The sequence below is a fragment of the Methylobacterium sp. NEAU K genome, from assembly GCF_030700285.1.
GTDB lineage: Bacteria > Pseudomonadota > Alphaproteobacteria > Rhizobiales > Beijerinckiaceae > Methylobacterium.
On the sequence record NZ_JAUYZJ010000035.1, the window covers coordinates 1 to 51,052 of the forward strand.

A 51,052-nucleotide genomic window follows, 5' to 3' on the forward strand; every position below is an offset into this window, starting at 1 on the left:
TCGAGCCGGTGTTGTTGTTGCTGCTGGCGTCGAACGCGTAGCCGGCGTTGATACCGAAATAGGCGCCGGTCCAGGTGAACACCGGGACGGGGGTGAACACCGGCGGCGGCGCGGCGCGGCGCGGCAGGTCGGCGGCCGAGGCGGCGCCGGTCAGGAGCGCCGTGGCGGCGGTGGCGAGCAGAAGCTTCTTGATCATAGGGTCCTCAGTCTCCCGTTGTGCGGGATGTGTGCCGGGGGACAGGACGTGAGGACGGACCGCCGCGATAGTGCATCGCTGCAACAGCAGCCCCCAACGCCCCGGCCCCCCCCGCCAGGAAGGTGCGTTGGAGCACATCGCGAGATCGCGCCAAATGGGCTTCACGAACTATTAAGACAAGACAGTCGCGCAATAAGAATTATGTCCCGGAATACGAGTTCTGGCTGAGCAATAACCTGTCCGCAGCATCATGGGGGGCGTCCCGAGCCGGTGCGGTTGCGCCGAGAGCCGGTGACCGGAGTGGGTCGGCCGCTGCTGTAGGGCGCCGAATCAGGGGTTGGCGCGAGCCGTCGACCCGATGGCGGTCGCCGGCCCCTTTGAGGAGGTCGTGTCCGTCCGTCGGGAGACGGTGCGGGAGATCGTGGGCTGTGACGGGATCGCCGGCCGTGGTCCTGCGGGAGGGCGATACCTGTCTCTATGCGGCGGAGAACGCGATCGAGCCGCTCAGGCGGGTCCGCCGGTTCCCGCTCTAGGCCTGCATCTCGGGTTGGACGATGTTCACCGACGAGACCGTCGCGGTGCCGGATATCGAATTCGATCCCCGGGTGCCGGTCGAGGCCTATCGCACCACGTCGATGCGCAGCCTCGTGATGGTTCCGATCGGGTCCCCGAACCGGTGGCTGCCCTCGGCGCATATTGGTGCGCCTCGGTCATCGCGGACGACGCGACCGTCGACCGGGTGGAGACGCTGGCCCAGCAGGCCGCGTCCGCTCTGGCGCGCGTCCACGCCCTGTCGGCTGCGCGTCCGGCTCCGGACATACATCAAGGTGCAGCCTCCCGGGGCGCCCCGGAAGCGCAGCCCCCGTACGCGGCGGGCTGACCGGGGCAGGCCCGGCAACCGTCCCGCGCACATCCGCATAAGCACGGTGGGCCGCTCCCGATCCCACGACCATCGGGAGCACCTCCCGCGGGACGAGGCGCCGTTCGATGCCGGCACATCGCCAGCGAAGCGTCGGCGCGCTTCTGGACTCGCGAGCGGCGCGGTCGGACCGTACGAGATCGATGAGGGCCGGCGCGTCCGGCCGGGTGCGGCCCCACGGAGCTTTTCCGTCTGTCCCGGATACCAAGAAGCCGGTGACCGGGCCGCCGAGGGGTCCGGCGATCTCGCTCAGGACATGGGCTCCGGGAGTCGTGCGGTCCGACCGCTCCGCGACGCAGAGACACACGGATTCGAGCCTGAAGTTTCTGACCGCCCGAAGGATGGAATGGTACACGTTTGTGCCAAATCATCCCGAAGTTACCGGGTAGGATAGGCATGATGGGACAGGGCTCGAAGACGCCGGTCGACGCGATCGACGGCTTTCGTGAACCGCTCAACCGACTCCGGGCCGCGCTTGAGGCATCATGCGTGGTCGGCACCTGGGATTGGGACATCGTCCGCGGCACCATGGTGTACGATGTCGGCGCGGCGCGGCTGCTGGCCGGCGACCCTGCGCTCGCCGAACGGGAGATCCGCGGCTTTGACATCATCGCCGCTGTGCATCCTGCCGACCATGCCTGGCTGACGGAACATGTCCACCGCGCCGTCAGGGCCGGCGGCCTGGTGCTCGCCGAGTATCGCGCCATCGCACAGGACGGCACGGTGCGCTGGCTACTCAGCCGCGGACGAACGTTTCAGGACACGGCCGGACATCCGGTCCGCTCGCGCGGCATCATCATCGACATCACCGAGACGCAACAGGGCGGCGAGCGCTATGTCGTCAGCGGCACGACGATGCCGGGGGCTCCCCTGGACCAGGCCGCCGACCTGGCCATCGCGCTGAAGCGGGTGCTCGGCGACGACACGCCGGCCGAGGTTCGCGCCGCGACAGACGTGCTGCTGATGAGTCTCGGGCGCGCGATCGCTCGATCGAGCGGCGATCGCTGAGCGGCGGCCACTTGCCCGAGGGTCGGCGACGGCGCACCGGACCCTCGGAAGCGGGGCTGTCGCTTTTTGCGTCGGCGCGCTCTTTTGTGCCGAACCGGCATCCACGTCGGCCAAGCGCGCTCCGGCAAACGGACCGCACCTGCACCCGGCGATTCCGGCCGGATCTTCGACCCCGCCCCTGGCGGCGGCATGCCCTGCGCCCGCATGCGGAGCGCCGCCGCTCCGCGACCGCCGCCCGGACAGCCCCGAGGGCGATCGCCGCGTGCCGTCCGTGGATCGCGCCCGTTGATCGAGGCACGTTCCAGGAAGAGGCCAATCATTCAATAAGTATTTTATGCAGCTATCGCGGAACCAAATGGCATCTGGGCTTTATTGATTTGCGGCTTGATTGCTGAAAAGCGCGATTAATGGAACGTATCACGCGCCGTCGGGATTGATGGGGTCTGGAATGATCGACGGAGCCCATCATGCGTACCCCCATTGCCGCCCTTCTCCTCGCGACGCTGCTCGGATCGAGCGCCGTGGCTCAGACCACCGTCACGGGTTCACCGGCCGCTCCTGACGCCAAGACGAGCCAGAAATCCGGTGGGCAGGAGAGCGTCACCCGGCCGAACACCGACAAGATGACGCCCAATGCCGGCGGCGCCCATGCCAACGTCCAGCTGGAGAAGGGCGCCAATAGCTTCACCGAGGGCGAGGCCCGCTCGCGGCTCGAAAAGGCCGGCTACACCGACGCGAAAAATCTCAAGAAGGACGGGGACGGCATCTGGCGCGGCACCGCCACGCATGGCGCCCAGCAGGTCAATGTCGGCCTCGACTTCAAGGGCAACGTGTCGGCGCAGTGATTTCCTGACCTTCACGAAGGAGAATTCTCATGGCTTATCAAACCATTACCGCCCTCTATGACCGCTACGAGGATGCCAGCGCCGCCGTCGGCAAGCTGGAGGCGGGTGGCATCCCGCACAGTGACATCAGCCTCGTCAGCAACAACGAAGGCGATCGCCACGCCGGCCGCATCGGGACCGATAGCGGTCACGTGAGCGCCGACACCAAGGAGAAGGCCAAGGATGGCACCGGCGCCGGCGCCACTCTCGGGACCGTGGTTGGGGGTGCTGCCGGCCTCCTGGCGGGGCTCGGCCTGCTCGCGATTCCGGGCGTCGGCCCGGTCGTGGCGGCGGGCTGGCTCGTCGCCACCCTGACGGGGGCCGGAATCGGCGCCGCCGCGGGTGGCTTGGCCGGAGCCCTGACCGGGGCGGGCGTCAGCGAGAAGGACGCGCATGCCTACGGCGAAGGGGTACGCCGTGGCGGAACGCTCGTCACGGTCCGCGTCGACGAGGCGCGGACCTCGATGGTGCCGATGGTGATGGACGTTCTCGAGCAGCACGGCTCGGTCGACCTCGACCAGAAAGCCAGCGCGTGGCGCGCGGAGGGCTGGAGCGGGCCGACCTCGGAGGTCGGGGGCGCCGGCACGATCGATGGCCGGAGCCGGGTCCGGACCTATCCTGCTTCGGACCTGTGATCGGCCACGGCGCGTGAACGAGCCGGCGCTTCGGCGCGCTGGACGGGAGCGTCGCTCGCCGAGGCGGTCGCCGGTTCGGTGAGAGAGACTGCGATGCGAGGCTCTGGCGGCCGGGACATGCGTCCCGGCCGTTTTGCGTCGGATGGCTCATGCCAACCCCGACGGCGCAAGCTGCTTCACCCGAAACAGGCCGGCGGACGTTCGCGGGCCCCGGGGGGCCGTCAGCGACCGTTCCTATGCCGCCTCACTTGAAGCCGTCTACAAGATGTCGGGAATGTCTTTGAGGACCGTGTTCTGCGGTTGAATTATCGATCTGACAGAAACAACAGAAAGGCGTTCCGCAATCAGAAAGACTCGCTATGAATAGGACATCCTCCAAGAAATTTTTCAACTTTACCGAAACTTCTGCCGAGATCATCGCCGCCTACGTCTCGAACAATCCGGTTCCGGCCTCCGAGCTGCCGGCCCTGATCGCGCGCGTGCACGGCGCGATCGCAGGCCTCGCCTCCGGCGCGCCCATTCTCGAGACCGGGGCGGCCCCGCGCGCCGCCGTCGAGAAGCCGGGCCCGGCCCAGATCCGCAAATCGGTCCAGCACGACGGCCTCGTCAGCTTCATCGACGGCAAGACCTACAAGACGCTGAAGCGGCACCTGACCAGCCACGGCCTCGATCCGCGCAGCTACCGCGAGCGCTACGGCCTGCCCGCCGACTACCCGATGGTCGCCCCGAGCTACGCCGAGCGGCGCTCCGCCCTCGCCAAGGCGATCGGCCTGGGCCAGCCCGGCGCCATGGCCGAGCGCGAGCGCAAGGGTCGCAAGGCTGCCTGAGTGGCGTCGCCCCGGTTCGGACCGCCGCAGAGCTGGAATCCAGTTCGGCGGCGGGAAGCAGCCCCGAGGTCGGCGCGCACGATGGAGCATCCGGCTCCCGGTCCGACGATCTTCCCCAAGCCGCGTCCTGTCTCGGCGCGCTCGTTTGCGCCGAACCGGTATTCCCTTCGGCCGAGATCGCTCGACCGGCCCAGCGCAGCGGACGATGCCGGCCTCGCCTCTGCGGAGGGCGACGCGCATGTCCGGGCTCGCCGACCTTCGAGAGACGACGCGCCACAGCCGGCTCGCGCGGATACGCGTGCATCGCCGTCCGGACCCGTATAGAACATAAAGCGAACAAAGCGCGCGGCCAGGGTGAGTGCGGCCGACCGGATGCCGCGGATCCGGATTGCGGTGCTGTCGCTCGATCGGGGAAGGCGAATGCCGACGAAGCTTTACCGCTTCCACTGCACGGACGGGCGCGAACTGGTGACCGACCTCAGGGGCAAGCGCCTGCCGACGGCGGCGCAGATGCGGGTCCATGCCGAGCGCGTCGCGCTCGGGCTGATGGAGCGGGTCGAGCGGTTCGACTGGTCCCGGTGGCACGTCGAGGTCTACGACGCCAAGGGGCGGCGAGTCTGGATCAGGGCGTTCACGGACGTGGACGTGGACGTGCAGGCCGCGTGAGACGCGCAGGTGCGGAGCGGGATGGTCCGCGGACCGGAGGGAGAGACACGATGGCGTTCAAGCCGAAATCCGCCGCGGAGACGAAGGCGAAGGATCTGGGTCTCGCACTCGCCCGGATCGCCGAGGGCGAAGGCATGCCGGCCCATATCGGCGTCGACCGGCTGCGACAGGCCAGCCCGCGCCTGACGCCGCTGGCGATCGGCCAGATGGTCCGCAAGGAGCGCACGACCGTCGAGGCGACCCTCGCAGAGCGCGGTCTGGCGCTCGTCGACTATGCCGATCAGGGTCCGGGCCGCGGGATGGAATTCGTCATCGACGCGGCGGGATGATCCGTCCCGCTGTCAGGCCGCCGCCGGCCGGCCCCGCAACAGACGACCGGCGAGGCGGAACGGAAGCAGCGGCAGCTTGAGGAGCGCCGTGACCATCAGGACTGCGATGACGGTGAGGATCGCCAGGATGGAGTTGATCAAGCGGTGCGCGCTCCCATGAGAGGGCTGCCCTCGCGGGCTGAAGACGCAGGAGGCGCCCGGAACGCGGCGAGACTATGGACGCGTCGTCCCGATTCGGAACATCCGCGCGTGTCGATCCGGGCCGGGTCCGGTGCGATCCCCGGATCGCGACATCGCGACCTCCGGGGGCCTGGACGGCGGCAGGCCGCACCCGGACCGCTGCGGCCCGCCTGGGCGCCGCAGGATATCGGCAGCCGGGCAGGGGATCAGGATGTCGGCACGGGATCGCGTCCCTGATCCAGGCATGCGATCCGCACAAGCGAGGGCTGCACAACGGCAAGAAACTCAATCGCGCACGATCCAGTTAGGCTGGCTGTTGATCCCGCCTGTCCGCGGCCGCAGGACCCGAAAGACGATCCCGACATGACGACCGTGACCAAGCCGAAGCTGGCCACCGAGGCCGATCGCGCGATCGGGAGCCGCATCGCGGCCCTTCGTACCGCGCAGGGCCTGAGCCAGACCGCCCTCGGTCACGCCATCGGAGTCAGTTTCCAGCAGGTGCAGAAATACGAGAAAGGCCGCAATCGCGTCGGCGCCAGCCGTCTGCAGCTGATCGCCGATCAGCTCAAGGTGCCGGTCGAGACGTTCTTCACCGAGAAGCGACCCGCGGATACGGGCTCGGAGACTGTCCAGGCCCTCTTCGACGATCCGGAGACCATGGAACTCGTGGCGGCGTTCCGGGCAATCCAGGACCGGACCATGCGCAGCGGCGTCCTGTCGATCGTGAAGGCCGCCGCCCTGATCCAGCGCGACCGCGCCGAAGCCTGACCGTCCTGCAGGGCGCCCCGATGCCGGGACCGGGCTAACGCGACGGTCAGTATTCGCGCGCTACGCTCCCAACCGGATAGGCGCCTTCAGAGGTGATCGTGGCGCGGTTGAGCATCGTGATCTGCACCTACGAGCGGCCTCTGCTGCTCGCTGCCGCGCTGCGCTCCATCCTGTCGCAGGATGGGCTCGACGCGGCCGGGCTCGAGATCGTCGTCGTGGACAACAGCGATTCCGGCTCGGCTCGCGCCGTTGTCGAGGGCTGGGCCGCCAACGCGTCGATTCCCATCGCCTACGTGCCGGCGCACCCGGCCAACATCTCGGTGGCGCGCAACGCCGGCTGCCGGGCGGCCCGGGGGGAGGCGGTGGCCTTCCTGGACGACGACCAGGAATTGGCGCCGGGCTGGCTCGCGGCGGTACGCGACGGCCTCGCGCGACTGCCCCACGACGTGTTCTTCGGGCCGATCGCGCCGCGCTACGAGGATCCGGGCGCGGTGACACCGCCCGCCCAGGCGCTCTTCACCCGCGCCGGGGACCTGCCCACCGGCCACGATCTCGTGGCGTTCGATCGTCCCTCCGGGCAACCCTTCGTCCTGTCGACGGCCAACAGCGTGTTTCGCCGCGCGACGGCGCTCCCCGGTGCCGATCCGTTCGATCCGCATTTCGGTCTCTGTGGCGGCGAGGACCTGCACCTGCTCTGCCGCCTGCAACGGGCGGGGCGGCGCTTCGGCTGGCTGCCCAAGGCCGGGGCGAGCGACTTCGTGCCCCGCCATCGCTGCGGCGCCCCCTACCTCGTGCGGCGGCATTTCGCGGGCGGGCAGGCCTACGCGGCGGCGCTGATCCGTACCAGCCCCAAGCCGGCCCGGGACGGCGCGGCGCTGACCCTCAAGGCGGCGCTGCAGGTGCTGCTGCTGCCGGTTCTGGCGCTCGGCTGCCTGCGCCGCCCGGCCCCGGGGCGCAGCCTCGCCATCCGGGCGGCCGGCATCGTCGGCAAGTTGTTCTGGCGCCGGTTGTATCCGCTCTACCGTGCGGAGGACCGCGCCCGCCAGGTCGCCAGGGCCGGCGCGCGGCCCTGAAGTCCAGAGGGCGTTGGGCGGCGCCTGAACCGGGCGAACCCGAGGGCGGCGTCCCAGCCCAGGCGCCCGGCGAGCCGGTACAAAGCCAGCGGCATCAGCACACCGGCGAGGCACCCCACCACGAGGTGTGGGCCGAGCCCGGTGATCCCGAGGCGCAGCGCCACCGTCCGGGCGCCGGCGAGGGCGATCACATGCGCGAGGTATATCGGCATGGAGCGGGCCCCGAGGGCGGCGAGGCCGCGGGCGAGGGCGGATTGCGCGAACCGGGCGTGCAGGGCCGCCAGCGCGACGGTGAACCCGATGACGGCGGCCGCGGCGGTCAGCAGCCCCGGTAGTCCTTCCGGGGCGAGTCTCAGCGCGAGAATCTCGGCGCCCGCGAACAACGCCACGCCCGCGGCACCGGCGCCGCGGCCGAACCGCCGGCAGGCGAGCGTCCGGGCGGCGTAGCCCAGCGCCAGGTAGGGCAGGTCATGGAGCGCCGTCCCGACCACCGGGATCGACAGGCCGGCCGCCACCACGGCAAGGCTCAGGACGAGCAGCCCGATCATCGCCGTGCGCCCGGCTGCCGGCGCTCGCAGCGCGGCGGCCAGCGCCACCTGGATGAGGAACAGCGCCCAGAGGAACCAATAGATGTCGTTCGCCACGAACGGGTAGAGCAGGATGTCCCGCAGCGGCAGGTCGCCCCGGTTCGCCGCGCCCCCCGCCAGCACCCGGAAAGCCGCGGAGATGTAGGACCAGACGAGGAGCGGGACGATCAGCTGCTCGGCCCGGTCGCGCGCGTAGCCCGTCAGGGTCCGCCCCCGCAGCGAGCGGTCCAGGACCAGCCCCGCCAGGAAGAAGAACAGCGGCATGTGGAACAGGTAGATGGCCCGATCGACCGCCGCGTAGACGGCCGGATCGATCGCCAGCCCGGCGTTGGCGCAGCCCCGCCAGACATGGCCGAAGACGACGAGCAGGATGCCCGCGCCCTTGGCGACGTCGATCCAGGCGATGCGGCCCGGCGGGTCCGGGGTTGCGCGCGCCGTCACGCCCGCCGCCGGCGCCGCACCGCCTCCAGGGACGCGAAGGCGAGGCGCGCCCGCATGGTCGGCGAGACCTGATAGCCGCCCGCGAACACCACCTGCTGCGGCCGCCAGCGCATCTTCGACACGTCGGTGCCGGTGGAGAGGTTGACCACCGTGAAGCCGTGCTCGATCGCCCAGCGGATCGACTCGGCCACCGCGGTGGTCATCACGCTGTAGCGGCTCCAGTCCGGGTCGTAGCCGGAATAGTACAGGTAGAGTTCCTGGCCGAGCACGATCCCGATGCGGGTCGCCACCACGGCGCCGCCGATCGTCAGCTGGAACACCCGCAGGTCGCCGGCCTGCGCCAGCGCCCGGCCGTAATCCAGCAGGAACCGGCGCGTCTCGGGCTTGGCGAAGACGTCGAGGTGGTCGACCGTGCCGGTGACCTGCGCCCGCCCGCGGTGCAGTTCCAGGAACCGGCGCAGGGCGGCCTCGACGTCCTCCGGCGCGGCGACGGCGCGGAATTCGAAGGCGTGCCCGTCGCGCGCCAGCGAATTGTAGCACTTGCGCAGGCTCTCCTTGATGTTGCGCGGCAGCGCGGCCCGGAAGGCGTCCCAGGTCGGCGGCAGCGGCAGGTAATGGTCGGTCAGCTCGGCGTAACGGTCGAGGGGCAGCGCCGCGTGCGCCCATTCCGCGGCGGGCTCGGCCTTGCGCAGGCCGCGCCACTGCACCCAATCCCACTCGGACGCGCAGGCCTTGAGATGCGCGTCGAGGGCCGCCACCACCGCCTCCGCATCCTCGGGGCGGCAGACCGGTCCGCGCAGCTCGGTCATGTAGGCGTCGGCGCCGAAGAACTGCAGCTCCCGCGCCCGGATCGGCCCGACCGAGGGGCGGCTCGTGAGCATCATCGGCGCGACCGCGACGAGGCGGTCGCCGTCGCGCACCGCCAGCACCCGCATCCGGTCCCGGGCGCCGAGCCCCGACCGGGCGAAGTGGCGCCACCACGTCGCGCACCACAGCGGCGACGAGAACGGCGTGCGCGGCGACAGGCCGGCATCGAGCGCGGCCCATTCGGGTGCGATCTGCGCGAGCCCCGCCGCGTCGGTGATGGTCTCGACGACGTACATGGGTCAGATCCTCGCGGTCCTGGCGAACAGCTTGAGCAGGGCGAATTCGATGAGGCCGTGCCGGGCGCGGTAGGCCCGGTGCATGGCGGCGTAGCTCTGGTCGATCACCGGCGCCCGCTCGGGCCGGTGCATCAGCGACGGGCCGATCCGGTAGTGCAGGGCGGGCCGGTCGATGAAGCGCACGCCGAAGCGGCGGATCGCCCGCGCGTAGAAGTCGACATCCTCCATCAGCGGCAACTGCGCGTCGAAGCCGCCGAGCGCCGGAAGGCAGGCGCGGCGCAGGACGGCCGCGCCGCAGACCAGAAGGGTCGGGCGGAACACCAGGGCCGCCGAGAAGCCCAGGCGGCCGAAGCGGCGGCAGCGCAGAGCCCGGCGGTGGGCAGCGGCGAAATAGGCCCGCTCGGCCGCCACCGCCGCCGCATCCCGCCCGAAGGGCTCGATGCGGCCGAAGACGACGCTGGTCTCGGGATGATCGGCAAACACCGCCTTGACCGCCCGGTAATGGTCCTCGGGGACGATGTCGTCGTCGTCGAGGAAGTGGATCAACGCACCCGTGGCGGAACGGAGGCCGAAGTTGCGGACGGCGGCCGGGCGCCCGCCGGAGGGCTGCGGGTTGACTCGGTAGCTGACCCGCGGGTCAGCTACGGCCTCAACCACCGCGCGGGCGCTGCCCGCTCCGTCATCGTCGACGACGATCACCTCGACCGTTACGCCCTCCTGGCGCAGGACGCTGGCCAAAGCCTCGGCCAGCTCGGCCGGGCGGCGGCAGGTGGGGATCACCACGGAGATATCCGGCATCAGGGCCTGCTCGATCGCGGCGCGGGCCTCGGCCGGCCCGCGGCAACGGGCCGTGCGATGTGGCGGCCCTTGCATGTCCGGCACCTAACGCGCGCCCACCTGTTGGCGAAACTGCCAATCGAGTTTTCGGCACATGAACTATTATTTGCAGTAAATCTTAAGCATGTCCGTGCGTTTCCGGTCGCGAGCACTGCCGGGTTCATCAGTCGTCAGTGCCGGACAGGCATCACTCAGGCTCGTTTCAGGACATTTCGCCGGCCCGTGCGGGGGCTGAACCCGCCGATCCGGTCGGATCGTCCCGCATCGGAGCAATCGGTGTTGGATCGGACCTTGCCTCGTTCGCCGCGCCGCGCGGATCCGGGTTCCGGTCCGGGACCGCTCCGGCGCGTGTCAATGATGGGGGCGGGCGGCTGATGCGCTTCACCGATCGCGACGGCTTGGCGGCCGGGCGGATGTCGGATCTGGATGAGTGGGACGCGTTCCGCCTCGAGGCGCGGGAGGCGCTCGCCTCGGTGCGGCGTCACGCGGTCGCGATCGGCTGGGCCGTGCTCGCCTGCCTCGCGCTCGCCGTCGCGGTCGTCGCCCTGCGCCCCGCCGCCTATCTCGGGACCGCCCAGGTCCTGCTCGACCCGCGCGGCCTGAACGTCCTGAACAACGAGATCGTGCCGAGCCCGCCCTCGGCCGACGTCAACGATGCGATCATCGAGACGCAGACCCGGTTCCTGACCTCGGACGCCGTGCTGCGCCAGGTCGTCGTCGACCTCGGCCTGCGCGACGACCCCGAATACGCCGCCCATCCCGGCCCGCTCACGCGGCTGCGCGCGCTCGTGGGGCTTCGGTCCGAGGCGGCCCCGCCGGCCGATCCCGTCGCCGTCGCGGCGACGATCCTCGGCCGGCAGACGACCTTCCAGCGGCAGGGCAAGAGCTTCGTTGTCGATCTCTCGGTCCGGGCCGGCGAGCCGGGCAAGGCGGCCCGGATCGCCACGGCCATCGGCCAGACCTTCGTGGCCGACCTGGAGCGGCGCCGACGGGAGATCGTCGCCCGGGCGCGCGAGGCCATGGCGGGAACCCTGAAGGACCAGGGCGCGCGCGTCGTCGCCGCGGAGGACGCGGTGGAGCGCTACAAGCGCTCGATCAGCGTGGTCGATTCCGACGGGCGCGCCCTCAACACCGCCCGACTGGCCGAGCTGAACTCGCAGCTGCTCGCCGCGCGCGCCGCGACCCGGACCCTCGCGGCGCGGGTCGCCCAGCTCGAGGCGCGCCGCGTCCCGGGCGCCGCACCCGGAACCGCTCCGGGGGCGGACGTCCTCGAATCGCCGGTGCTGAGCCAGCTCAAGATCAACTTCGCCGACATCACCCGCCAGCAGGAGAACCTGCGCGCCACCCTGGGTCCGCGCCACCCGGCTGTGGCCGAGGCGGAGGCGCAGGTGCGCAGCCTCAAGGCCGCCATCACCCGGGAGACCGCGCGCCTGGAGGCCACGGCGCGGAGCGACTATGCCGGCGCTCAGGCCCGGGAGCACGCCCTGGAGCGCCAGGTCGCCAAGACGGAGGCCGAGACCGCCCGCACCAACGGTGCCCTGGTGCCGCTGCGCCAGCTTGAGCGCGAGGCCGCGGCCCAGCGCACGGTCTACGAGAAGTCGCTGAGCCGCGAGCGCGAACTCCTGGAACAGGAGGGCGTCGGGACCACCAACGCCTCCGTGGTCAGCGCCGCGAAGCCGAACCTCGACGCCGTCGGGCTGAAGCCCGGCCTGCTCCTCGCCGCCGCCGGACTGCTCGGCCTCCTGGTCGGTGCGGCCGGTGCCGTGCTGTTCGACCGGCGCGGCGGACGTCTGCACTCGGCCGCACGGCTGACGGCCCGGACTGGCCTGCCGGTCATCGGCGTGCTGCCGCTGGACAAGCCGCGGCCCGGCGCGCGTCCCGCCATCGTCTCGCTGCTGGATGCGGGCGGGTCCGCGGCGTCGCGCGTGCTCCACCGCGTTGCCGACGCCCTCGACGAGGCCGCGGATGGCAGCGCGGCCCGCCTCCTGGTCCTCGCCACCTCGGACGGGGCCGCCTCGACCGTCGTCGCCGCGAACCTCGTCCTGGCGCAGGCGAGCCGGGGCCATCGGGCGCTCCTCGTCGACGGGGACGCGCCCTCCGGCCGGCTGAGCTGGCTGGTGCCGCGCGATCACCGCGCCCCCGTGGCCTCCCGCACGGTCGAGGGCTTCCCGGCCTTCGGCGTCGCCGCCGCCGGCGAGCGCATGAGCGCCGACCCGATCGGAGAGCAGGCACGGGGCTACGAGCGCGTCGTCATCGATGGCGGCGCCGGGCTCGACGAGGTCCGCCTGCGCCGGCTCGCCGGAGCGGCGACCGCGATCCTGCTCGTGGCCGAAAGCGGCGTCGCCACCGCCGAGCGGATCGCCGATCTGCGCGCGGCGCTGATGTCGAACGCCGACAAGCTGGCGGGCGCGCTCCTGGCCGTGCCCGGCACCGATGCCGCCAAGGCCCGCGCGGCCAAGGTGGACCTTTCCAAAGGCGCCCCGGCGCCGGCGCGGCCCCCGGCCCCCCGGTTCCACTTCGGCGTAGAACCGGGGCGCGTGGCATGAGCGCACCCGAAGGCAGCGGGACCAGCGATCAGGGCGGCACCCTCGTGTCCGTGCAGTACCTGCGCGGCGCGGCGGCGCTGATCGTGATGGTGTTCCACATCTTCAGCAACCGGATCGCTGCACCCTGGGGGGGCGCGCACGGCGTGGCGCTCGGGATGTGGGGCGTCGACATCTTCTTCGTGCTTTCGGGCTTCATCATGTGGCGCACGGCGCGCGGGAGCGCCTCCGCGTCGCGGTTCCTCCTGCGCCGGGCGGTGCGGATCTTTCCGCTCTACTGGATCGTGCTCACGCTCTGGATCGCCGCGCGTTTCATCGTGCCGGACGGCCTCGGCAATGCCGACGTGACCCCGCGCACGGTCGCGCTGTCCTTCCTGCTGGTCCCGCATGTCCACGCCGTCTACGGGGCGATCTGGCCGATCCTGACCGCCGGCTGGACGCTTCAGCTCGAACTGTTCTTCTACGCCGCCTTCGCGCTGGTCCTGTACGCCGCGCCGCCTCCCTGGCGGCTCCGGGTGCTCCTGGCAGTGCTCTGCGGGCTGGCGGCCTTGGGCCTCGCGACGACACCGGAGGCCGCGGCGGCGCGCACCTATACGAGCCCGCTGCTCCTCGAATTCGCGGCCGGGCTGCTGCTCGGCGCCGGGGTCGAGCGGCTCGCCGCCCTGCGGCCGGCTGTAGCGTTTGCGCTGGTCGCGGCCGGGATCGGCGCCGCGCTGCTGCTGTGCCGGCTCGGCACCATCGAGACCTTGCGCCCCCTCGTCCTCGGCGTTCCGGCGGTCGCCGTCGTCGCCGGCATGCTCGGGCGAGAGGCGCGGTTCCGCCTTGCGCCGAACCGGTTCTGGCTTGGGCTCGGCGACGCCTCCTACGCGCTCTACCTCACGCATCCCCTGTCGATCGCCGTGGCCGCTCTGCTGTGGCACCGGCTCGGCCTGCCGGAGACGGGCCCGGCTGCCCTGGTGTTCGTGCCGGCGGCCGCACTCCTCGCCATCGCGGGCGGGCTCTTCTGCCACCGCCTCGTCGAGGCGCCGCTCCTGCGCCTGATCCCGCGCCGTCGCCCCGCCGCGCGCGCCCGGCCGGTCCCGGCCGCCCGCCCGGCGGTCGTGCTATGAGCGCCGGCCTGCGCCTCGCCGACATCGCGGCAGGGCCCGCCCGCAGGAGCCTGCCCCGGCCGGTGCGCGGCCTGCCGGTCGCGCTCGCCATCGCGTTCCTGGCCTATGTCTTCATCGGCACCACGCCGATGGCGGATGCCAGCGCCGTCGTGTCCGGATCCGGCAGCGGGACGGAGCGTCTGGCGGTGTTCGCGCTCGCGGGCGTCGCCGGCCTGATCCTGGCCGCGCGCGCCCGCTCGGCGCTCCGCCTCGCCGTGGCCGCCTGGCCGGTCTGGCTCGTGCTCGGCTGGTTCTGTGCCAGCGTGGCCTGGGCCGGCTTCCCCGACGTCTCCCTGCGCCGGGTCGTGGTGATGGTGCTGGTGACGGTGATCGCGCTGGCCATCGCGGTCGGCATCGGGCCGCTGCGGCGCGCCCACACCGTTCTCGTGGGGATGCTGGCGGTCGTGATCGCGGCCGATCTCGCCGCGACCGTGCTGCGGCCGGATTTCGCGTTCACCGATATCGGCGTGCGCGGCTTCCACGCGCAGAAGAACGTCGCCGGGCTCGTCGGGATGGTCGCGGTGATCGCCGGGACCGGCTGGGCACTGGGTGACCCCCGGCCCCGGCGGCTGGCGGCGGGGTTCGCCTTCGTCGCCCTGGCGTCCGGCTTCCTGGTGATCACCCAGAGCAAGACCTCGCTGATGCTCGCGGTCCTGGGCGGCCTGATGCTGCCGGGGCTGCTCGTCCTGCGCCGCCTCGGGCCGGCGGCGGCCGCGGCCCTCGCCCTCCTGACCCTCGGTGGAGTGACCGTCGTGGCCCTCGGGGCGGAGGCCTTCGACACCAGTCTCGCGGCGCTCCTCACCCCCGGCAGCGACACGAGCTTCACCGGCCGGACCGAGATCTGGGATTTCGCCCGCGCCGAGATCGCCCGAAGGCCCTGGACCGGTTTCGGCTTCGGTTCGTTCTGGGACGTCGGCGACGCGAACGACCCGCTGCTGCGCGCGCCGCCGGGCACGTGGCTGGCCACACTGAAGCTCGGGTCCGGCGCCACCATGGTGATCAACGAGGCGCATAACGGCTACCTCGACCTGCAATTGCAGGGCGGGTTGCCGGCCCTCGGGCTCGTGCTGCTCGCCCAAGCGCTCACCGCCTGGGCGTTGACGCGCCAGCTGTTCGGGCGCGCCAGCGGCCCGCGCGACGTGGCGGCAGCGGCCACCTTCCTCACACTCGTGCTCGTCGTTCTGGTCCACAACATGACCGAATCGAGCCTGTGGATGCGGGGCCAGATCCTGGCGAACCTGACGATCCTGATCAGCTTCCTCGCCTTCCGGGCGCCGGAGCCCGCTGGAAACCGAATCGAGGGCAGGCCATGAGTTTGGGCCGGATCGGGGGTTGGGTCGGGGCCGGGCTCGCCGAGGCGGCGGGCCGGCTCGTCATCCTTTCGGGGACGACCGCGTATCTTGCGCATGCGCTGACCCCTGGGGATTTCGGCGCCTCTGCCCTGTGCCTCAGCGTGGTGACGATCTTCGCGATGTTCGTCGGCACGCCCTACGAGGAGGCGCTCACCCAGGCCCGCGTGGTGCGCCGCGCGGATCTGGCCGCCGTGCTGGCGCTCGCCCTGGTCGCCGCGCTTGCCCTCGCGCTGGCCTGCGTGCCGGTGGGCGCGCTGATGGACTGGTGGTACGGCCGCTTCGACCTCGTGCTGATGCTGCCCGCGACCGGGCTCCTGCTGTTCGCACAGGGCCCGCTCAGCGTCGCCACCGCGGTCGCCCGCCGCCGCAAGGCGTTCTACGCGATCAACGTCTCGAATCTCGTCGGCCACGGAGCCGGTGCGGCGGCCGCCATCGCGCTGGGCCATGCCGGCGGGGGCGTCTGGGCGCTCATCGCCCTGCGTGTGGTGCTGGTGCTGATGACCACCGTGAGTCTGTTCGTCCAGCTCCGGCTGGCCGTGGCGCCGCGCTGGTCCTGGAGGCGCCTTGCCGCCCTGAACCGCTTCGCCGGTGTCATCCTGGCGACGCGGCTCGTCGAGAACGCGACCTACCTGGTCTACAACCTCCTCGTCGGCGGCCTGTTCGGGCTCACGGTGCTCGGCTATCTCAACGTCGCGATGCGGCTCGTCGAGCCGGTGCGCGGGGCGATCGTAGCGATCACGCACAACATCTGCTTCCCCCATTTCCTCAAGGCCTCCGGTCTCCGGACCGACCTCGGCGGCACGGCCGCGCGGATCTCGGCCGAGACCACCGCGCTGATCGCTCCGACCTTCATGGGGCTGGCGGCGGTGGGCCCGATCCTCGTGCCCCTGATGGCGGGCACGGGCTGGGAGGACGCCGTGCCGATCGCCGCCGCGCTCGCGGCCGGCGGCATGCTGGCGCTACCCTCGCAGGTGGTTCAGACCGCGCTCTCGGCGGGTGGGCGACCGCAGCACGTGCTGCTCTCCAACGTGATCGGCCTTGCGGCGCTGATCCTCGTTCTGCTGGCGGCGGCCGGCACCGACCACGTCGCGGTCGGCCTCGCCCGGCTCGCCGGCGACGGCGCCCAGACCCTGGTGACCCTCGTGGTCGGCGGCCGGCTGATCGGGCTGCGGCCGGGCCCGCTCCTGCGCGGGCTCGTCCGGATCTGGCTCGCCGCAGGCGTGATGGCGGCCGCGGTGGTCGTCCTGGGCGCGCAGCTTTTGGCGGACCAGCCCCGCGCGCTCGCGCTGGTCACGGCGATCTCCGCCGGGATCGTCCTGTACGGGCCGCTCCTCTTCCTGTGCGCGCGCCCGAGCGCCTCGGCGCTGCTGCGCCTCGCAGGACCGCTGCTGGGTGCGCGGATCGGGGCACGCCTCGCGGCCGCGGGGGCGGTGCGGTGAGCGGGCCGGTCCTGGTCACGGGCGCGGGCGGCTTCATCGGCCGGGCCGTTGTCGCCCGCCTCACGCGCGCCGGGATCCCGGTCCGGGCGGGCCTGCGCCGCCCGGCGCCCCTGGCGATCGCCGGCGTGGCCTCCACGCGGTGCGATCTCTCCGCGCCGGCCGAGATCGAGGCCGCCTGCGCGGGCGCCGCTATGATCGTCCACGCCGCCGGTCGCGAGACCGCCACCATGGTGGCACAGCTGCGCGCCCTGCTCGACGCCGCCGGCCGCGCCGGCGTGGAGCGGTTCGTCCTGTTCAGCTCCATCGCCGTGTACGGCACCCGTACGGGCCATGTCCGGGAGGACGACCCGCCCGGCGATCTCGACACCTACGGCGCCGCCAAGCGCACCTGCGAGGCGCTGCTGCAGGCCTGGATCGCGGCGGGTGTCGGCCGCAGGGCGGTGATCCTGCGGCCCGGGATCGTCTACGGGCCCGGAAGCGATCTCTGGATCGCGCGCCCCGCTGCCGCCCTGCGGGCGGGCGTGCTGGGCGATCTGGGCCGCGGCGGCGAGGGGATCGCCGCCCTGATCCACCTGGATGACGTGGCCGAGGCGACCCGCGCGGCGGTCGTGGCCCTCCAGGGTCCCGGTCCCGCCGCGACCGCGCTCAACCTCGTCGGACCGGAGTCACCCACCTGGAACGCCTATTTCGCCGCCCTCTCCCTGAAGGTCGGCCTCGGGCTGCCACGGAGGATCGGGCGGATCCGGCTCGCGGTGCTGCGGGCCCTGGCCGTGCCGGCCAAGCTCCTCGGTCGCCTCGGGCTGCCGGCTCCCACTGCCCTGCGGCTGGTGCCTGCCGCCGGGGAGATCCGCCTGTTCGCCCGCGCAGCGCAGTACGATACCCGCCGGGCCGTCGCGGTGCTCGGCGTCCGCCCGGCGATCGGCCTCGACCGGGGCCTCGATGCGCTGGGCGAGGTTCGATAGGGCGGCCCGATGTTTCACGGGAAACATTCACCTGGCCCGGTCCGTGACCGCCCCTGGCCCGCCCCCTGCGATGGCGCGTCTGCGGCGGCTGCCTATGCCGCCGATCGTCCCAGACCGGCACGCAATCCCCGCCGCGTGTCACGCTCCGGCACAGAAGGGTTTCGAGCGATGTCGTTGACGGTGAACCCGGCCCCCTGGAACCTCGTGGCCGGAGAAGCGGCGGGGTGCGGCGCCACCGGACGGATCCCGTTCCTCGATCTGCACTTCGATCGCCTGACCCAGCCCGAGGCCGTCGCGGCTCTCCTGGCCGCGGGCGCGAGCGAGTCGTTCCGCTATCTGGTCACGCCCAACGTCGACCATATGCTGCGCGTCGCAGCCGATCCGGCGGTGGCGCAGATCTACCGGGAGGCCTGGCTCTGCCTGAACGACAGCCGGATCCTCAACCTGCTCGCAGCGACGATCGGCATCGATCTGCCGGCGACCCCGGGCTCGGATCTCGTCGCCGCGCTGCTGGCGCATCCGGATCTCGACCGGTCCGCGCCGATCCTGATCGTCGGCGGCGGCGCGGGATTGGCCGAGGCGGTGGCCGGGCGGTGCGGGCTGACCCGCGTCGCGCAGGTTCGCCCGCCCATGGGCCTGCGCCAGAACCCCGCGGCACTCGCCGAGACGGTGGCGGCCATCGAGGCCGCGGAAGCCCGCTTCGTGTTCCTCGCGGTGGGCTCGCCCCAGCAGGAGATGATCGCGGCCGCGCTCGCTCGTGGCGGCCGAGCCCGGGGCGCCGGCCTGTGCATCGGCGCCGGCCTGGAATTCTTGGTCGGTGCCCGCCGCCGTGCGCCCGCCCCCCTGCGCGCAGCCGGCCTCGAATGGCTGTTCCGCCTCGCCTGCGAGCCGGGCCGCCTCGGCCGCCGTTACCTGGTCGATGGTCCGCGCATCCTCCGGGTGTTTTGGGATTATGCGCGCGCATCGCGAGACGGCTGACGGGCCCGCTCAAATGTGCGACTTGACCGTGTCCGAAGGCTCCTCCTCCTCAGGCCGGTGCCGTCTCGAGCTCCGCCGCCCGGCCGATCGCCTCGGCGACGATCCTGCGGCGGTCTTCGGGCGAGAGCGCGATCGTCGACTGGATCCCGAGCCCGTAGCGGCCGGCGCGCAGGGGCGGCAGGGCGCCATCGGCGTCCTCCGACCAGACCGTCTCGCACAGGCTCTCGGCGGTGCCGAAATGGCCCGCCGCCCCGAGACCCAGCACCTGGTCGCAATAGACACCGTAGAGGATGTATTCCGAGAAATCGCGGGTGCCGGCCAGCGCCTCGGCCGGGTCGCGCCCGGTGACCGACGCGATCCGCTCCATCAGGCCGCGCACGGTGGCGCGCCGCCAAGTCACGAACTGATCGATGTAGTCGGCCGCATGGTACTCGGAATCGGGCAGCCCCAGCAGCGCCGACGCGGCCCGGTGCCAAGGGGCGTGCATGGCGTCGCGCGCCGCGCCGGGGAAGCGGGCGAGGCGCACGCGCCCATCCCGTGCCAGCGCCTCCACGGGCAGCGGCCGGATGAAGGCACAGTCGCTGTCGAGGTGGAGCACCGTGCCGGTCGTGACGCCGGCCGCCGCATTGAGCTTCATGATCTGCTGGGCGATCCAGCCGCGCACCGGCCGGCCGCGCAGCGACACGTAGACGTTCCGCCGCGGGAGCCGCAGGCGGCGGCGCCAGTCGGGTCCCGGCAGCGGCAGCTTGTGCAGCCACGCGGGCAGCAGTTCCTCCTGCGCGACGAGGCTGCGGCTCCGGGAGGCCAGCGGCCGGAACAGGGCCATGTCGGCGGCCGGCACCGCCAGCAGGTGCCCGGCCCCGTCGGGCGCGAAGCGGTCGGCCGTCTCGCACAGGAGCCGGCAGCATTCGAGATCGCCCGCATACGACAAGGTCAGCAGGGTCAGGCCCGGCGGGTTCTCGGCGGTCATCGGGGCGTCCTCTCGCATCACTCGGCCCAGTCCATGGCGCGCATCGGCACGACCCCCGAAGCGACCGCCGCAGGCCGCGGGAAGCGTTCGGGATGCTGAAGCATCTCGGTCACTTCCGTGACGTGCACCGCGAGGTCGGCGCCGAGGCGGCAGGGCCTATCCGCCGCGATGGCCTCGGCGAACTCGCGCACCCCGCGCAGGAAATCCATGGTCGGGCGGCCGCGCCCGCCCCGGAACGGGACCGGGCGGGCGCGTTTCACGATTCGCCCGCGCCGGCGCGGGAAGCGGCGCTCGATCAGCCGCTCGAGCCGGGTCGTGGCGGTGCGCTTCAGGCGTACCGGGGCGGCGAAGTCCCAGGGCTCCTCCACCTCCAGCACGCCTGCGTCGCCGATCACCCGCAGGCGATGGTCGTAGGGCCCGACGATCGAGTTCGTCAGCCGGGCCAGGATGCCGCCGTCGAATTCCAGGCAGCCGCACGAGAAGTCCGGGGCCGGGTGGATCGGGCGGTCGCAACCCTTCTCAGGCACCAGCAGGGCGGCATGCGCGCTCACCCGGCGCACCGGCCCGAACATCGCCACCAGCAGGGTGATCACGTAGCCCGCGTGCTCGAAGGTGCAGCCGGTCTCGAACTCGTTCTCGGCGGGCCAGCGCCGCCCGCTCCGGCTGATCCAGCGGCGGTAATCGGCGCGGTGGATCATGCCGTCGTCGAGTTCGGCGTAGACGAGGCGGACCCGGCCCACCGCCCCCGCCCGCACCGCCCGCCACAGGGTCTGGGCCTGCTCGCCGAGCAGGTTGCTGGGCGCCGCGGCGAGGCGCACCCCCCGGGCGGCGGCCGTATCGCAGAGGCGGACCGCCTCGGCCGCACTCATGCCGAGGGGCTTCTCCGAATAGACGTGCTTGCCGGCTGCGATCGCCGCGCCCGTCACCGCGGCATGACTCTCCGGATCGGTGAGATTCACCACGACGCCGACGCGCGGATCGGCCAGCAGTGCGTCCAGCGACGGGTAGGGGGAATCGCCCCAGCACCGCGCGAAAGCCGCGAGCCGCCCGGGATCCCGGTCGTAGACGCCGACCAGCGCCAGCGCTCCGGCATGGTGCCGGAGGCAGTACCGGTACATGTCGGCGACATAGCCGCAGCCGACGAAGGCGATCCCCAGGCCTGCCCCGTGCACCGCCCGGGGAGCCGAGTATTTACCAAGTCCCAAGAAAGTCGTGAACGACGATTCCAGGGATGAATAAGTGAGTGGCCCTGCCATAGACGGTGTACGAGATATCACTTCAGCCGAGAAACAGACTATCCCGGCGAAGTTAGCTCTTGATGAAAGCCGGCGCGCATCATGCCGCCTCGTCCGAGGAGTGAGGGATGCGCGTAAGCGTCGTCATACCGACCCTGAATCGCCCCGCTGCGCTGAGCCGCGCGCTCGCCAGCGTCCGAGGACAGCGGCTTCCCGCCGGCACGCGGGCCGAGATCCTGGTGGTCGACAATTCTCCCGACGGAAACGCCGAGGCGCTGGTGACGAGGTTCGGCGCGGAAGCCGGAGGGGCGTTGCCCGTGCGCTACCTCGCGGTACCGCAGCCCGGCGTGGCCAGCGCCCGCAACGCCGGCATCGCGGCGGCCACGGGTGACTGGATCGCCTTCATCGACGATGACGAGGAAGCCGCACACGGCTGGCTCGCCGCTCTGATCGCGGTCGCCCGACAGGGGGGAGCGGACGCGGTGTTCGGGCCGGTCCACGCGCAGGCCGAGGGCGGGGCCGAGATCGGTGCCTTCGCGGCCTACTTCTCGCGCCGCGTCTGCGCCGCCGACGGCGCGGACGTGACCGACCGGGCCGCCTATCTCGGGACCAACAACTCGATGTTCTCGGCCGCCGCCTGCGCGTCGGTGGCGGGGCCGTTCGAGGAGCGCCTGAACAGCATCGGCGGCGAGGACAGCCTGTTCCTGCGCCGCCTCGTGCTGAGCGGGCACCGCTTCGCCTGGGCCGCAGAGGCGCGGATCACCGAATGGGTCCCGCCGCGGCGCCTGACCTGGACCTACGTGCGCCGGCGCCGCTTCCTCAGCGGCCAGATCCGCACCTTCGTGCACGAGATGGCGGCCCCCCGCCGCCGCCTCGCCGTGGTCCGATGGATGGTGGTCGGCGCCGTGCAGGTGGTCTCGTCGGGTGCCCTGGCGCTGGCGCTCCGCCCGTTCCACGAAGCCGCCTCGCGCCGGCACCTCGTCACCGCCTGGGGCGGACTCGGCAAGGTGTTCTGGATGGCGCGCTTCCGCGGCTCGCTCTACGGGACCGGGCTCGTCTCATGACGGGAGCCGGACCCGATCGCCTCGCACGCGGACCCGGCACTTCCACACCGAGGCCGTACGCGCGCTTGCGCCGAATCGAGAGCTGCTTCGGCGGCGCGCGCTGCGGATGCTGAACCGCCGCACTGTGCTCGGCGCCGCCGGCGCGGCGCTATGGGCGCAGGCCCGGGCTGACGACGCGGCCGTGACCGTGCGGGTACGCAATGGCGCGGCCGGCGCACCCGTCAGCCCGCTGATCTACGGTTCGAACGAGATCGGCACCGCCGACGGCGGATCGCCCTCCGCCGCGCTCGACCGCGCGGCCGGCGTTACCGCACGCCGGTTCGGCGGCAACTTCGCCACGACCTACAATTGGACCACGAACGCTTGCAACGCCGGGAAGGATTACGCGCAGGCCAACGGCGACTTCCTCGCCGACCTGCTGGACCTGCCCGAGACTGAGCGGAGGGAGCCAGGGGCGGTGATCGCCCGGATGCACCAGAATTCCCTCGCCATGGGGGCTGTCAGCCTCGTCACCCTGCCGCTCGCGGGCTTCGTCGCGGGCGACCGCGCCGGGCCGGTCCGGCCCGACGAGCGGGCTCCCTCGCGGCGCTTCGTGCCGGTGCGCTGGGACGGCGCCGCGCAAGCCGGCGCTCCGGTCGATCCGCGGGTCGCCGACATCCCGCATCTCCTTGCCCGTCTCGTCGCGCGCTTCGGCCCGGCCTCGGGGGCGACCGGCATCCGCGGCTACATCCTCGACAACGAGCCGGACCTGTGGGCGGAACAGCACCCGCGCATCGTGCGCGCGCCGGTGCGGATCGCCGACCTGCTGGCGCGCGCGCTGGCGGCGGCGCGGGCGATCAAGCGGATCGACCCGGAGGCCTGGGTGATCGGCCCGGCGAGCTGGGGCGCGACCGGGATGGCAAGCCTGCAGAGCGCGCCCGACTGGCCGGCCTATGCCCGGCACGGCAGCTTCCTGGCCGCCTATCTCGACGCGTTCCGGCAGGCCTCCGAGCGCGACGGGCGACGGCTCCTCGATGGCCTCGACGTGCATTGGTACCCGTTCAGCGACCGGGGCGCCCTCTTCCGCACCGAGGATCCGGCCCTGTCCGGGCCGCTCCTCGACGCGCCGCGCTCCCTGAGCGAGCCTGGATTCCGGGAGGCGAGCTGGGTCTCCCGCGCGCTCCCGGTCTCCGACACGGCCGGGTTGGCGCTGCCGCTGTTGCCGAGCCTGGAGCGGCTCGTCCACGCGATCGCGCCCGGCACGCGCATCGCCGTGACGGAATACAATTACGGCGGCGCCGGCCAGCTCGCCTCGGGTCTCGCCCTCGCGGACGCGCTCTGCCGCTTCGCCCGCCCCGACATGCTGGCCGCCACGCACTGGGGCAGCCTGGATGGCTGGCTCGGCGAGGCCTTCCGCCTCCACCGCAACTTCGACGGTCACGGCGGCAGCCTGCCGGACACCGTGCTGCCGGCCGAAATCTCCCGCCCCGACCACGTCTCGGCCCGCGCCGCGGACGCACCGGGACGCCTGCACGTCGTGCTGATCAACCGCTCCGAGACGCTACAGCCGGTGGACCTCGTCCTCGAGCGCGCGGTCCCGGCCGGACGGATCGCGACTTACGGATTCGACGCCGCGCACCCGGTGGTCTGCGCCCTCGGGCCGGAGGAGCCGGCCGGCAGCGAATCGGTCCGGATCGTCCTCCCGCCGCGCTCGGCCCGGCACTGCGTGATGCGGGCTGCCTGAGAGGCCGGACGGCCCGGCCCGCGGCGGATCCGGCCTGTTTCCGAAGACGTCGTGCTCCGGTCCAGGCAGCCTGCAGCGGGCCGGTCCGCGGTTGCAATGCCGGAGGCGCAGGTTGCGCGATTCCGCCCGTGTCGGCCCGGGATCTTCGGAGGTGGGCGCCGAGAATCGTCGGGCGACCCGGGCGGAATGCTCGAGAGCAGATCACGATCGATCGAGGGAAAAAGGAACGCGGAGCGACCATGGCCGCCCAGAAGCCCCTCCACAGGGACCACGCGAAGCGGAACGCGTAGCCGACTAAGCCAAGGTCGTCTTCCGGTTGTGCTGGATCCGGCAGGATCGCCTGATGAGCCTGTCGGACCACGCGCGCCGACCGACCGCGACGGATGGGGGCATCGATGGCGCGGCGCTGGAACGGATCGTCCCATCGCTGACACGGAATAGGTGACCGGACGCAACGCCGTGGCTATGTTTCGGGCAGGCGTAGATTCGAGGCCTCGCAATATTTGCGATACACCGCGCTCGTCGTCGCGTCTGGAAGCAAAGCAAGGACTAGCTTAAGTCGATGTCTTCCAGTGAACGAGGGGCCGATGTCTCAGCGCTGGCCGCCGGGGGCGATGTCTCAGGAAACGGGATCGCCTGCCTTCGCTTCGAGCCGCCCGGCGATCCGGACGCGCTGGGCCCGGCCTGGCGGGATCACATCGCGCCCGTCTTCGCGGTCAGCTTCCGGCCCGAGACCGACCTCACCATCCCGATCGCGATGCGGAGCTACCACCTCGGCGAGTTGATCGTCGGCGACGTGATCGCGCCGGCACACATCCTGGAGCGGTCGGAGGCGATGATCCGCCAGCAGGGCCTCGACCACATCCTGCTCCAGTTCTATCGGCAGGGGCGGAGCGTCGTCGAGACGGACCACCTCACGGGTCTCGTCACCGAAGTCCAATGCATCGTATTCGACTTGGCGCAGCCCGTCCGCATCGTCGCCGACGCCGTCGACGCGACGAACGTGCTGATTCCCCGCATCCTGCTGGAGAAGCAGGGCTGCCGCCCGGATGCCCTGCACGGCCGCGCCTTGGACCACGACGGCGACCCGTTCGGACGCCTCGTGCACAACTTCGTCGCCAACGTCGTCGCGTGCGGAGACCTCCTGGACCAGCGTGAGGCCCTGTCGGCCGCGTCGGCGATCACGCAGCTCTGCGCGAGCTGGCTGCGCGGGCAGGCGGACGGACGCCCCTCCCAGCACCAGGATGTCCGGATCCGGATCCGCCGGTTCATCGAGGCGGAACTCGGCAACCCGAAGCTCACGCCCGCGCTGATCGCCGCGCGGCTCGGCCTGTCGCGCTCGACCCTCTACCGGGTGTTCGCCCCGAACGGCATCGGCGCCTATATCCGCGACCGCCGCCTGATGTCCGCGATGCGCATGCTCATCCGGGACGAGGTGCGGAGGGCGCGCGTCTCTCGGATCGCCTACGCGGTCGGCTTCTCGGACGAGCGGACCTTCCGGCGTGCCTTCAAGCGCCGGTTCGGCTTCATGCCCAGCGACGCCTCCGTTCATATCAGCTCGAACCGGGACCGCGAGTCCAGGTCGGTCCTGCAGAACTGGATCGAGAGCCTCTGACCCGCCGTCCGCGGCCGCCCCGGCCAAGCCGGGGGCCTTCCCCCCGCTCCGATCCTCCCGGCAGTCCCGCGTCGGAGCGCGCAGATCGTCATGCCGACTTACCGGGGGGCGGGGGCCTCAAGGCCCAGGGCAACGGTATCGGTCTCATCGCCACGGGGGCCGGACGGCACGCCTCCACCCGGGAACCGGCCGGGACTCCCGGGGCGGCGACCGCCTCCCGATCGGTTCCCCGGCCGAGGTCCCGGTCCGATCGGCAGCCTGTTTCGAGCATGCGCGAACCGGCTCCCCCCGCGAGACGCCGGCGCCCTTCCGACGCGGGCGAAAGCCTCGGCGGGGGGCCAGGCCTATCGCGTGGCGCACCTCATGACCGGGGGCGACGTCGCGCAGCTAAGATAACATTCCTGCTTCTCGAAGCAGAACCACGACAGGGACCCGCTCTTGAGACAGGCGCCCCCACAATGACGGAAAACCCCGTAGAGAGGACGCACGTAGACCGCGCCGGTCAGGGCCGGGCTCTGCGGCACGCCATGGGCGGCCTCGTAGGGTTGCGCGGCCGCAGCGAAGGCCCAAACGGTCAGGATCAGTGCAAGCGCCGGAGGTCTCATCGATCAAACGCCGCACAGAATAGCTCAGGGAACCACAAAGAGAGGCCCTGTCCGCGGTGTCGATTAAATTATGTTTCATGATGAAAGCATTGAGCATATCCCCGGCGTTTCGGTTGCCGGAGATTTAATTTTACATCGTCGATTCCATTTGCCGCAGACCGGACGGGAACGAAACTTTGGAACGCTTCGGCGGCGGCCGGTGTTTCCGCCCGCGCACGACGCCGGCCGCCCCAGGCTTCAAGCCGTGCGCTGTTCCTGGAAGGAGCCGTAAATGGACAAAACAGTCGCTGGCCTGATCGGGGCCGTCACCCTCCTGGCGGTCGCCGATCCGGCCCAGGCCGCCATGCCGGCGCCAGCCGGCCTGGACACCGTGATGCAGGTCGCGTCCTACGCGGATCTCCTCAAGCCGATCCCGAACGCAGCAGCGCTGCTCAAGACGTCGGAGGAAGCCGAGGCGCGGGCGGAACTGCTGCCGACGGCCGCCGAAGGCGATGCGACGGTTCAGCAGGCGCAGTACTACCATCACCACCACCACCATCACCACGGCTACTTCCGGCGGTTTCATCACCACCACCATCATCACGGCTACTTCCGGCGGTTCCACCATCACCACCACCACGGCTACTTCCGCCGCGACGGCTTCTGAAGGCTGCCGGAGCCCTGCGGACCGAGAGGAAGGTCGGATCGACCTTCCTCTCCCCCATCGGCCATGCCGCCGGCCGTTAGCCTGCGGTCTTGGCGGCTCCGAGGATGCGCCGGTAGGTGCCGTCGAAGACCGTGTTGGTGGCCGAGGTCCACTGTGAATCCGCCGAGAGCGTGGCCCGGCTCGCGAAGATGCGCCGGGCCTGCAACTCACGCTCGGCGGCCTCGTCGTCGGACATCGGCACGAGTTCGTACTGAGCTTCGTCCGGCACGAGGGTGATCTGCATGAACGGCTCGCCGGGCCGGAACACGTGGGTCCGCCCCTCTTCGGGCGCCTTGAAGACCATGAAGTACATCATCGGCCACCAGTGCCGCAGCAAGGCTGGCACCGCGACCGGTACGGTCCCGGTCCGGTCGGTGTAGAAGCGCGGATGCGTCTCGGTCTTGATCGCCCAGCCGGCCTCCACCTTCAGGTCGATCAGGATCTGATAGGTGTAGTAGGCATCCCCGAAGGTCCGGAACGGCGGCCATTGCAGACCGGGCTCCGGCGGCGCACCGAAATCGCCCTCGAAGACGAGCGCACCGTCGCGCGTGCTGACGTGCAACTCGTTCGCGTAGGGATAGAACAGCTCGATCCCCGCCTTGGCCGCCTCCGAGAAAGGGATGCAGTGCCAGGCGTATTCCTGCGAGCCGTCCGCCCGCGGCTCGGGCTGGCCCGCCCAGCCGGGGATCTCGAGGCGGGTGCGCCGCGGGCGCAGGCCCGGCTCGCTCAATCTGAACTTGACGTATTGCATGTGCGCCCCTCCGGGTCCTCGACCGCAGTAACTCGCTCGGCTCCGAGACCGTTCAGCGAATCGACCGCTCAAGAGCTGGGTCTGTCGCAGGTCCGATGCCCTGCGATAAACGGTTGATGGCGGAGCAGTCGACCGTGAGGGCGCGCTCCAGCGGCATCGTCTCGATGTCGCGATAGCGCAGGGCGTCCCGGAGGTGCCCGGACATGGCCTGGACGATGAGGCCGGCCTCGAGGTGCCGGTCTGAAGCCGCCCGGAGCCTGAGCGATTCAACGAAGGGCGGGGGCGCCGGGGATCATGGGCCGGCTCCGGAGCGGAGTGGCACGCGCGGCGGCTCTGGCGCTCGATCCGTGAGCGTCGGGCATTCGCGCCCGCGACCGGCCCTCGCTGAGCGCCACTCGCGGTCGCGGCTGTGATTGTGGCCCTCCACCGACGTGGACGATCTTTTCGAATGATCCCATGTCAAGGCATGGCGCAATGCAGCATTCGCATCTCGCACCGCCAACAAGGCGAGACGTGGCGTTTGCGCTCACCGGCGAAGTTTGGCAACTAAGATCAGTTCTGGGAAGGAATGCCCCGAATCCGAGCGCCACGTCCCATGACCGTCGTCCGACGGTCAAGCTCGACAATCACAAGCCCCCGCCAGGCACGATAAAAACAAGGACGGTAGAATGATCCCCTTGGTTCTGATCATCGCGGGCGGGCTCTGTGCCGTCGCCTACGGCATCGTCACGATCCTCGACGTGATGCGGCGCGACGCCGGCACCCAGCGCATGCAGGAGATCGCCGCCGCCATCGCCGAGGGTGCGCAGGCCTATCTCCGGCGCCAATACATGACCATCGGCTTCGTCGGCGTGGTCTTGTTCGTGCTGCTCGCCGTCTTCCTCGGGATCAAGGTCGCGGTCGGCTTCCTGATCGGCGCCGTGCTGTCGGGCGCGGCGGGCTTCATCGGCATGAACGTCTCGGTGCGCGCCAACGTGCGCACCGCCCAGGCCGCCTCCACCTCCCTGGGCGGCGGCCTCGACATGGCCTTCAAATCGGGCGCAGTGACCGGCATGCTGGTCGCCGGCCTGGCACTGCTGGGGGTGGCCTTCTACTACCTCTTTCTCACCCGCGGTGCCCATCTCGACCCGTCGAGCCGCGAGGTGATCGACGCATTGGTCGCCCTCGGCTTCGGCGCGTCGCTGATCTCCATCTTCGCCCGGCTCGGCGGCGGCATCTTCACCAAGGGCGCGGATGTCGGCGGCGACCTCGTCGGCAAGGTCGAGGCCGGCATCCCCGAGGACGACCCCCGCAACCCCGCCACCATCGCCGACAACGTGGGCGACAATGTCGGCGACTGCGCCGGCATGGCGGCCGATCTGTTCGAGACCTATGCGGTCACCATCGTCGCCACCATGGTGCTGGCCGCGATCTTCTTCTCCGGCCCCACCGGCAGCGGGCGCGCCGTGCTCGAGCCGATGATGCTGTATCCGCTGGCCATCGGGGCGGCCTGCATCGTCACGTCGATCGCCGGCACCTACGCGGTGCGGCTCGGGGCCAACCAGTCGATCATGGGCGCCCTGTACAAGGGGCTGATCACCGCGGGCGCGCTCTCGATCGGGGCGATCGCGCTCGTCAACCTGACCCTGCTCGGCGGCTTCTCCACGGCCTTCACGACGTCGACCGGCGTGACCTTCACATCGGGCGGCCTGTTCGGCTGCGCGGTCATCGGGCTCGCCATCACCGCGCTGATCGTGGTGATCACCGAGTACTACACCGGCACCAACTTCCGGCCGGTGAAGTCCATCGCCGACGCCTCGGTCACCGGGCACGGCACCAACGTGATCCAGGGGCTGGCGATCTCGCTCGAATCGACGGCGCTCCCCGCCATCGTCATCGTGGCCGGCATCATCAGCACCTACGCGCTGGCCGGCCTGTTCGGCATCGCCATCGCGGTCACCGCGATGCTCGCGCTCGCGGGCTTCATCGTCGCGCTCGACGCCTTCGGGCCGGTCACCGACAATGCTGGCGGCATCGCCGAGATGGCCGGCCTGCCCCCGGACGTGCGCAAGTCCACGGACGCCCTCGACGCGGTCGGCAACACCACCAAGGCCGTGACCAAAGGCTACGCCATCGGCTCGGCCGGGCTCGGTGCGCTGGTTCTGTTCGCCGCCTACACGTCGGATCTGAACTACTTCATCGCCAATGCCAGCCCGACGCAGTACCGCTTCTTCCAGGGGGTGAGCGTCGATTTCTCGCTCTCCAACCCCTACGTCGTCGTCGGGCTCCTGCTCGGCGGCCTGATCCCATTCCTGTTCGCCGGCATCGCCATGACGGCGGTGGGGCGCGCGGCGGGCGCGGTGGTCGAGGAGGTCCGGCGCCAGTTCCGGGAGAAGCCCGGCATCATGCAGGGTACCGATCGGCCGGATTACGGCCGGGCGGTCGACATGCTGACCCGGGCGGCGATCCGGGAGATGATCGTGCCGTCGCTGCTGCCGGTGCTCTCGCCGATCGTGCTGTTCTTCGTGATCCAGCTCATCGCCGGCAAGAGCCAAGCCTTCGCCACCGTGGGCGCCAGCCTGCTCGGGGTGATCATCACCGGCCTCTACGTGGCGATCTCGATGACTTCGGGCGGGGGCGCCTGGGACAACGCCAAGAAGTACATCGAGGACGGCCACCACGGCGGGAAGGGCTCGGAGGCCCACAAGGCGGCGGTGACCGGCGACACGGTCGGCGACCCCTATAAGGACACGGCCGGCCCGGCCGTGAACCCGGCGATCAAGATCACCAACATCATCGCCCTGCTGCTGCTCGCCGTGCTGGCGCATAGCTGAGCGTTCTCGAACGCTGATGTACCCCGAGGGCCGGGTTCCAGGCGGAACCCGGCCCTCTGCGGGCGCGGCATCGGCCGGTGCGCAGCATGTCCGCCTCCGCGCCGTGTGCGCCCGCGCACGGACCGGCCCCCATGGTTACGCTGCACCTTGGCATCACCGCGCCGCAGCGCCACCTCGGCGCCAGCGCAAACCGGACGCGGCCCCGCCGCGCCAGCACGAGGTATCCATGCCGTCCCTGCTCGACCCGATCCGCATCGGCGCCATCGAGGCGAAGAACCGGATCTTCATGGCCCCGCTCACCCGCGGCCGCGCCAGCCGCGAACACGTGCCGACCCCGATCATGGCGGAGTACTACGCGCAGCGCGCCGGCGCCGGTCTCATCCTCAGCGAGGCCACCGGCATCTCCCAGGAGGGGCTCGGCTGGCCCTACGCCCCGGGCATCTGGTCCGACAGCCAAGTCGACGCGTGGCGCCCGGTCGTGAAGGCCGTCCACGACAAGGGCGGCAAAATCGTCTGCCAGATCTGGCACATGGGCAGGCTGGTCCACCCCGACTTCCTGAGCGGTGAGCCGCCGGTCTCGGCCTCGGCCACCACGGCGCCCGATCAGGCGCACACCTATTCGGGCAAGCAGCCCTACGCGGAGGCGCGTCCGCTGGAGGTCGCGGAGATTCCGCGCCTGCTCGCTGATTACGAGCGCGCCACCGCCAACGCGCTGGCCGCCGGCTTCGACGGGGTGCAGATCCATGCGGCGAACGGATACCTGATCGACGAGTTCCTGCGCGACGGCACCAACCACCGCACCGACCCATATGGCGGCTCCATCGAGAACCGCGTGCGGCTGCTGCGCGAGGTGACCGACGCGGTGGCCGGCGTCGCCGGGCCCGAGCGCACCGGCGTGCGTCTCTCGCCGAACGGCGCGATCCAGGGCTGCAACGATTCGAACCCCGAGCCCTTGTTCGTCGCCGCCGCGCGGGCGCTCGCCGATTGCGGCATCGCCTTCCTGGAGATGCGCGAGCCGGGGCCGAACGGGACCTTCGGCAAGGCCGATCACCCGCCGATCGCCCCGGCGATGCGCCGCGTGTTCCGCAACCCGATGATCCTCAACGCGGATTATGACGGGATCAGCGGCCAGAAGGTCCTCGATGCCGGCGAGGCCGACGCGATCGCGTTCGGCCGGACCTTCATCGCGAATCCGGACCTGCCCGAACGGATCGCCAAGGGCGCGCCGCTCAACAAGGACGAGGCCGCGACCTGGTACAGCCAGGGCCCGGAAGGCTACATCGACTATCCGACCTTCGGCGAGGCCCGCGCCGCGTAGAGCAGGACGCGAACAAGGTGGGATCCGGTTTTTCGAAACCATCCCGCGATGACGAGGATCTCTAGCCTGCTGCCGGTTTCGTGAAAGGGCAGCAGGCTCAAGGAGCCGGAGGTCCGAAAGCACGATTGTGCGTGCCTTTGTGCGTGGCCGTGCCTATGCAGGCGGGGTTCCCGCGCCTATCTGAGCGCGAGACCATGGATGTGCCGGCATCAAACGCGCTCGCGGCTTCCGAATCGACCGAGGCGCGCTGGAGCACCGCGGATCGGATCGCGGAACTGCACGATCTCGCGATCCTCGATAGCGAGCCCGAGCCGCTCTACGACGACCTCGTACGGATCGCCGCCCATGTCTGCCGCGCGCCGGTCGCCCTCGTCAGCTTGGTTGATGCCGAGCGCCAGTGGTTCAAGTCGGAAGTCGGGCTCGGCAAACGCGAATTGCCGATCAACTGCTCGGTCTGCGCCCACACGATCGAGGCCGGCGACCTGCTCGTGATCCCCGACCTCGTGGATGATCCCCGGACCGTGGCGAATCCGCTGGTTTCTGGCCCGCCGGGTTTCCGCTTCTACGCCGGGGCGGTGATCCGGGGGGGCCAGGGCATCCCCCTCGGAGCCCTCTGCGTCCTCGACCGGACGCCGCGGCCGGCCGGTCTCGATGCGGACCAGACCGCCACGTTGACGGCCCTGGCGCGTCAGATCTCGACCCTGCTGGAGCACCGGCGGGCCCGCGTCCAAGTGGCGGCCCGCGAGGCGGAGCTCGCCGCGAGCGAGCGCCGCTTCCGGGTGATGACCGCGGCGATGCCCCAGATGGTCTGGACCACCCTGCCGGACGGGTTCCACGACTACTACAACGACCGCTGGTACGAGTTCACCGGCATGCCCTACGGCTCCACCGATGGCGAGGGCTGGAACGGGGTGTTTCATCCCGAGGACCAGGAGCGCGCCTGGGCCCGCTGGCGTCACTCGCTAGCCACCGGAGAGCCCTACGAGATCGAGTATCGCCTGCGCCATCACGACGGCGCCTACCGCTGGACGCTGGGCCGCGCCATGCCGATCCGCGATGCGGCGGGGCGGATCGAGCGCTGGTTCGGGACCTGCACCGATATCGACGATCTGAAGCGGGCCGAGGCCGAGGCCCGCAAGCTCGCCGCCATCGTCGAGACCTCCAAGGATTTCATCGGCCTCGCGACCCTGGACGGACAGATCACCCACCTCAACGAGGCGGCCCTGACGCTCGTCGGGCTGCCCGACCTCGCCGCCGCGCGTCGGCACCGGATGCCCGATTTCTTCACGGACGACAGCCGCCGGGTGCTGGCCAAGACCGTGATGCCGGCGGTGCGGCGGGATGGCTACTGGGAGGGGGAGCTGGCCTTCCGGCACTTCGGCACGGGCGAGCCGGTGGCGGTCCTGTACAACATCTTCCCGGTGCGCGACCCGCGTGGGGCCGAGATCGGCTACGCGACCGTCACCCGAGACCTGCGCGAGGCCAAGCGCGCCGAGGAGGCCCGCGACCTGCTGATCCGCGAGCTGTCCCACCGGATCAAGAACATCTTCGCCGTGGTGGGTGGCCTCGCCGCCCTGACGGCGCGGAGCGACCCGGCGGCCAAGCCGTTCGCCGCGGCCTTCCGGGATCGGCTCGGCGCCCTGGCCCGGGCCCACGAATACGTCCGTCCTCATTCCCCCGAGAGCGCGCCCGCGATGGCCGGCCAGACGGTCCTCGGGCTGATGCGCCTGATCATGGCGGCCTACGAAGTGGGCGGCCGGGCCCGCGTGGCGATCTCCGGGGACGATGCCGAGATCGGCGAGCGCACGGCGACCGCGCTCGCGCTGATCATGCACGAGCAGGCCACCAACGCGATGAAGTATGGCGGCCTCTCGACGAAGGAGGGCGGCGTGTCCCTGAGCGGTCTCCGCGAGGACGGGCGCTACACGCTCACCTGGGCGGAGGCCGGCGGTCCGCCGGTCACCGCGAAACCCTCCCGGAAGGGGTTCGGGACGGTGCTGGCCGAGCGCAGCGTCGCCGGTCAGCTCGACGGCGTGCTGGAGCACGATTGGGCTCCCGGCGGCCTCCTGATGCGGCTCAGCGTGCCCATCGAGAACCTGCGCCACTGAGATGGGCCGGCGACCGGATGATCTCGGGCCACGCCTCGTCGTGCTCGACTTCGACGGCACGCTGGCAGACAGCTTCGCTTGGTTCTGCTCGGTCCTGAATGGGGTCGCCGACCGCTATCGATTCCGCCGGGTCGAGGCGCACGAGGTCGATGCCCTGCGGTTGCAGGGGGCGCGCGCCATCGTGGCGCATCTGGGCATCCCGCGCTGGAAGCTGCCGTTCATCGCCCGCCACATGCACAGGCTTGCGGCCCGCGATGCGGCGCAGATCACGCTGTTTCCCGGCGTGCCGGCCATGCTGGCCGAGATCGCGGCCGCAGGCGTGCCGCTGGCGATCCTGTCGTCGAATCGCGCCGACACCGTCCGCCGCGTGCTCGGGCCGGAGAATGTCGGCCTCATCGCGGCCTATGCCTGCGGCGCTTCGATCTTCGGCAAGGCCCGGCGGCTGCGGAGGCTGCTGGCGCGCACGGGAATCCCCCCGGAACGGGCGCTGTGCATCGGGGACGAGGTCCGCGACCTGGAGGCCGCCCACGCGATAGGCTGTCCGTTCGGAGCCGTGGCCTGGGGCTACACCGACATACGCGCTCTGGCGGCGCTCGGTCCCGAGCACCTGTTCGTCGAGCCGGGGGAGATCGCCCGCCTGGCGGCGGGCGCCGCGGATTACATGCCGCGATTCGCGCCCGGGACGATGCTGGCGCCATTGCCGGAGCCGAACGGCTCGTAGCGGGTGAGGCCGCGGAACAGCTGGCTCAGGAAGGCCCGGTCCGCGCCGCTCGTCGGCGTGGTGCGCTCGATGAAGTCGAACACCCTCCCGTCCTGGAGGCCGTAGAGCGCCACCCGCTCGACCTTGAAGGCGCCCGAGAAGTAGACCGCCGTGACCTTCTGGTCGTCGACCTGCTCGCCCAGGAACATGACCGTCCGGCGGGTATTCTGGGAGATGTAATACCAGGACTTGTTGCCCACCGTGGAGACCGTCGACGGTGTGCCGAGGATTTGCAGCACCTGCTCGGGGCTCATGCCGGGCTTGATCGTGGCCAGAGCCGCCTGATCGACCTGATAGCCGTGTCGCAGCTCCTCGCCGATGCAGCCGGACAGGCCGGCTCCCGTCAGGCCCAGCAGGGCGGTACGCGCGAAGAACTGGACGAGACGGCGCCGCATCGGGCCCCCAGAGAGTGTGTTGACGGACGAGCGAGGCATGTCGCCGCCGGCAGGGATCTCCGACGGCGCTTGCGCCCTGGGCGTGGGTTGCCGTACCGCGGGGTTATGGCTTTGACAAGGCAAGCTTGGCCACACGCCCCGGCCTTCCGCCCCGGCCGCGTGATGGCTGCTCTCTCCGCCGCGGGGCACCCGTGATCGCCGGGCTGTTCCGGCGCGCCGGCGCCCGGCGGCGCGCGGTCGAGGGGCTGCACCTGGCCGTCACCACGGCCGCGCGCCGGCCCGGCCTGTACACGCGCCTCGCGGTGCCCGACACCGTGGAGGGCCGGTTTGAGGCCCTGTGCCTGCACGCCATCCTTGTGTTGCGCCGGCTGAACCGGCTGCCGGCCCCGGCTTCCGAGGTGGCGCAGGATCTGGTGAATGCGGTCTTCACCCAGCTCGACGCCTCGCTGCGGGAACTCGGCGTCGGCGACATGGGCGTCGCCAAGCGCATGAAGAAGCTCGGCGCCGCCTTCTACGGCCGGGCCGCGGGCTACGATGCCGCCCTCGACGCGGGCGATGCGGGCGCCCTGCGCGACGTCCTCGCCCGCAACGTGCTCGGCGGCGTCGGCGACGGAACCGCCCTCGCAACTTACGTGCAGGCCGCCGACCTGGCACTCGCACGGATCGACCTCGACGGGCTGCTCGGCGCCGGGCCGCCCTTTCCGGAGCCTGGCGCCTTCGCGCCGACACCGGAACGGACTGGAGACACGACAGGAGGAGCCGCATGAGCCAGGACAGCGGACCGCTCTCGCGCTGGGTCAATGTCGAGCGCCTGCCCCAGGGTCGGGGCACCGTCACCGTCGAGGCGAGCCCGGCCGAATGTGCGGCGCTCGCCGGCGATTTCGGCATTCCCGCCATCCGCGACCTCGTCGGGCGGTTCGAGATCGCGGGGGCCACGACCCGGCTGACGGTGACCGGCACGGTCGAGGCCGTGGTGACGCAGGTCTGCTCGGTCAGCCTGGAGCCGTTCGAGGGGCCGGTCCGGGAGCCGGTCGAGGTGGTGTACACCGATACCGACCGGCTCGCCGGCACCGAAGCCGAAGACGCCGAGGTGCCCGATCCGCTCGTCGGCGGACGGATCGATTTCGGCGCGCTCACCGCCGAGTTCCTTGCGCTGGGCCTCGACCCGTATCCGCGCAAGCCCGGCATCGCCTTCGAGCCCGTGGTGGTGGGCGACGATTCGGGGCCCTTCGACGCGTTGCGCCGGCTCCGCGACGAGCAGGCTTGACGCCCCGGCGCCCCTGGCCGGGCGTCCTGGACCCGGATCAGGAACTCCGGGCGGCCCGATTTCATTTGCCCGGCGAGCCGGTATCGCTATGGTCCGCCGCGCCCGGCGGCCCCGTCGGTCCCGCCGCAATCCCGCCCCGCCGAGACCGCGACCCGCAAAGACATGTCCCAACGCGTGTGCATCTCGCTCGACGCCATGGGTGGCGACCACGGGCCCTCCACCGTCGTGCCCGGCGCCGCGCTCGCCCGTGAGCGCCATCCCGGCACCACCTTCCTGATGTTCGGCGACGAGGCGCTGATCGCACCGCTCGTCGCCAAGGAGCCCCGGCTCAAGGACTGCGTCGAGATCCGCCATACCAGCATGGCGGTCGCCATGGACGACAAGCCGAGCCAGGCGGTGCGCCAGGGAAGGGGCAAGTCGTCCATGTGGCAGGCGATCCAGGCTGTGCGCGACGGCCAGGCCGATGCCTGCGTGTCGGCGGGCAACACCGGCGCCCTGATGGCGATGTCGAAGATCTGCCTGAAGACCATGTCGGGCATCGAACGCCCGGCCATCGCCTGCCTGTGGCCGACCGTCCGCGGCGAGAGCATCGTGCTCGATGTCGGCGCCACCATCGGGACCGACGCGGAGCACCTCGTCGAGATGGCCGTGATGGGCTCGGCCATGGCCCGCATCGTGTTCGACCTCGACCGGCCCACCGTCGGCCTGCTGAACGTCGGCACCGAGGAGATGAAGGGCAACGAGGCGGTCAAGGAGGCCGCCCGGATGCTGCGCGAGATGGACAATCCCGGGCTCGCCTATCACGGGTTCGTCGAGGGGACGGATCTCGGGCGCGGCACCGTCGACGTGGTGGTGACCGAAGGTTTCACGGGAAACATCGCCCTGAAGACCGCCGAGGGCACCGCCAAGCAGATCGCCACCTATCTCCGCGCCGCCATGACCCGGACGCTGGCGGCCAAGATCGGCGCGCTGTTCGCCCGGCAGGCCTTCAAGGCCTTGAAGGACAAGATGAACCCGAGCCGCGCCAACGGCGGCGTCTTCCTCGGACTGGAGGGCATCGTCATCAAGAGCCACGGCTCGGAGAACGCGCAGGGCTTCGCCGCGGCGGTCGACCTGGCGCATGATATGGCCCGCCACGACATGATCCGCACGATCCGCGAGATGCTCGACCAGACGGCCCTGGCGCCCGCCTGAGCATCCGCCGATGGACGGGACGGAAAACGGGCTTCCGAGGCGACACAGCCGAAACGCGTGACGTTTGGACCGCCCGGGAAGGAAAGCAATGTCAGCCCTCCGCACAGACCCAGCGCAGCCTCGGCGCGACCCGGCCCAGCGCGCGCAAGCCCTGCGCTCGGTGGTGGTCGGAACCGGCTCGAGCCTGCCCGAGCGGGTCGTGACCAACGCGGCCCTGGCCGAGCGGGTCGACACCTCGGACGAATGGATCGTCCAGCGCACGGGCATCCGCCAGCGCCACCTCGCGGCGGCGGACGAGACCACCTCGGTGCTGGGCACACGGGCCGCCCGGGCTGCCCTCGACGATGCCGGGTTGTCGGCCGCGGACATCGACCTCGTGATCTGCGCGACCTCGACGCCCGACCACACCTTCCCGGCGACCGCGACCCAGATCCAGGCGGCGCTGGGCATCCATCAGGGCGCGGCCTTCGACCTGCAGGCCGTCTGCGCCGGCTTCGTGTTCGCGGTCTCGACGGCGGACAAGTTCCTGACCACCGGGTCGGCGCGCCGGGCCCTGGTGATCGGCGCCGAGACGTTCTCGCGGATCGTCGACTGGGAGGACCGCACAACTTGCGTGCTGTTCGGCGACGGGGCGGGGGCGATCGTCCTGGAGGCGCGGGCGGACGCGGAAGGGCGCGGAATCCTCGGCGCGAGCCTGCGCTCCGACGGACGGCACCGCGAGAAGCTCTACGTCGATGGCGGCCCGGGCTCGACTGGCACAACCGGGCTGCTGCGCATGGAGGGCCGCGAGGTGTTCCGCTTCGCGGTCGGGCAGGTCACCGACGTGATCGCCGACACCTTCGCGCAGGCGGGCATCACGGCGGCCGACCTCGACTGGTTCGTGCCCCACCAAGCCAACCGCCGGATCATCGAGGCCTCAGCCGACAAGCTCGGGATCGCCCGGGAGAAGATCGTGCTGACGGTGGACCGCCACGGCAACACCTCGGCCGCCTCGATTCCCCTGGCGCTCGACGTGGCGCGGCGGGACGGCCGCATCCGCGCCGGCGACCTCGTGCTGATCGAGGCGATCGGCGGCGGCTTCAGCTGGGGGGCGGCGCTGATCCGCTGGTGACGCGACCGAGGCAATTCGGCCCCCGGCGCGGTTGACCGGGGGGCGAGCGCCGATTAGCGTGCGAGATCATAGGGATACGCCTTCAGCGTGCGGTGCGGTCGGGCTCATCGAGCCTGTGCGCTGTCGGGCGAGACGTGCGGGTGGGGGGACACGGCATGGCAGGCAAGACGGTGACGCGCGCCGACTTGAGCGAGGCCGTCTACCATCAGGTGGGTCTGTCGCGGACCGAGTCCGCCGCCCTGGTCGAGACCGTGCTGTCGGAGATCTGCACCTGTCTGGCGGGCGGCGAGACCGTCAAGCTGTCCTCGTTCGGGTCCTTCGTGGTGCGCAGCAAGGGCAAGCGGGTCGGCCGAAATCCCAAGACCGGCGTCGAGGTGGCGATCGAGCCACGTCAGGTGATGGTGTTCAAGCCGTCGAACGTGCTCAAGGCCAAGATCAACGGCCTCAACGGCGCGGGCCAGCACGACGACGACTGAGCCGTCCGCCGGGGGTGGTGCGGCGAAGTTTCGGGACCGGGCCCGGATGAGGCTTGAGCCCGGATCCGCGGGCCGGCAAGATCGGCCGGTCCCGACCGGATCCGCCAGACAGCCATGCCGCCAGCCCTCGCCGCCGAAGACACCGTCGAACCGGCCGCCGAGAGCGGCGAGAAGAGCGTCCACGCGTTCCGCACGATCAGCGAGGTCGCCGAGGAACTCGACGTGCCCCAGCACGTGCTGCGGTTCTGGGAGACCCGCTTCGGCCAGATCCGGCCCGTGAAGCGGGCGGGCGGTCGGCGCTACTACCGGCCGCAGGATGTCGAGCTCGTGGCCGGCATCAGGCAGCTCCTGCACGTGCGGCGCTATACCATCGCGGGGGCGCAGCGGGTCCTCAAGGAGAATGGTGTCCGCTTCGTCCAGGCCGTGGGCCGCGGCGAGGCCATGGCGGCCGAGCCCCTGGTTCAGGAAGCGGAGGACGGCCGGGAGCCCGGGGCCGAGCCGGTCGAGGGCGCGGACCGGGCGGCCCTGGCGGGCGTCCTGGACGAACTGCGCGCCTGCCGCGCCCTGCTCGACGCCCTGCGCCGGCCCTTCGACCCGGAGGCGTGACAGCGGCCCCACCGGGCTCCCAAGCCAGGGAGGGCGGAGGCGGCCGGAATGCGGCGTCGGGGCGGGCGAACTTTCCCGCGGGAGCCCGCGTTGATGCCCGTGCCCAAATCCAAGTTGTCGCCCAGTCAGGAGTTGATGGCCCGCATCATGCGGATCGTCCGCACCTGTCCGGAAGCGGCTTCGGAGGTTCTGGAGCTGATGTTCCTCGTCAGCCAGATCGAGGCCGCGACCAATGTCGACCGGGAGTACAGGGATGCCCGGCGGGTGATCAGCCGCCTGCGCAACCCGCTCTGGGACATGGGACCCTCCGACCGGGAGAAGCTGCTCTCGGCCGCAGAGGCGATCCGCCGGGTCTGTCGCCTCGCCGAGACGGAGATCCCGCCGGTGCCGATCGCAGATGCCGGGGAGCGCGCCCGGGTCGAGGCGCGGCTCGCCGCCGCCCTGGCCGGCGAGTTCGATGCCGCGCAGATCGCCCGCGTCACCGGGGTCGTGGCGGCGGTGCTGCAGGATTAGGGCGGCCCCCTGCCGGGGCGGCGATCCCGCGCGCGGGCCCCGGTCTGCCCCGCCGAGAGGCCCTCGACGGCCGTGCTCGGCGTCCCCACATGCTCTCGACCGTTGGAAGGGGCACTCGGGCGCGTTCCCGAAGGCAGCCCCCGGATCTGCACTGGAGAGACGCCGCCATGACCGCCCTTCGTCCGCTCGCCGCACTGCTTGCAGGGAGCCTGGTCCTGGCCGGGCCGGCTCTCGCCCAGACCACGGTGACACGATCCAAGACGGTCGCGCCCGGCAAGACCGTCCGGCTGGAGATCGCCCCGAACCTGAAGAAGGATTGCAGCCAAGGCCCCATGCCAGAGTTCAAAGTCTCCGGCGCACCGAAGAACGGATCCGTGATCACGAAGGTCGGCAAGCTGAAGACGCCCGCGAGCTACCGCTGCCCCAACAAGGAGGCCGCGGTTCAGGCGCTGTTCTACCAGCCCAACACCGGCTTTACCGGCTCCGACGAGGTGACCTTCGAGGTGAGGGGTTCGGACGGTCAAGTTCAGACCCAGAACATCAAAATCACCGTCGGAGCCTCCGGATCGAAGACGGGGGACGATGCCAAGAAAGACGGCACAGATCTCTGAGAAGAGGCAAAAAATATTATTTCTGCATGGTTTTTAGGCCTAAAATGGTCGTCGAAGGCGGCTTGAGCCGGCCCGAAATCTCTTGTGCGCCGTGTTTTGGCTGCGCGAGTGTTGCAAGCAATCGACATGGCTCGCGGCACGTTCGCCGCGCTGCGACAAAAGCGGGCCTGTCGGTTGCATCCGAGCCGAGACAGGATGAAGCTGTCACGGTCTGAGAGGGTTATCGAATGCCCATGCATGCGACGAACGACCTTTTCCAGAGCTTTGCCAGGGGGTACGAGGCCCGCCGCGATACGGAGATGACGCTCTCCGAGTATCTCGAGGCCTGCCGTGACGACCCGCTGATGTATGCCTCGGCCGCCGAGCGCATCCTTGCGGCCATCGGCGAGCCCGAGTTCGTGGACACCGCCAAGGATTCCCGGCTCGGCCGCATCTTCATGAACCGGACGATCCGGACCTACCCGGCCTTCCGCGAGTTCTACGGGATGGAGGAGACGATCGAGCGGATCGTCTCGTTCTTCCGCCACGCCGCCCAGGGCCTGGAAGAGCGCAAGCAGATCCTCTACCTGCTCGGACCGGTGGGCGGCGGCAAGTCGTCGCTGGCCGAGCGGCTGAAGGCACTGATGGAGGTTCACCCCATCTACGTCCTCAAGGCCGGGGACGAGGTCTCGCCGGTGTTCGAGAGCCCGCTCGGGCTGTTCGACCCCGAGACCATGGGCGAGGAGATCCAGAAGCGCTACGGCGTCCCGCGCCGGCGGCTGACCGGCCTGATGAGCCCCTGGGCGCTCAAGCGCCTCGACGAGTTCAACGGCGACATCTCGCGCTTCAAGGTGATCAAGGTCCGCCCCTCGCGCCTGCGCCAGATCGCCATCGCCAAGACCGAGCCGGGGGACGAGAACAACCAGGACATCTCCTCGCTGGTCGGCAAGGTCGATATCCGCCGGCTGGAGACCCTGTCCCAGGCGGATCCCGACGCCTATTCCTATTCGGGCGGCCTGAACCGGGCGAACCAGGGCATCCTCGAGTTCGTCGAGATGTTCAAGGCGCCGATCAAGATGCTGCACCCGCTGCTCACCGCGACGCAGGAGGGCAACTACGTCGGCACCGAGAATATCGGCGCGATCCCGTTCACGGGCGTGATCCTGGCGCACTCGAACGAATCCGAGTGGCAGACCTTCAAGACCAACAAGAACAATGAGGCCTTCATCGATCGCATCTACGTGATCAAGGTCCCGTACTGCCTCCGGGTCACGGAGGAACAGCACATCTACGAGAAGCTGATCTCCGGCTCGGAACTGTCGGATGCGGCCTGCGCGCCGGGCACGCTGGAGATGCTCGCACGGTTCTCGGTGCTGTCGCGCCTGCGCGAGCACGCCAATTCCAACGCCTTCTCGAAGATGCGGGTCTATGACGGCGAATCGCTGCGCGAGGTCGATCCTCGGGCGCGCTCGATGCAGGAGTACAAGGACGCCGCTGGCGTCGACGAGGGCATGGATGGGATCTCCACCCGCTTCGCCTTCAAGGTGCTCGCGGCGACCTTCAACCACGACACCACGGAGGTCTCCGCCGACCCGGTGCACCTGATGTACGTGCTGGAGCAGTCCCTGCGCCGCGAGCAGCTCCCGCCCGAGACCGAGAAGAAGTACCTGGAGTTTATCAAGACCGAGCTGGCGCCGCGCTACGCGGAGTTCATCGGCCACGAGATCCAGAAGGCCTATCTCGAATCCTACCACGATTACGGCCAGAACCTCTTCGACCGCTACATCGACTACGCCGATGCCTGGATCGAGGATCAGGATTTCAAGGATGCCGAGACCGGCCAGCTCCTCAACCGCGAGCTGCTCAACCAGGAGCTGACCAAGATCGAGAAGCCCGCCGGGATCGCCAACCCGAAGGATTTCCGCAACGAGGTGGTGAAGTTCGCCCTGCGCTCCCGGGCGCAGCACGGCGGCCGCAACCCGAGCTGGACGAGCTACGAGAAGCTGCGCGAGGTGATCGAGCGGCGCATGTTCAGCCAGGTCGAGGAGCTGCTGCCGGTAATCTCCTTCGGCTCGAAGAAGGACGGCGAGACGGAGAAGAAGCACGGTGAGTTTGTCGAGCGCATGGTCGCGCGCGGCTACACCGAGCGGCAGGTCCGCCGCCTGGTGGAGTGGTACATGCGGGTGAAGCAGGCCGGTTGAGGGACGGGAAGCCTGCTCGGACCAAAATCCGACGGGCCGAGGTTCGACCCTCCACCGCCATAGTTTCGGACGACCGGCCGGCGAGACTCTCAGGCATGATGCGGGAAAGCGAAGTCCGGTTTCTCGAAACCATCATGCGATAGCAAAGCGTTAGAGCATGCTACGGAAGAGTTAGGTGCCTCTTTCCGAACACAGCATGGTATAACGAGAGCCTAGCGCCGGCCGGAGCACGCGGACGAGGGTTTTCGCAGCGGATGCACATCGTCGACCGACGCCTGAATCCGGGAGGCAAGAGTCTCCCCAACCGGCAGCGCTTCCTGCGGCGCGTGAAGGACGTGGCCCAGCGCGCCGTGCGCGAATCCGCCCGCGAGAAGGACATCAAGGATCTCGGCAAGGACGGTCAGGTGACCGTACCGGCCGACGGTGTGCGCGAGCCCCGGTTCTCCCGCCAGCCCGGCACCGGCCTGCAGGACCACATCCTGCCGGGCAACAAATCCTACGTGGAGGGCGACACGATCGAGCGGCCGCCGAGCGGGGGCGGAGGGCGCGGCTCCGGCGAGGGCGGGGATGGCGGCGAGAACAGCGAGGACGCGTTCCGGTTCGTGCTCACCCGCGAGGAGTTTCTGGAGCTGTTCCTCGAAGACCTGGAACTCCCGGACCTCGCCAAGCGCCGCCTCGCTGTGGTCGAGACCGAGGGCCTGCGCCGGGCCGGCTACACGGTGACCGGCTCCCCGGCCAACCTCGCGCTCACCCGCACCTTGCGCAACTCGATGTCGCGCCGGATCGCCCTCAAGCGCCCCAAGCCCGACGAGGTCGCGGCCCTGGAGGCCGAACTCGCCGCGATGCGCGAAGCGGACCCGCGCCGGCCCGACCTGGAGCTGTCGCTCGAGAAGCTGCGCGAGCGGGCCAAGCGCATCCCCTACGTCGACCCGATCGACCTGCGCTTCCGCCGCTTCGAGCCCTATCCCCGGCCGATCGCGCAGGCCGTGATGTTCTGCCTGATGGACGTGTCCGGTTCGATGACCGAGCACATGAAGGACCTCGCCAAGCGGTTCTACATCCTGCTGCACATCTTCCTGACCCGGCGCTACCGCCACGTCGAGATCGTGTTCATCCGCCACACCGACCGGGCGACCGAGGTGGACGAGGAGACCTTCTTTGGGTCCCGGGAGACCGGCGGCACCCTGGTGTCCTCGGCGCTGGTGGAGATGAAGCGCATCATCGCCGAGCGCTACGACCCCAACGACTGGAACATCTACGCCGCCCAGGCGTCGGATGGCGACAACGTCTCCTCCGACGGGCCGACCTCGACCGAACTGCTGCGCGCCCACATCCTGCCGGCCTGCCAGCACTTCGCCTATCTCGAGGTCGGGGACGAGAACGGCCCCCGCGCCGGCTTCGTCGAGCACCGCACCACCCTGTGGCGGACCTACGAGGCCATCGCCAAGGCCGGCGGTCCGATCGCCATGCGCAAGGTCAACCACCGCCGGGAGATCTACCCGGTGTTCCGCGAGCTGTTCGGCCGCAAGGATGCGCGGGCCGAGGCAGAGGCGTGACAAGGAGCGGCGCGACGCCTCCCTTCCCCACAGAGGGGGGGAGGGAGCACCCGTCTCGCGCTTATACGGGACATGGTCCGAAGACACGGGAGGCCGCATGACACTCGTCAAGGCACGGACGCCCCAGAAAATCTCCGGCGGCCCGAAACCCCTGTTCACCGGCAATGACTGGGACTTCGACACCATCCGGCGCATCCACGACGCTTGCGAAGCCATCGCCGGGCCGGAACTCGGGCTGTCCTGGTACCCGAACCAGATCGAAATCATCACGGCCGAACAGATGCTCGACGCCTACGCGTCGATCGGCATGCCGCTGTTCTACAAGCACTGGTCCTTCGGCAAGCACTTCGCCCAGCACGAGGCCGGCTACCGGCGCGGCCTGATGGGGCTCGCCTACGAGATCGTCATCAACTCGGACCCGTGCATCTCCTACGTGATGGAGGAGAACACGGCGACGATGCAGACGCTCGTCATCGCGCACGCCGCCTTCGGTCATAACCACTTCTTCAAGAACAATTATCTGTTCCGGCAATGGACCGATGCCGAGGGCATCCTGGACTACCTGGATTTCGCGAAGGGCTTCATCGCCCGCTGCGAGGAGCGCTACGGGCACCAGGCGGTGGAGCAGGTGCTCGACGCCGCCCATGCCCTGATGAGCCAGGGCGTCCACCGCTATCCCCGCAAGAAGCGGCCGGACCTCGCCTCCGAGCAGCGGCGTGAGCGCGAGCGGATCGAGCACGGCGAACAGATCTACAACGACCTCTGGCGGACCCTGCCGCAGAAGGTCGGCGCGGCGCGCCCGGACGTGGCTGCCGAGCGGCGCAAGGCGCTGCTCGAATTGCCGCAGGAGAACATTCTCTATTTTCTGGAGAAGGTCGCGCCGCGGCTGCGGCCCTGGCAGCGCGAGATCCTGCGCATCGTCCGGTTGGTCGCACAGTATTTCTATCCGCAGCGCCAGACCAAGGTGATGAACGAGGGCTGCGCCACCTACTGCCACTACCGGATCATGAATGCCCTGTCCGAGAAGGGGCAGATCACCGAGGCTGCGTATCTCGAGTTCCTGCAGTCGCACACCAACGTCATCCGCCAGCCGACCTACGACGACCGGAGCTATGGCGGCCACAACCCGTACGCGATCGGCTTCGCGATGATGCAGGATATCGCCCGCATCGCGGAGCACCCGACCGCCGAGGACCGGGAATGGTTCCCGAAGATCGCCGGTACCGGCGACGCCATGGCTGTGCTGCGCGACTGCTGGGAGAATTACCGCGACGAAAGCTTCATCCAGCAGTTCCTGTCGCCGAAGCTGATGCGCGACCTGCGCCTGTTCCACGTGGTCGACGATCCCGAGGAGCCGGAACTGCGGGTCGAGGCGATCCACGACGAGCGCGGCTACCGGAAGCTGCGCCGCTCCTTCGCGCGCCAGTACGACGTCGCCTGGCTCGATCCGGATATCGAGGTGGTGGACGTGGATCTGGAAGGCGACCGTCGCCTGATCCTGCACCACAAGGCGCTCAACCGGATCACCCTGCAGAAGGACGACGCCAAGCGCGTGCTCCAGCACCTCGCCGACCTGTGGGGCTACGACGTGGTGCTCAAGGAGATCGAGCCCGCAACCGGCACGGTGCTGGGCGAAATCAGCGCCAGCGCGCGGTCGGTTTTCTTCTGAGGGGGGCGGCTGCCGCCGTACCGTCCTCGGGCGGGCACGGCGACGGCCCGTGGAATCGGCGTCCTCGACGGATTGCCCCGCCACCCCAACCCATGCTGCATGCAGGCATGAGCGCCACGATCCTGAACCTCCCGGAGACGCGGGACTTCCTCGACCGCGAGTTTCCGCAGATGCAGGCCGGCGGGCGCGCCTACCATCTCGAAGCGGTGGGTCCGCTCTCGGCCCGGATGCGGCTGGCGGCGCAGGAACGCTTCCTGCGGCCCGGGGGAACGGTGTCCGGCCCGGCCATGATGGCGCTGGCCGATTACGCCCTCTACGCGGCGATCCTGGCCAATATCGGCCCGGTCGCCCTGGCGGTGACCACGAGCCTGACCTTCAACTTCCTGCGCAAGCCGGCCCCGGGCGACCTCCTGGCGGCGTGCCGGCTGCTCAAGCTCGGCCGGCGCCTGGCTGTGGGCGAAGTGCTGATCACGCCGGCCGACGGCGAGGACCTCGTCTGCCACGCCACGGGTACCTACGCGATCCCCCCGCGCTGATCGGGGTCAGGACCCCGCCCGCGCCTCGGTGAGCCGGGCCGCGTAGCGGGCGATCAGGTCGACCTCCAGGTTCAGCCGGTCGCCCTCGCGCCGCTCGCCCCAGGTGGTGACCTGCAGGGTGTGGGGGATCAGGAGAACCGAGAAGACGTCGCCCTCAACGGCGTTCACCGTGAGCGAGGTGCCGTCGAGGCAGACCGAGCCCTTCTCGGCGATGAAGCGTGACAGGGCCGCGGGCGCGCGCAGGGAAAAGCGCTCGCTTGGCCCCCAAGCCCCCGCCGTGACGCGCTCGCGCTCCACGATCTCGGCGACCCCATCCACGTGGCCGGTGACGAGGTGGCCGCCGAGTTCGTCGCCGATCTTCAGGGACCGTTCCAGGTTGATCCGCGTGCCAGCCGCCCAGCGGCCGACGGTGGTCCGCGCCAGCGTCTCGGCAGCGGCATCGACCGCGAAGACGCAGCCCCCCTCGACCGGCTCCACCGCGACCGCCGTGAGGCATGGGCCCGAGCACGCGATCGAGGCGCCGAGCGCGATCGTGGCTGGATCGTAGGTGGCGCGGATCGCGATCCGGCGCAGATCGCCCGTGCCCGAGACCGAGACGACGGTGCCGACGTCGCTGACGAGACCCGTGAACATCAGATGGCCCTCTCGTAAGTCACAGCCTCGTCGGGGCCGAGGCGCAACCGCTCGGCCACCCGGAATTCTTCGCTCGCCAGCGCGCGGGTGAGTTCGCGGCCCAGCGCCGGGAGGCCGCCCGCCGCGCCGAGTTCCACCGGGGCGGTGACCAGGGTGCAGGCGTCGATCAGATCGGCCTGGGCCAGCGCCTCAGCAAGGCGGGGGCCGCCCTCGCTGCACAGCCGCGTCAGGCCGCGCGTCCCGAGATGGGCCAGCGCCGCCGGAAGATCGATCCGGCCGGCCGCGTCCGCCGGGACGGTGGCGATCTCGACGCCGAGGGCCTCCAGGGCGCGGCGGGCATGCGCGGGGGCGGAGCGGGTGGTGAGGACCAGCGTCCCGGTGTCGCGGGCGGTGCGGGCCAGGACGCTGGCCGGCGAGAGATGGAGGTGCGAATCGAGCACGATCCGCAGGGGCGAGCGCCCGGCGAGGCCCGGCAGCCGCACCGTCAGGGAAGGGTCGTCGGCCCGGGCGGTGCCGATGCCGATCAGGATCGCGTCGGCATGGGCACGCCAGAGATGGACCGCCCCGTCAGCTACCGGCCCGGTGATCCGCAGCCGCTCGGGGCCGGCGCCGGCGCAGAAGCCGTCGCGGGTGCGGGCGAGCTTGAGGTGCAGGGCCGGCCGGCCGCGCGTCACCCGGGTGATGTGGCCGGCATGGTCTCGCGCCGCCGCCTCCCGCATCAGGCCGGTCTCGACGCTCACGCCTCCCTGGCGCAGGAGCGCGTGGCCGCGTCCCGCCACCCGCGGGTCCGGATCCTCGAGGGCGCTCGCCACCCGGGCGATCCCCGCCGCCAGGATCGCGTCGGTGCAGGGCGGCGTGCGGCCGTGATGCGAGCACGGCTCCAGGGTGACGTAGAGGGCCGCACCGCGGGCATCCGCGCCGGCGTCCGCCAGCGCCAGGGTCTCGCCGTGCGGGCGCCCGCCCGGCGCCGTGGCTCCGGTCCCGAGAATCCGGCCCGTGCCCGGATCGACCACCACGGCGCCTACGGAGGGGTTCGGCCAAGTGGTCCCGAGCCCGCGCCGCCCCAGCGCCAGGGCGAGGCGCATGAAGCGCACATCGTCGCTCATGATCGCACCGCGCGGCGGCGGGACGACGCGTCGGGATCGGTCTCGGGCTCCGGCGCGGAGCCCGGCGCCAGAGGGCCGTCGCCGAGCGGGCCGTCGCCGAGGGCGCTCTCCCCTAGCGTGCCGAGCAGGTCCTCGAAATCCTTGGCTTCGCGAAAATTCTTGTAGACCGAGGCGAAGCGCACGTACGCGACGTCGTCGAGCCCCTTCAGCCCCGCCATGACCAGCTCGCCGATCGCCTCGGAGGTGACCTCGGGTTCGCCCGCGCTCTCCAGCTGACGGGTGATGCCGCTGACCAGCCGGTCGATCCGCTCCGGGTCGACGGCGCGCTTGCGCAGGGCCACGTCGATCGAGCGCTGGAGCTTGTCGCGGTCGAAGGGCACGCGCTTGCCCGAGCGCTTGAGCACCACGACCTCGCGCAGCTGCACCCGCTCGAAGGTGGTGAAGCGGCCGGCGCAATCCGGGCAGACACGCCGGCGCCGGATCGCGGCGCCGTCCTCGGACGGCCGCGAGTCTTTCACCTGGGTCTCGGAGCCGCCGCAATAGGGACACCGCATTGTCTGCACCCGGCGCAAGGAAACGGCCGCGGATCGGTCGGATCCGCGGCCGTTTCCTAATCCACGCTTCGGCGGGCCGGAAGGCCGCCCCGCCTTTAGATCCGTCAGCCGTAGATCGGGAAGCGACCAGTGAGGGCGTGCACGCGGCTCTTCACCGAGGCCTCGACCTCCGGATCGCCCGCCTCGCCCTTGGCCGCGAGCCCGTCCAGCACCTCGACGATGAAGCCGCCGATCTGCTTGAACTCGGCGACGCCGAAGCCCCGCGAGGTGCCGGCCGGAGTACCCAGCCGGATGCCCGACGTGATGGTCGGCTTCTGCGTGTCGAACGGCACGCCGTTCTTGTTGCAGGTGATGTCGGCCCGCGACAGCGCGGCCTCGGCGGCCTTGCCGGTCAGCCCCTTCCGCTGCAGGTCGACCAGCATGAGGTGGTTGTCGGTACCGCCCGAGGTGATGTCGTAGCCACCCGAGATCAGGGTGTCGGCGAGCGCCTTGGCGTTCTCGACCACCTGGCGGGCGTAGATCTTGAACTCGGGCTTGAGCGCCTCGCCGAAGGCCACGGCCTTGCCGGCGATGACATGCATCAGCGGACCGCCCTGGAGGCCGGGGAAGATCGCGGAGTTGAACTTCTTGGCGAGCGCCTCGTCGTTCGTCAGGATCATGCCGCCGCGCGGGCCGCGGAGCGTTTTGTGGGTCGTCGTGGTGGCGACATGGGCGTGCGGGAACGGCGACGGGTGGACGCCGGCCGCCACGAGGCCCGCGAAGTGGGCCATGTCGACCAGGAAGTAGGCGCCGACCGAATCGGCGATCTCGCGGAACTTGGCGAAGTCCCAGTGGCGCGGATAGCCCGAGCCGCCGGCGATGATCACCTTCGGCTTGTGCTCCTGCGCCAGGGCCGCGACCTGCTCCATGTCGATGCGCTGGTCCTCGCGGCGCACCGTGTAGGAGACCGGCTTGAACCACTTGCCCGACATGTTGGGCGGCGCGCCGTGGGTGAGATGGCCACCGGCCGCGAGATCGAGGCCGAGGAAGGTGTCGCCGGGCTGCATCAGGGCCAGGAACACGCCCTGGTTGGCCTGGGAGCCGGAATTCGGCTGCACGTTGGCGAAGCCGCAATCGAACAGGCGCTTGGCGCGCTCGATGGCGAGGTTCTCGGCGATGTCGACGAACTGGCAGCCGCCGTAGTAGCGCCGGCCCGGATAGCCCTCGGCGTACTTGTTGGTCAGCACCGAGCCCTGGGCTTCCAGCACCGCGCGGGAGACGATGTTCTCGGAGGCGATCAGCTCGATCTCGTGCTGCTGGCGGCCGAGTTCCTTCGACACCGCATCGGCGATCTCGGGATCGACCTCGCTCAGCGGAGCCGCGAAGAAGCTGTTCGAGAAGTGCTTGTCGGCAGCGGTACCGGCGCTCATGTTCGGCCTCTGTTCTGTTAGGGGCGGGGCCCGGCCTTTCGTCGGCGTTCACGGGCGGGCATTCGACCGGGATTCCTACACGGGCCGGGCCGGCAGGCCAAGCACAGGCATTTTGGGCGCGCGCAAAGAATAATTTGCCGCAGGCACCGCATCGAGTCCGTTTCCCGGCTTGCGGCGCGTTCTTGCGGCGCGTCTTCCTAGGGTCTGAACTCAATCAGCTTGGCCGTGATGATGTCCGAGAAGGGTGGCGAGCGGACGCTCAAATGCTACGGTTAGCCAGTGATCGTCCCGATTGGGTATCTGTCATGTTACTGTATCTAATTCCATATGTCGCGCTTTTGTTGCTAATATTTGGTTTCGCCGTTGGCTATCGTAAAGGTAAGCAGCGACCAAGATTAGGGTTAAAATCGCCGCTGAGTTTATTTTTAATCATATTAGCAGCAATAATATTTACTAAGGCTATAGACAAGAATGGATTTTCTGGCAATGCAGGGCATATCATATTCTTGATAAGCTCTTGCCTACTTTATGCTTCTCTTTGGATCGGAGCTTCAATCGGAGGCTGGGCAAGTAAATTTGGTCACCGAAAAGTTTCCTGAGTTGCAACGTCCATGACAAGGCCGCAATTCTGCTTCCACACTCAACCTGACCGTCCGCAATGGGTCGAAAGCGGGCGGCCCTCCCAGGGTCAAGCTGATTAGGTTTTGACCCTAG

46 protein-coding genes and 1 pseudogene are annotated in these 51,052 nt (G+C 70.4%); 34 read left to right on the top strand and 13 right to left on the bottom strand.

Annotated elements, in window-relative coordinates; all coding sequences use genetic code 11:
• A pseudogene (locus Q8W67_RS22015) lies at positions 1-196 on the bottom strand (porin family protein); the annotation flags it as partial.
• Positions 197-1,511: 1,315 nt separating this feature from the next.
• Here Q8W67_RS22015 and Q8W67_RS22020 point away from each other — a divergent pair.
• The 6 genes from Q8W67_RS22020 (at position 1,512) to Q8W67_RS22045 (ending at position 5,464) form a co-directional block, all read left to right on the top strand.
• Positions 1,512-2,123 (top strand): PAS domain-containing protein, encoded by a 612-nt coding sequence (locus Q8W67_RS22020; RefSeq protein ID WP_305549912.1) that lies wholly within the window; start codon positions 1,512-1,514, stop codon positions 2,121-2,123.
• Between the two features lie 467 nt (positions 2,124-2,590).
• A complete protein-coding gene (locus Q8W67_RS22025) occupies positions 2,591-2,968 on the top strand; it encodes a hypothetical protein (protein ID WP_305549913.1) in 378 nt (125 codons plus the stop codon).
• A 29-nt stretch (positions 2,969-2,997) separates the two neighbouring features.
• Positions 2,998-3,642 carry a hypothetical protein gene (locus tag Q8W67_RS22030; RefSeq protein ID WP_305549914.1) on the top strand — a complete coding sequence of 215 codons (645 nt, stop codon included), beginning with the start codon at positions 2,998-3,000 and terminating at the stop codon, positions 3,640-3,642.
• Between the two features lie 359 nt (positions 3,643-4,001).
• Positions 4,002-4,469 (top strand): MucR family transcriptional regulator, encoded by a 468-nt coding sequence (locus Q8W67_RS22035; protein WP_305549915.1) that lies wholly within the window; start codon positions 4,002-4,004, stop codon positions 4,467-4,469.
• Positions 4,470-4,889: 420 nt separating this feature from the next.
• Complete coding sequence (locus Q8W67_RS22040) at positions 4,890-5,135, top strand: hypothetical protein (protein WP_305549916.1); 246 nt, start codon at positions 4,890-4,892, stop codon at positions 5,133-5,135.
• 50 nt (positions 5,136-5,185) lie between these two features.
• Entirely contained in the window at positions 5,186-5,464 is a 279-nt protein-coding gene (locus tag Q8W67_RS22045; protein ID WP_305549917.1) for an adenylosuccinate synthase, read from the top strand.
• A 12-nt stretch (positions 5,465-5,476) separates the two neighbouring features.
• Here the strand turns inward: Q8W67_RS22045 and Q8W67_RS22050 are convergent, their stop codons facing one another.
• On the bottom strand, positions 5,477-5,605 hold the full coding sequence (locus Q8W67_RS22050) for a hypothetical protein (RefSeq protein ID WP_305549918.1): 129 nt from the start codon (positions 5,603-5,605) through the stop codon (positions 5,477-5,479).
• A gap of 402 nt (positions 5,606-6,007) precedes the next feature.
• On the opposite strand from Q8W67_RS22050, the gene Q8W67_RS22055 reads away from it, so the two are divergent.
• Both Q8W67_RS22055 and Q8W67_RS22060 read left to right on the top strand, forming a co-directional pair.
• Positions 6,008-6,412, top strand: a complete 405-nt coding sequence (locus Q8W67_RS22055) for a helix-turn-helix domain-containing protein (protein ID WP_305549919.1) — start codon at positions 6,008-6,010, stop codon at positions 6,410-6,412.
• 98 nt (positions 6,413-6,510) lie between these two features.
• Positions 6,511-7,485 (top strand): glycosyltransferase family 2 protein, encoded by a 975-nt coding sequence (locus Q8W67_RS22060; RefSeq protein WP_305549921.1) that lies wholly within the window; start codon positions 6,511-6,513, stop codon positions 7,483-7,485.
• On the opposite strand, the gene Q8W67_RS22065 is transcribed toward Q8W67_RS22060, so the two are convergent.
• The 3 genes from Q8W67_RS22065 to Q8W67_RS22075 are packed head-to-tail and all read right to left on the bottom strand — an operon-like array spanning position 7,431 to position 10,414.
• On the bottom strand, positions 7,431-8,513 hold the full coding sequence (locus Q8W67_RS22065) for an acyltransferase family protein (RefSeq protein ID WP_305549923.1): 1,083 nt from the start codon (positions 8,511-8,513) through the stop codon (positions 7,431-7,433). The genes Q8W67_RS22060 and Q8W67_RS22065 overlap by 55 nt on opposite strands.
• Positions 8,510-9,616 carry a GNAT family N-acetyltransferase gene (locus Q8W67_RS22070; protein WP_305549925.1) on the bottom strand — a complete coding sequence of 369 codons (1,107 nt, stop codon included), beginning with the start codon at positions 9,614-9,616 and terminating at the stop codon, positions 8,510-8,512. Before Q8W67_RS22070 ends, Q8W67_RS22065 begins: the two co-directional genes overlap by 4 nt.
• 3 nt (positions 9,617-9,619) lie before the next feature.
• Positions 9,620-10,414 carry a glycosyltransferase family 2 protein gene (locus Q8W67_RS22075; protein ID WP_305549926.1) on the bottom strand — a complete coding sequence of 265 codons (795 nt, stop codon included), beginning with the start codon at positions 10,412-10,414 and terminating at the stop codon, positions 9,620-9,622.
• A gap of 413 nt (positions 10,415-10,827) precedes the next feature.
• On the opposite strand from Q8W67_RS22075, the gene Q8W67_RS22080 reads away from it, so the two are divergent.
• The 6 genes from Q8W67_RS22080 (at position 10,828) to Q8W67_RS22105 (ending at position 18,875) form a co-directional block, all read left to right on the top strand.
• Complete coding sequence (locus Q8W67_RS22080) at positions 10,828-12,999, top strand: hypothetical protein (RefSeq protein ID WP_305549927.1); 2,172 nt, start codon at positions 10,828-10,830, stop codon at positions 12,997-12,999.
• The gene (locus Q8W67_RS22085) at positions 12,996-14,105 is read left to right on the top strand and encodes an acyltransferase (RefSeq protein WP_305549928.1); all 1,110 of its coding nucleotides are present in this window, start codon (positions 12,996-12,998) and stop codon (positions 14,103-14,105) included. The genes Q8W67_RS22080 and Q8W67_RS22085 overlap by 4 nt, the downstream gene beginning before the upstream one ends.
• On the top strand, positions 14,102-15,457 hold the full coding sequence (locus Q8W67_RS22090) for an O-antigen ligase (protein ID WP_305549929.1): 1,356 nt from the start codon (positions 14,102-14,104) through the stop codon (positions 15,455-15,457). The genes Q8W67_RS22085 and Q8W67_RS22090 overlap by 4 nt, the downstream gene beginning before the upstream one ends.
• Positions 15,454-16,935, top strand: a complete 1,482-nt coding sequence (locus Q8W67_RS22095) for an oligosaccharide flippase family protein (protein ID WP_305549930.1) — start codon at positions 15,454-15,456, stop codon at positions 16,933-16,935. Before Q8W67_RS22090 ends, Q8W67_RS22095 begins: the two co-directional genes overlap by 4 nt.
• Complete coding sequence (locus tag Q8W67_RS22100) at positions 16,932-17,897, top strand: NAD(P)-dependent oxidoreductase (protein WP_305549931.1); 966 nt, start codon at positions 16,932-16,934, stop codon at positions 17,895-17,897. Before Q8W67_RS22095 ends, Q8W67_RS22100 begins: the two co-directional genes overlap by 4 nt.
• Positions 17,898-18,065: 168 nt before the next feature.
• Complete coding sequence (locus tag Q8W67_RS22105) at positions 18,066-18,875, top strand: WecB/TagA/CpsF family glycosyltransferase (protein WP_305549932.1); 810 nt, start codon at positions 18,066-18,068, stop codon at positions 18,873-18,875.
• Positions 18,876-18,924: 49 nt separating this feature from the next.
• Here Q8W67_RS22105 and Q8W67_RS22110 read toward each other — a convergent pair whose 3' ends face one another.
• Both Q8W67_RS22110 and Q8W67_RS22115 read right to left on the bottom strand, forming a co-directional pair.
• Complete coding sequence (locus Q8W67_RS22110) at positions 18,925-19,845, bottom strand: DUF6492 family protein (protein WP_305549933.1); 921 nt, start codon at positions 19,843-19,845, stop codon at positions 18,925-18,927.
• A gap of 17 nt (positions 19,846-19,862) precedes the next feature.
• Positions 19,863-21,050: a Gfo/Idh/MocA family protein gene (locus Q8W67_RS22115; protein WP_305549934.1), complete on the bottom strand. Its 1,188-nt coding sequence runs from the start codon at positions 21,048-21,050 to the stop codon at positions 19,863-19,865.
• 158 nt (positions 21,051-21,208) lie between these two features.
• Here Q8W67_RS22115 and Q8W67_RS22120 point away from each other — a divergent pair, with 158 nt between their 5' ends.
• The 4 genes from Q8W67_RS22120 to Q8W67_RS22135 all read left to right on the top strand — a co-directional run bounded on the left by Q8W67_RS22120 (position 21,209) and on the right by Q8W67_RS22135 (position 26,733).
• Complete coding sequence (locus Q8W67_RS22120; RefSeq protein WP_305549935.1) at positions 21,209-22,144, top strand: glycosyltransferase; 936 nt, start codon at positions 21,209-21,211, stop codon at positions 22,142-22,144.
• A 106-nt stretch (positions 22,145-22,250) separates the two neighbouring features.
• Positions 22,251-23,867, top strand: coding sequence for a glycoside hydrolase family 44 protein (locus Q8W67_RS22125; RefSeq protein ID WP_305549936.1), 1,617 nt, complete (start codon positions 22,251-22,253; stop codon positions 23,865-23,867).
• Positions 23,868-24,429: 562 nt separating this feature from the next.
• Positions 24,430-25,482 carry a helix-turn-helix domain-containing protein gene (locus tag Q8W67_RS22130; protein WP_305549937.1) on the top strand — a complete coding sequence of 351 codons (1,053 nt, stop codon included), beginning with the start codon at positions 24,430-24,432 and terminating at the stop codon, positions 25,480-25,482.
• A gap of 876 nt (positions 25,483-26,358) precedes the next feature.
• Positions 26,359-26,733 carry a hypothetical protein gene (locus tag Q8W67_RS22135; RefSeq protein ID WP_305549938.1) on the top strand — a complete coding sequence of 125 codons (375 nt, stop codon included), beginning with the start codon at positions 26,359-26,361 and terminating at the stop codon, positions 26,731-26,733.
• Positions 26,734-26,809: 76 nt separating this feature from the next.
• Here Q8W67_RS22135 and Q8W67_RS22140 read toward each other — a convergent pair whose 3' ends face one another.
• Complete coding sequence (locus Q8W67_RS22140) at positions 26,810-27,523, bottom strand: DUF6065 family protein (protein WP_305549939.1); 714 nt, start codon at positions 27,521-27,523, stop codon at positions 26,810-26,812.
• Positions 27,524-28,191: 668 nt separating this feature from the next.
• Here Q8W67_RS22140 and Q8W67_RS22150 point away from each other — a divergent pair.
• From Q8W67_RS22150 to Q8W67_RS22165, 4 genes are all read left to right on the top strand, one after another.
• Positions 28,192-30,336 carry a sodium-translocating pyrophosphatase gene (locus tag Q8W67_RS22150; protein ID WP_305549940.1) on the top strand — a complete coding sequence of 715 codons (2,145 nt, stop codon included), beginning with the start codon at positions 28,192-28,194 and terminating at the stop codon, positions 30,334-30,336.
• A gap of 226 nt (positions 30,337-30,562) precedes the next feature.
• Positions 30,563-31,654 (top strand): alkene reductase, encoded by a 1,092-nt coding sequence (locus Q8W67_RS22155; protein WP_305549941.1) that lies wholly within the window; start codon positions 30,563-30,565, stop codon positions 31,652-31,654.
• Between the two features lie 194 nt (positions 31,655-31,848).
• Positions 31,849-33,762, top strand: a complete 1,914-nt coding sequence (locus tag Q8W67_RS22160; protein ID WP_305549942.1) for a PAS domain S-box protein — start codon at positions 31,849-31,851, stop codon at positions 33,760-33,762.
• Position 33,763: 1 nt separating this feature from the next.
• Complete coding sequence (locus Q8W67_RS22165) at positions 33,764-34,483, top strand: HAD hydrolase-like protein (protein ID WP_305549943.1); 720 nt, start codon at positions 33,764-33,766, stop codon at positions 34,481-34,483.
• On the opposite strand, the gene Q8W67_RS22170 is transcribed toward Q8W67_RS22165, so the two are convergent.
• Entirely contained in the window at positions 34,420-34,917 is a 498-nt protein-coding gene (locus Q8W67_RS22170; RefSeq protein ID WP_305549944.1) for an outer membrane protein assembly factor BamE, read from the bottom strand. The two genes, Q8W67_RS22165 and Q8W67_RS22170, sit on opposite strands and share 64 nt — an antisense overlap.
• 191 nt (positions 34,918-35,108) lie before the next feature.
• Between Q8W67_RS22170 and Q8W67_RS22175 the strand changes: the two genes are divergently transcribed.
• From Q8W67_RS22175 to Q8W67_RS22230, 12 genes are all read left to right on the top strand, one after another.
• Positions 35,109-35,684: a ubiquinol-cytochrome C chaperone family protein gene (locus Q8W67_RS22175; protein ID WP_305549945.1), complete on the top strand. Its 576-nt coding sequence runs from the start codon at positions 35,109-35,111 to the stop codon at positions 35,682-35,684.
• Positions 35,681-36,184: a DUF177 domain-containing protein gene (locus Q8W67_RS22180; protein ID WP_305549946.1), complete on the top strand. Its 504-nt coding sequence runs from the start codon at positions 35,681-35,683 to the stop codon at positions 36,182-36,184. The genes Q8W67_RS22175 and Q8W67_RS22180 overlap by 4 nt, the downstream gene beginning before the upstream one ends.
• Before the next feature lie 162 nt (positions 36,185-36,346).
• Positions 36,347-37,378, top strand: a complete 1,032-nt coding sequence (gene plsX / locus Q8W67_RS22185; protein WP_305549947.1) for a phosphate acyltransferase PlsX — start codon at positions 36,347-36,349, stop codon at positions 37,376-37,378.
• A gap of 88 nt (positions 37,379-37,466) precedes the next feature.
• Positions 37,467-38,489: a beta-ketoacyl-ACP synthase III gene (locus tag Q8W67_RS22190; RefSeq protein WP_305549948.1), complete on the top strand. Its 1,023-nt coding sequence runs from the start codon at positions 37,467-37,469 to the stop codon at positions 38,487-38,489.
• Positions 38,490-38,644: 155 nt separating this feature from the next.
• Positions 38,645-38,965 carry an integration host factor subunit alpha gene (locus Q8W67_RS22195; protein WP_305549949.1) on the top strand — a complete coding sequence of 107 codons (321 nt, stop codon included), beginning with the start codon at positions 38,645-38,647 and terminating at the stop codon, positions 38,963-38,965.
• Between the two features lie 114 nt (positions 38,966-39,079).
• Complete coding sequence (locus Q8W67_RS22200) at positions 39,080-39,571, top strand: MerR family transcriptional regulator (RefSeq protein ID WP_305549950.1); 492 nt, start codon at positions 39,080-39,082, stop codon at positions 39,569-39,571.
• A gap of 93 nt (positions 39,572-39,664) precedes the next feature.
• A complete protein-coding gene (locus Q8W67_RS22205) occupies positions 39,665-40,084 on the top strand; it encodes a hypothetical protein (RefSeq protein WP_305549951.1) in 420 nt (139 codons plus the stop codon).
• A 167-nt stretch (positions 40,085-40,251) separates the two neighbouring features.
• On the top strand, positions 40,252-40,695 hold the full coding sequence (locus Q8W67_RS22210) for a 4-aminobutyrate aminotransferase (protein ID WP_305549952.1): 444 nt from the start codon (positions 40,252-40,254) through the stop codon (positions 40,693-40,695).
• Between the two features lie 227 nt (positions 40,696-40,922).
• Positions 40,923-42,875: a PrkA family serine protein kinase gene (locus Q8W67_RS22215; RefSeq protein WP_305549954.1), complete on the top strand. Its 1,953-nt coding sequence runs from the start codon at positions 40,923-40,925 to the stop codon at positions 42,873-42,875.
• Between the two features lie 254 nt (positions 42,876-43,129).
• Entirely contained in the window at positions 43,130-44,431 is a 1,302-nt protein-coding gene (locus tag Q8W67_RS22220) for a YeaH/YhbH family protein (RefSeq protein ID WP_305549956.1), read from the top strand.
• Between the two features lie 97 nt (positions 44,432-44,528).
• Positions 44,529-46,100: a SpoVR family protein gene (locus Q8W67_RS22225; protein WP_305549957.1), complete on the top strand. Its 1,572-nt coding sequence runs from the start codon at positions 44,529-44,531 to the stop codon at positions 46,098-46,100.
• Positions 46,101-46,207: 107 nt separating this feature from the next.
• A complete protein-coding gene (locus Q8W67_RS22230; RefSeq protein WP_305549958.1) occupies positions 46,208-46,636 on the top strand; it encodes a PaaI family thioesterase in 429 nt (142 codons plus the stop codon).
• Positions 46,637-46,642: 6 nt separating this feature from the next.
• Here the strand turns inward: Q8W67_RS22230 and Q8W67_RS22235 are convergent, their stop codons facing one another.
• The 4 genes from Q8W67_RS22235 to glyA form a co-directional block, all read right to left on the bottom strand.
• Positions 46,643-47,269, bottom strand: a complete 627-nt coding sequence (locus Q8W67_RS22235; protein WP_305549959.1) for a riboflavin synthase — start codon at positions 47,267-47,269, stop codon at positions 46,643-46,645.
• Positions 47,269-48,375 carry a bifunctional diaminohydroxyphosphoribosylaminopyrimidine deaminase/5-amino-6-(5-phosphoribosylamino)uracil reductase RibD gene (gene ribD / locus Q8W67_RS22240; protein WP_305549960.1) on the bottom strand — a complete coding sequence of 369 codons (1,107 nt, stop codon included), beginning with the start codon at positions 48,373-48,375 and terminating at the stop codon, positions 47,269-47,271. The genes Q8W67_RS22235 and ribD overlap by 1 nt, the downstream gene beginning before the upstream one ends.
• Positions 48,372-48,929, bottom strand: a complete 558-nt coding sequence (gene nrdR, locus Q8W67_RS22245) for a transcriptional regulator NrdR (RefSeq protein ID WP_305549961.1) — start codon at positions 48,927-48,929, stop codon at positions 48,372-48,374. The genes ribD and nrdR overlap by 4 nt, the downstream gene beginning before the upstream one ends.
• 104 nt (positions 48,930-49,033) lie before the next feature.
• Positions 49,034-50,338, bottom strand: a complete 1,305-nt coding sequence (gene glyA, locus Q8W67_RS22250) for a serine hydroxymethyltransferase (protein WP_305549962.1) — start codon at positions 50,336-50,338, stop codon at positions 49,034-49,036.
• Between the last annotated feature and the right edge of the window lie 714 nt (positions 50,339-51,052).

Bases quoted from the DNA above. Each gene is read 5' to 3' on its own strand.
- Q8W67_RS22020 (WP_305549912.1), top strand. From the start codon at position 1,512: ATGATGGGACAGGGCTCGAAGACGCCGGTCGACGCGATCGACGGCTTT.
- Q8W67_RS22025 (WP_305549913.1), top strand. From the start codon at position 2,591: ATGCGTACCCCCATTGCCGCCCTTCTCCTCGCGACGCTGCTCGGATCG.
- Q8W67_RS22030 (WP_305549914.1), top strand. From the start codon at position 2,998: ATGGCTTATCAAACCATTACCGCCCTCTATGACCGCTACGAGGATGCC.
- Q8W67_RS22035 (WP_305549915.1), top strand. From the start codon at position 4,002: ATGAATAGGACATCCTCCAAGAAATTTTTCAACTTTACCGAAACTTCT.
- Q8W67_RS22040 (WP_305549916.1), top strand. From the start codon at position 4,890: ATGCCGACGAAGCTTTACCGCTTCCACTGCACGGACGGGCGCGAACTG.
- Q8W67_RS22045 (WP_305549917.1), top strand. From the start codon at position 5,186: ATGGCGTTCAAGCCGAAATCCGCCGCGGAGACGAAGGCGAAGGATCTG.
- Q8W67_RS22055 (WP_305549919.1), top strand. From the start codon at position 6,008: ATGACGACCGTGACCAAGCCGAAGCTGGCCACCGAGGCCGATCGCGCG.
- Q8W67_RS22070 (WP_305549925.1), bottom strand. From the start codon at position 9,616: ATGTACGTCGTCGAGACCATCACCGACGCGGCGGGGCTCGCGCAGATC.
- Q8W67_RS22075 (WP_305549926.1), bottom strand. From the start codon at position 10,414: ATGCCGGATATCTCCGTGGTGATCCCCACCTGCCGCCGCCCGGCCGAG.
- Q8W67_RS22080 (WP_305549927.1), top strand. From the start codon at position 10,828: ATGCGCTTCACCGATCGCGACGGCTTGGCGGCCGGGCGGATGTCGGAT.
- Q8W67_RS22085 (WP_305549928.1), top strand. From the start codon at position 12,996: ATGAGCGCACCCGAAGGCAGCGGGACCAGCGATCAGGGCGGCACCCTC.
- Q8W67_RS22090 (WP_305549929.1), top strand. From the start codon at position 14,102: ATGAGCGCCGGCCTGCGCCTCGCCGACATCGCGGCAGGGCCCGCCCGC.
- Q8W67_RS22095 (WP_305549930.1), top strand. From the start codon at position 15,454: ATGAGTTTGGGCCGGATCGGGGGTTGGGTCGGGGCCGGGCTCGCCGAG.
- Q8W67_RS22105 (WP_305549932.1), top strand. From the start codon at position 18,066: ATGTCGTTGACGGTGAACCCGGCCCCCTGGAACCTCGTGGCCGGAGAA.
- Q8W67_RS22110 (WP_305549933.1), bottom strand. From the start codon at position 19,845: ATGACCGCCGAGAACCCGCCGGGCCTGACCCTGCTGACCTTGTCGTAT.
- Q8W67_RS22120 (WP_305549935.1), top strand. From the start codon at position 21,209: ATGCGCGTAAGCGTCGTCATACCGACCCTGAATCGCCCCGCTGCGCTG.
- Q8W67_RS22125 (WP_305549936.1), top strand. From the start codon at position 22,251: ATGCTGAACCGCCGCACTGTGCTCGGCGCCGCCGGCGCGGCGCTATGG.
- Q8W67_RS22130 (WP_305549937.1), top strand. From the start codon at position 24,430: ATGTCTTCCAGTGAACGAGGGGCCGATGTCTCAGCGCTGGCCGCCGGG.
- Q8W67_RS22135 (WP_305549938.1), top strand. From the start codon at position 26,359: ATGGACAAAACAGTCGCTGGCCTGATCGGGGCCGTCACCCTCCTGGCG.
- Q8W67_RS22140 (WP_305549939.1), bottom strand. From the start codon at position 27,523: ATGCAATACGTCAAGTTCAGATTGAGCGAGCCGGGCCTGCGCCCGCGG.
- Q8W67_RS22150 (WP_305549940.1), top strand. From the start codon at position 28,192: ATGATCCCCTTGGTTCTGATCATCGCGGGCGGGCTCTGTGCCGTCGCC.
- Q8W67_RS22155 (WP_305549941.1), top strand. From the start codon at position 30,563: ATGCCGTCCCTGCTCGACCCGATCCGCATCGGCGCCATCGAGGCGAAG.
- Q8W67_RS22160 (WP_305549942.1), top strand. From the start codon at position 31,849: ATGGATGTGCCGGCATCAAACGCGCTCGCGGCTTCCGAATCGACCGAG.
- Q8W67_RS22165 (WP_305549943.1), top strand. From the start codon at position 33,764: ATGGGCCGGCGACCGGATGATCTCGGGCCACGCCTCGTCGTGCTCGAC.
- Q8W67_RS22170 (WP_305549944.1), bottom strand. From the start codon at position 34,917: ATGCGGCGCCGTCTCGTCCAGTTCTTCGCGCGTACCGCCCTGCTGGGC.
- Q8W67_RS22180 (WP_305549946.1), top strand. From the start codon at position 35,681: ATGAGCCAGGACAGCGGACCGCTCTCGCGCTGGGTCAATGTCGAGCGC.
- plsX (WP_305549947.1), top strand. From the start codon at position 36,347: ATGTCCCAACGCGTGTGCATCTCGCTCGACGCCATGGGTGGCGACCAC.
- Q8W67_RS22190 (WP_305549948.1), top strand. From the start codon at position 37,467: ATGTCAGCCCTCCGCACAGACCCAGCGCAGCCTCGGCGCGACCCGGCC.
- Q8W67_RS22195 (WP_305549949.1), top strand. From the start codon at position 38,645: ATGGCAGGCAAGACGGTGACGCGCGCCGACTTGAGCGAGGCCGTCTAC.
- Q8W67_RS22200 (WP_305549950.1), top strand. From the start codon at position 39,080: ATGCCGCCAGCCCTCGCCGCCGAAGACACCGTCGAACCGGCCGCCGAG.
- Q8W67_RS22205 (WP_305549951.1), top strand. From the start codon at position 39,665: ATGCCCGTGCCCAAATCCAAGTTGTCGCCCAGTCAGGAGTTGATGGCC.
- Q8W67_RS22210 (WP_305549952.1), top strand. From the start codon at position 40,252: ATGACCGCCCTTCGTCCGCTCGCCGCACTGCTTGCAGGGAGCCTGGTC.
- Q8W67_RS22215 (WP_305549954.1), top strand. From the start codon at position 40,923: ATGCCCATGCATGCGACGAACGACCTTTTCCAGAGCTTTGCCAGGGGG.
- Q8W67_RS22220 (WP_305549956.1), top strand. From the start codon at position 43,130: ATGCACATCGTCGACCGACGCCTGAATCCGGGAGGCAAGAGTCTCCCC.
- Q8W67_RS22225 (WP_305549957.1), top strand. From the start codon at position 44,529: ATGACACTCGTCAAGGCACGGACGCCCCAGAAAATCTCCGGCGGCCCG.
- Q8W67_RS22230 (WP_305549958.1), top strand. From the start codon at position 46,208: ATGAGCGCCACGATCCTGAACCTCCCGGAGACGCGGGACTTCCTCGAC.
- Q8W67_RS22235 (WP_305549959.1), bottom strand. From the start codon at position 47,269: ATGTTCACGGGTCTCGTCAGCGACGTCGGCACCGTCGTCTCGGTCTCG.
- ribD (WP_305549960.1), bottom strand. From the start codon at position 48,375: ATGAGCGACGATGTGCGCTTCATGCGCCTCGCCCTGGCGCTGGGGCGG.
- nrdR (WP_305549961.1), bottom strand. From the start codon at position 48,929: ATGCGGTGTCCCTATTGCGGCGGCTCCGAGACCCAGGTGAAAGACTCG.
- glyA (WP_305549962.1), bottom strand. From the start codon at position 50,338: ATGAGCGCCGGTACCGCTGCCGACAAGCACTTCTCGAACAGCTTCTTC.